The organism is Clostridium sp. UBA1652, from assembly GCF_002320975.1.
Taxonomy (GTDB): Bacteria; Bacillota; Clostridia; order Clostridiales; family Clostridiaceae; genus Clostridium_T; species Clostridium_T intestinale.
This window is the reverse complement of sequence record NZ_DCLI01000049.1, coordinates 26,077-72,435: the sequence shown is the minus strand read 5'-3', so window position 1 is coordinate 72,435 and position 46,359 is coordinate 26,077. Positions and strand designations below refer to the sequence as shown.

Genomic DNA, 46,359 nt, shown 5'->3' with positions numbered 1-46,359 from the left:
TAGCTTAATTATTGACTTAATCCTAATTACTTATTCATATTTCAGTAAAAAAGACTATGAAAAAAACAAGCTATCACTTATAGCTTGTTTTTGCCCGGGGGTTTTTGTGGGACTCAAGGAGTTCCACTTGCTAGAATATGAGTATAATAAAAAACCATTAATTTCATTATTTTCATTCTTTGATATCGCAAAATACTTATCATTATTTTTAAAAGAATTCATAACCCATTGTTTATAAACTTTATCTCCACCACGTTTAAGTAGTTCTTTATCCTCTATAAATTTTGAATTCTCAAAGTTTGCTATGTCTATAATTTTTTCAATTGGCTCTAGTGAATGAAATATCTCTACGCTTCTACCTATCTCATTATTAGGTTCCACTTGTTTCTCAAATTGAATATTAACATCAGCTAAAAAAGCATTAGTATAATGTCCAATAAGTTGTGAATTAACTGGTTCTGAGTTTCGATTCTCAATAGAAATAAATTCATACTCTTTAAATTCTGTTTTTAAGTTATCCAATTCACATTTTTTAATAGGTTCACTTAAAATTACTTTTCCACATTTTATTCCAAAATAATCTGTATCCCATTTAAGTTCATATAAAATAGGCGTATCAGTCCCTAAACTACCATTTTTCAAAGTACATAGCCTCCTATATGTCTATTCCAGATGCTTCATTTTCTTTTATTACTTCAGTTATATACACATCTTCTCTCTTCAAAACCGACATAACAGTTTTAAAAAATACTTTTATATCAAGCCATAAGGATAAGTTATCAATATAATATATATCATTCTGGATTCTTTGCTTCCATGGAATTGTATTTCTATAGTAAGCTTGATTTAATCCTGTAACACCTGGTTTAATTTCAAGCTTTCGCTTTTCATTTCCTTCATATAACTCTATATGTTCTGGCAAATCTGGCCTTGGTCCTATTATGCTCATATCACCTTTAATAATGTTTAAAAGCTGAGGTGTTTCATCAATACTGGTTTTTCTAATAAACATCCCTATTTTTGTTAGTCTTGGATCATTCTCAGAATTAAATGTAGATCCATCACTATTTCTTACGTCAGGAGCATTTACCTTCATTGAACGAAACTTATACATCTTGAACACTTTACCATCCTTACCTAAGCGAGGTGCATTATAGAAAATCGGACCTTTATCTTGAAAATATATAATTGGCCCAATAATTATAAAAATAACTCCCCAAACCGGTAGTGCAATTAACGCTAAAACTAAATCAAAAAATCTCTTTAGAAAGTTTCTATACATTTTAACACTCCCATTTACTTTAAATTTTCTTGTTTTATTTCTAATACTAATTTCCTAAAATTCTCACACACATAATCTATATCCTCGTCAGTAAGTAGAGTATGAAGCGGAAGAGTTATTTCATTAATATACTGATTATAAGCATTAGGGTAATTATTAATATCAAATCCTAAATTTTTATATGCTGTAAATAAAGGAAGTGGTTTATAATGGACATTGCATGCAATCCCTAGCTCTGCCATTTTAACTATAATTTTATTTCTATCTTCTTCTTTTATTCCTGGTATTCTCACAATATATAAGTGTCCTGAAGATATAAAGTCTTCACCATAATGTTGTAAACTTAAAACTCCCATTTGCGAAATAGCCTTATCATATTTTTCTATAATACATTTTCTTCTTTTTAGCAACTCATCATATCTTTTTAACTGAACTAATCCAATTCCAGCTAATATATCTGTCATATTACATTTAAATGCAGGGTATATAATATCATATTCCCATGAACCTTTTTGAGTTTTGGCTAAAGCATCCTTTGATTGACCATGAAGACTATATAGCATAAATTGCTTATATAACCATTCATCATCGAAACCTAAATCACTTCTCCATACAACAGCCCCACCTTCTGAAGTCGTTAGATTTTTAACCGCATGAAATGAAAATGAAGTGAAGTCAGCTACCTGTCCACATTTATCACCTTTTCTTTCAGCTCCAAAAGCATGGGCAGCATCTGCAATTACTACAATTCTATTTAAAATTCTTTGAATATCATTATTAGCTTTAAATAATTCCTTCTTATCTTCTACAACTTCAAATATTTTTTCATAATTACACATCTTTCCAGCCAAGTCAACAGGAATAATAGCCTTTGTATTTTCTGTAATTGCATCCTTAAGTTTATCATAATCCATCTCAAATGATTCAGGCGCAGTATCAACCAATACAATCTTAGCTCCTACATGATCTATTATTGATGCAGAGGCAGTATAGGTATACGCAGAAGTAATAACCTCGTCACCCTTACCAACTCCTAATATCCTTAAAGTAAGTTCCATTGCAGCCGTTGCGGAGTTAAGACATACAGCTTTATCAACTTCTAAATATTCTGCTATATTTTTTTCAAATTCTTTTGTTCTAGGTCCTGTTGTTATCCATCCTGATTTCATTGCTTTTATAACTTCATCAATTTCTTCCTCTGTAATATCTGGAGGCGAAAATGGTATGTTTCTTACTCCTACTTCCTTCATTAATATCCCTCACTTTTCATGGTTTATATAATTATTTAATAAAAATGCTTTTATAAAAAGTAACTTATACTACAGTAATTACATTGTTTCTAAAAACATCTATTTTATCTGCTGCTGTTTCTTCATCATCTTCATTGCTCACTATATCATTAGGCGTTCTTTTATAAGTAGGTACTAACTCCTCTACCTTCCTTATAAGATCATCTTTATCTCCGTTCTCCATGATGAATCTAAACTCATCGAACCCTTTCTTAAGCTTATTCATATCTGTAAAGGTAGGGCTTCCTACAAATATTTTTTCATGCTTAGTACTTCCTAACCCCTCTTCTGCCATTAACAGTTCTTCATAAAGTTTTTCACCTGGTCTCAATCCTGTTATTTCTATCTTTATATCTTTGTGAGGTTCAAAACCTGACAACCTTATTAAATCGCAAGCTAAATCATATATCTTAACTGCTTTCCCCATATCAAGTACAAATATTTCTCCACCTTTTGCATAGGCACCTGCCTGCAATACTAGTTGTGAAGCCTCTGGTATAGTCATGAAATACCTAGTAATATATTTATTAGTTAATGTAACCGGTCCACCACTTGCTATCTGCTTTTTAAATAGTGGTATTACAGAACCATTACTTCCTAACACATTACCAAACCTTACTGCTACAAACTCTGTCTTACTCTGCTTATTTATAGCTTGCACTATCATTTCACACATTCTCTTGGAAGCTCCCATTATATTAGTTGGGTTAACTGCTTTATCTGTAGAAATAAGTACAAATCTCTTTACTCCAGCTCTATCAGCACATTCTGCAACATTTAAAGTTCCAAAAACATTATTTTTAATAGCTTCTGATGGATTATCCTCCATCAAAGGCACATGTTTATGCGCTGCTGCATGAAATACTACTTCTGGTTTAAACTCTTCAAAGATTTTTTCCACTCTTTTTCTATCTCTTACTGATGCAATAATAATTTTTAAATCTAATTTAGGGAATTTAACTTTTAATTCATTTTGAAGATCGTAGGCATTATTTTCGTATATATCTAGTATTAATAATCTTTTAGGTTCATACTTTGATATCTGCCTACAAAGCTCAGAACCTATAGATCCTCCTCCACCAGTAACTAATACTGTTTTTCCTGTTATATACTCACTTATTCCTTCGTTATCTAATACTACTGGATCTCTCCCTAGTAAGTCTTCTACCTGCACTTCTCTTATCTGGCTAGATATTACCTTTCCTTGTATAAGTTCATATACTCCAGGTATAATCTTCATTTTACAGCCTGTTCTTTTTACTATATCTATAAGTGATTTTTTATCCTCACCTTTTAAAGATGGTATAGCTATTATGACTTCTTCTACTGCTTTTAGTTTCGCTAACCTTTCAATGTCTTTACTTCCTCCAAGGACCTTTAATCCTGATACGAAAGTTCCTTGTTTATATTTACTATCATCTATAAGTGCTACTGGTTCTAATTTCATCTCTGGTCTTCTTTTTATTTCATTTACTATCATAGTACCTGCTGAACCTGCACCTATTATCATAACTCTTTTGAAACCTATTTTATTTATATTTTTAAAGTTAATTACCATTCTTCTATAAACTCTAAAGGATATTCTAAATCCTAATATATAAATAGTAGCTATCATACCCGATACAATACTTAATCCATAAGGTAAATTAAAGTTAAAAATACTCCCTATGGTTATAGATAATATATTAGCTATAACACATCCACATATAAGTAACATAAACTCATCTATACTAGCATATATCCACAAACTTTTATAGAACTTAAATACAAAAAATACCCCAATGTATATAATAGTTATAAACGCTATATTATGTTTATAATTTTGGAGATACTCTATATCTTGTCCATCTATAAATCTAAAAAAGATGGCTGATAAATACGCCAAGTTTATTAGTGCTATATCTATTATCATTAGTATTAAGTTTTTATAGCGTTTTACTATGTTCATTAAGCCCTCACCCTTTTCATTCTTTAATTTTATATAATTATTTCTTAATATTAATAATAACTTTCCATAAAATAATTCCTTAGTTTCCCATCTATAATATATAAAGATGGTCATAATTTACTTATGACCTCTCTAGTTATTTTCTCTTAAATAATCCGAAGAACCCTTTCTTCTTCTCTTTTATATCTATTATCTCAGGTAACTCTATTTCTAATCCTTCTAGTACTTTTTTTTCATTTTCTAATATAAATCCGTGTAACTCTGGATTTAATTCTTCTAATCTTTTTAATGCTTCTTTTATATCTGTTTTTCTGAAGCTGTTATTATGTCCGTCACTTCCTATTAAATGAATCATGTTTCTTTTTACTAATTCTTCCCCAAAAGCTTTTTCTGCTTGTCCATGTTTTCCTAACAGGGAATTAGCGTTAAGTTGTAGTAAATATCCTTCTTCTATAAACGCTTCTATCATATCTATATTGTTTATAAGTTTAATATTTCTTTCCGGGTGTGCTATTATAGGTTTTATTCCTAAAACTGTTAATTCATACAATACATCCATAGAGTATTTAGGCACATCTCTCATAGGAAATTCTATTAGCATGTATGGCCCTTCATTTATTCCCCATATCTTCTTCTCTTTATAAAGTTCTGGTAGACTTGGGTCCATATACACCTCTAACCCAGGTATTATATGGATATTGCTTTTTTCTCTTAATTCCTCAAGTTTATTAAAATACTCTTCTCTATCAGGCTCATACTCTCCTAATAGATAATGAGAGGTGGCACATATATATTTAGTGCCTTCCTGCTCTGCATTTTTTATCATATCTAAGGACATATGGATATCCTTAGCTCCATCATCTACTCCATAAATTATGTGTGAATGAAAATCTATCATGTCTCCTCCTATTCTTCTGTATCTGAAGAATAATATCCTTGATACTTCCCATATCCATAACCACCATAGCCATATCCTTTAGCATCTTGAGGTATTTTATTTTCTACTACCCCTAACACCTTTCCTCCAACCTTTATAATGCTTTCTTTTGCTCTTAATATAGCATTTTTCTCTGTTACTCCATAGGTTGCAACTAAGAGAATTCCATCTAAGGTTGATGCAAGTACATGTAAGTCTGAAACCACAAGTACTGGAGGTGAGTCTAAAAGTATAACATCAAAATAGCTCTTAAGATCTTCTAATATTTTCCCCATCTTTTTAGAACCTAATATTTCTGATGGATTAGGTGGAACTGGACCACTAGGTATAAGTCCCAAGTTAGGTATATCCACTTTATATATAGCTTCTTCTAATGTACTTTCTTTTAATAATAATGAAGTTAATCCACTAGCGTTAGATATTCCAAATTTCTTGTGAATTGTAGGTTTTCTAAGGTCACAATCTACTAATAATACCTTTTTACCACTTTGAGCTAGGCTTACTGCTAAGTTAGCAACTATAGTACTCTTTCCTTCTCCTGGTGCACATGAGGTTATTGCTATAATATTAGAATCTTTATCTAACATAGAAAACTGCAGGTTTGTTCTTAAGGTTCTATATGCTTCTGCTGATGCCGACTTAGGGTCACTATATGCTATTAGATCTTTTATCACGCTTACCACCTCTTGCTTTCTTTTTATCTTCCATCATAGGTATTGCCCCTAATACGGGAACCTCTAATAATTTTTCTAATTCATCTGTATCTTTTACTGTGTTATCTAAATATTCTATTAAAAATACTATTCCTACTGAAACAAATAATCCTAGTATTAAAGCTATTGCTATATTAATTAGTGGTTTAGGTGATATAGGACCACTAGGTAACAATGCATCATCTACCAACTGAACGTTGTCCACATTTTTAATTTCCTTAGTTACAGTTTTTAAAGATCTTGCAACTTGATTAGCTACTTCTTTAGCTTCATAGGCATCTTTAGATTTTACTGTTATGGTTAAAAAATCAGTGTCACTACTAGGTGATGCTGATATCATCCCTAAAAGTGAATCTACGCTTCTGTCAGAGTTTAATTTCTCTATTGTGTCCTCTGCTACCGCTCTTGTTTTAACAAATACACTATAGGTTTTAACTAATTTTTGATACATTATAACATCATTATAGGTTTGATTTGGGTTACTTGACGTTTCTTCTTTATTACTTCCTATAACTACTGAGATGCTAGCCTGATATGTAGGCTTAATTAAGAAAAAGCTGACTATAGCACTAACAAATACACAGGTTAAAGTCACTGATATTATTAATAGCCATCTCTTCTTTAAAATATGTAGATATTCCTTTAATTCCATCTTAATCCTCCGACAGGCTGTGCGAAAATTGCAAGTTTATGATATAATTTAACATATAAGCATAAATTTTCATTGTAGGAGAGTAAAGTATTATGAATTATATTTGTGGAGATGATAGAACTCAAATAAGAATAGAATCAATGGAAGAATTCGTAGAAAAATATAGTGAAGTAAGGGTAATAGACAAAATAGTAGATAGTATGAATCTCGAATGTTTGGGATTTAATATTGGTAATAATGACGCTATTGGAAGACCCAAATTTGATCCTAAAGATCTTTTAAAACTATACATCTATGGATACTTTAACGGTATAAGATCATCGCGCAAATTAGCAAAACAATGTGTTATTAATAGAGAAGTAATTTGGCTAATTAAAGGACTTAAACCTAAATATAGAGTAATTGCAGATTTTAGAAAAGATAACATAGAGGCATTAGAGGAGGTTTTTAAGAGCTTTGTTAACTACTGTATTAAATTAGGATTGTATGGAAAAGAACTTATAGTTGTAGACGGTACAAAATTAGAAGCATCTGCATCAAAAAGAAAGCACTATAGCAAAAATAAGTTAGCTAAAATGAAAAAAATAGCACAAGATAAAATTAAAGAATATCTTCATGAAGTAGAGATGAATGATAAAATAGATGATAAAAATAGCAGCTTGGACAAGACCAGTATTCCCAATGCTATTGAGGAATTAGAAGAAAAAATAGCATATTATGATGATTTGGAAGCTATGCTTATAGAAAATGATATGAATGAGATCAATTTTACAGATTCAGATGCTAAAACTGTAAAATTTGGAGCTAATCAAGGAACTGATGTAGGGTATAATGTACAGTCTGCAGTTGACGCAGAAAATAAACTTATAGTTACTTTTGAAGTAGGTAACAATTCACCCGACCAAGGTCAACTCCATAATGTTAGTAAAAAAGCAAAAGATATTTTAGAGATTGAAACAATAGAAGTATTAGCAGATAAAGGATATTTTGCCGCTGAAGACCTTGCTAAGTGTGAAGAAGATGATATTACAAGTTATGTTTCTAGACCTAGATATACCAATAGTTCAGGAGATTCAAGATATTTTATTGATAAATTTAAATATATAAAAGAGGACGATGTATATATCTGTCCAGATGGAGAAATATTGCACTGTCATACTAAGAAAGTTGATGCTAAAAGAAGAGAATATTATAATTTTGATGCTTGTAAGAACTGTGAAAATAAAGATAAATGTACTACTGCAAAAGATGGAAGAAAAATAGCTAGGACTGAAGGCGATGAAATTGCTGAAATTGTAGACAAAAGGGTTAAAGAAAACCAAGAAAAGTATAAGCAGAGACAGATGATAGTTGAGCATCCTTTTGGGACTATAAAAAGAACAATGGGTTTTTATCACTTACTTTTAAGAGGATTTAAAAAAGTAAGGGGTGAAGTTAGTATTGCCTTTTTTACATACAATTTGAAAAGAGTTATTAATATTCTAGGAACTGAGAAGTTCCTAGAGGCACTTATATCTAAAATATATTTCATTATCCTTAAAAAGTATACCTTAGCCATAATAGCATCTTAAAGTATTAAGCTGCTATTATGGTTCTAATATTTAAAAAGCTTTTTTATGCACAACCTGCCGAATGTTTTTTTAAATCTAATGTATATAAATCATAACATATTACCATATTTGTGTCTATTTTATGAAGTGTTTTAGGTGCTATTGTTTAATGGTGTCGAACCCATCTTTTGGTGTTATTTATTAAACTTTTAATAATTAAACTATAAACTATTATATTAATCTTACGATAATATATATCTTTAAAGTTTTACCAAATAATTATATAACTTTTTAACAGATTGTTCAACACTCAAGCGAACGTTAATTCTCATTCTTAATAGACATTATTCGACTTCTATAATATATATCGGACACTTTTCAAGGATAATTTATACTTATTCTTTTAATATTATCCTCATTTTAAAATTAATATATTCTCTTTCAAGGAATGGATTGATATATTTTCCATTATGAAAAGCTATAAATAAATTCAAATTACTTAGAATTTATTTATAGCTTTATTATCAGTAAACATTTACTTAGCGTATTTACAAGACTTTACTAAAATATAATAAATATTATATTCATTCAAAGTTCATTGTCGATTTTTGTTTGAATTAAATCAAAATATTTATTTATTTTTTTCTTTTAAATTTTATTATATAAAATGCTTCTCACAAAAATCTCACAAAGATTTGTTTACAAAAAAAGAAACAATAAGTACCCAAATTGTGTACTTATTGTTTAAATCACTTATTGTATTATTTCTTTCAAATACTTTATAAAATCTTCTCTTAAATCTTCTCTTCTTAAAGCATATTCAACTGTTGCTTGTAAGAATCCTAATTTATCTCCTACATCATATCTTTTCCCTTCAAAATCATATGCATACATAGCTTCTTGAGATATAAGTTCTTTTAATGCATCTGTAAGTTGAATTTCTCCACCTTTACCTGGTTTAGTTTTCTCTAATATATCAAATATTTGTGGAGTTATTATATATCTTCCAAGTATAGCTACGTTACTAGGCGCTTCTTCTCTAGCTGGTTTTTCTACTAGATTTTTTACTTTATATACTCTGTCTTCTATATGTAGCCCGTCTACTATACCATATTTACTTACATTTTCTTCTGCTACTGTTTGTACTCCAAGTATAGATGTTTTATATTCATCATAACAATCCACTAATTGTTTTAAGCATGGGTTTTCCTCATTATGAACAATATCATCTCCTAAAAGCACTGCAAAAGGTTCATTTCCTACAAATGTCTTAGCACATAAAATTGCATGACCTAACCCTTTAGGTTCCTTTTGTCTTATGAAATGTATATCTACCATTCCAGATATATCTCTTACTAAGTCTAGTAACTCTTGTTTTCCTGATTTCTCAAGTTCCATTTCAAGCTCTATAGATTTATCAAAGTGATCTTCTATAGACTTTTTATTTCTACCTGTTATTATTAATATTTCTTCTATACCTGAAGCTATAGCTTCTTCTATTATATATTGCATAGTAGGTTTATCTACTATAGGAAGCATCTCCTTAGGTAATGCTTTAGTAGCTGGTAAAAATCTTGTTCCAAGTCCTGCTGCAGGAATTATTGCTTTTTTAATTGTCATGTCTTTCTTCCTTCTTTCTGTTACTTTAATTAATCATTATATCCATTAGGATTATTTGAATGCCATTTCCAAGCTGTTTCTACTATAGTTTCTAGCGTATTAAACTTAGGCGTCCATCCTAGTTCCTTTACAGCTTTTTCAGATGAAGCTATAAGTATAGCAGGGTCTCCTGCTCTTCTTCCTGTAACTTCTGCTGGTATAGGATGATTAGTTACTTTTCTAACTACTTCTATTACATCTTTAACAGAGAATCCTGTTCCATTTCCTAAGTTAAATATTCTGCTGTCTCCACCTTTAAATAATCTATCTAAAGCTAAAGCATGTGCTTCTGCTAAATCTGATACATGGATATAATCTCTAATACAACTTCCATCTGGTGTATTAAAGTCTTCTCCAAATATCATTATCTTTTCTCTTTTACCTAAAGCAACTTGTAATATAAGTGGAATTAAATGAGTTTCTGTCTTGTGGTCTTCTCCTATATTTCCACTTACATGAGCTCCCGCTACGTTAAAGTATCTCAACACTGTATGTTTTATTCCATAAGCTGTATCACACCACTTAAGAACTTTTTCCACCATAAGTTTAGACTCCCCATAAGCATTAGTAGGGAAGGTTTTATCTTCCTCAACTATAGGGGTTTTCTCTGCCTCACCATAAGTTGCTGCTGTTGATGAGAATACTATATATTTAACATTATGTTCTTTCATAACTTCTAATAGATTTATGGTTCCATATACATTATTATTAAAATATTTTAATGGTTCTACCATACTTTCTCCTACTAGAGAGTACGCTGCAAAATCTATAACTGCTTCTATTTCATTTTCATTAAAGACATTATTTAAAAATTCTTTATCTCTTAAATCCCCTTTGTATAACTTAACTTCCTTTACTGATTTCTCGTGGCCAGTTTCTAAACTATCTACTACTACTACATCTTTTCCTTGTTCTAGAAGGTAAGCTACCATATGACTTCCTATATAGCCAGCTCCTCCACATACCAATATTGACATAGTATACCTCCAAATTCAATATATTGTAATTTAATCTCAATATCTGTATTATATCAAATAATTTCATAAAAAAAAATAAAAGTATGACATGTTACTGTTTTGTCATACTTTTATTCTTTATTTAAAACATTTCTTTTACCGTATTGGCTATAGTATCTGCAAACTTTTGCTGATTCGCAGAGTTAGCCATAGCAGCCGCTTCATCTGGATTCGATATAAATCCTCCCTCTACCAACATTGCTGCCATATTGGTATTTACAGTCACATATAGATTATGGTCAGCGGATCCTCTATTAATTCTTCCTAAATCCCTAGCTATATTATTAGCTGTTTTATTAGCTAAATCTCTACTTAGTGCACCTGCTGGAGATGGAGTTGTATCAATATAAGCATCTTCATAGGATTGACCTTTAGGAATTTTTGTGATTCCTTCATTATCAATTCCAGGTTTATAGGTACTATAATGAGTGCTTGTCCCTCTAGCTGATGAAGCACTTGAAGAATCATGATGAATGCTTATAAATAAATCTGCATTTATTGCATTTGCGAAATCCGCTCTTGCTTTTAGAGAACTTGCTGCATCTTTTGATATTGGTCTTTCCCATAGTTGCCTTGTCATCTCAACTTTATATCCTTTAGCTTCTAAGCTAGCTTTAAGCTTTACGGCTACTTCCATATTTAATACAGTTTCTTCATATTTAATTCCGTTATGAGTAGCCACCGCTCCATAATCACCACCATAATCATGTCCTGGATCTATTACAACTTTAATTTGCTTTTTTAAGCTTTCACCTATGTTTTTTGAAACTTTAGTTATGTCATATATATCTACAATTCCATCATTATTTAAATCGTATGTACTATTTGATGTATTATTATATCCATATATTATGTCTAAATCCTTACTGTCAATTATCTTATCATTATTAAAATCAATTCTTGTTAATTCTTCTAATGTAGCTGCTGAAACTTTGATTGAATTTATGCTGGCAAAAACTAGTCCAATAATAACTACTTTTATAACTATTTTTCTAAGTACTCCCATTTAATACCCCCATTTAGCGGCTAGTGAATAAATTTATTCACTAGCCATTTTTTAATATTTTTAATCTATTATTTCAATATAATCAAATGCTTGATTATATCCTTTTGAAGAAGAGTTCTTGGTAGAAGTGACTTCAATTTTAACCTTATGGCGTCCTTTAACTAATCCAGATTTAGTTAGTACCAATTTTTGTAACACCTCATTTATTGAATATGAATCAATATATTCTTCAACTCCATCTATTGTTACTTTTGCAATTCCTCTATAAGAGTTCACCGGTTGTACCCACTTAAATCCAGTCCCATTAAAAGTAAATTCTATTGAATCTCCTGGTGTGCTTGAGTAAAGTACATTTCCACCACTATATGAAGCATTAGTATCTTTTACCCAATTTCCATTAAATCCTATATTGATATTATTTTCTTCATATTTACCAGATGTTAATATTGATGTATCATTACCATTAAGAATTTCTAAATAATCGAAAGCTTGAAGATTGCCTTTTGATTTCAAGTTCTTACTTGAGGTAAGTTCAATTTTAACTTCGTGTATTCCCAATGCTAAATCTGTCTTACTGAATACAATTTTTTGAATCACTTCATTAACTGAATAAGTATCGATATTTTGAGTTACTCCATCTATTGTTATCTTTGCTATTCCTCTATATTCATTTACTGGTTGTACCCATTTAAATCCAGTACCATTAAAAGCAAATTCTATTGAATCTCCCGGTGCACTTGAATAAAGTACATTTCCTCCGCTATATGAAGAGTTAGTATCTTTTTTCCAGTTTCCATTAAACCCTATGTTAATATTATTTTCCTCATACTTACCAACGGTTAATATCGAAGGATCATTAGCGCTAAAAATTTCTATATAATCAAAGGCTTGATTTATTCCAGAAGATTGAGGATTTTTATTCGCCGTAACTTCTAACTTAACTTTGTGAGTTCCATCTGTCAAATTCAGTTTACTAAATACCTTTTTCTGCAATACTTCGTTAGTTGAGTAGTTATCAATAGTTTGTGTTACCCCATCTATTGTAACTTTAGCTATTCCTCTATATGCATTTACCGGTTGTACCCACTTAAAACCAGTTCCTTTAAACGTAAACTCAATTGAATCTCCTGGTGTTGTTGAGTAAAGTACACTTCCTCCGCTATAAAGTTGATTAAAATCTTTTAACCAAGTTCCATTATACTTTATATTACTATTATTCTGTTCATACTTTCCAGGACTTAAAATATCTTGCTCATTTGAATTTAATACTTCTATATAATCAAAAGCTTGATTTATCCCATTAGATTGCGGATTTTTATTCGCAGTAACTTCAATTATTACTTTATGAACTCCTTGTTTTAATCCGGTTTTAGTGAAAGATGCTTCTTGTAAAACTTCATTTACTGAATAAGTATCTACATTTTGTTTAATTCCATCTACAGTTATTTTTGAAATTCCTCTGTAGGAGTTTACTGGTTGTACCCACTTAAATCCTGTTCCATTAAATAAAAACTCAACATAATCTCCTGCATTTCCTGAGTAAAGCACAGTTCCGCCACTATATGAGGATTTAGTATCTTTTTTCCAATCTCCAGAGAATCTTATATTAGCATTATTTTCCTCATACTTACCTACCTCTAACGGATTAAGAAGATAATCATTCATTATCTCAACATAATCAAAAGCTTGGTTATACCCCTTGCTATAAGAATTTTTCATTGACGTAGTTTCAATTTTAACAGTATGAATCCCAAATGGTAAACCTACTTTAATAAATGATTCTTTTTGTAATTGTTCGTTTAAAGAATAATTATCAATATTTTGTGATATTCCATCTATTGTTATCCTCGAAATACCTCTATACGAGTTTACTGGCTGTACCCATTTAAAACCAGTTCCTATAAATGTAAAGTCTATAGAATCTCCTGGAGTTTCTGAATACTTAACGCTTCCTCCACTATATGATTTATTTGAATCACTTAACCAATTTCCATTAAACTTTATTTTAGAATTATCTTCTTCAAATTTTCCAACTGTTAAAGTTGATGTATCATTGTTTAAAATCTCTATATAATCAAATGCTTGATTATATCCATATGAGTATTGATTTTTATTAGGTGTAACTTCAATTCTAACAGAATGATATCCTAATTTTAAATCTGTTTTACTAAACATCTCTTTTTTCAGCACTTCATTAACTGAATACGCATCCGCACTATATGAAACTCCATCTATTATCACATTCGCAATTCCTCTATATGAATTTACTGGTTGTACCCACTTGAATCCTGTTCCTATAAATGTAAAATTAATAGAATCACCATAAGTAGTTGAATATAGAACCTCGCCTCCACTATAGGCTGAATTACTATCTTTTAGCCAGTTACCATTAAATTGTATATTGCTAATATTTTCTTCATACTTCCCACTGGTAAGTGGCTCACTTCCACTTCTATTTAAAATTTCTATATAATCAAACGCCTGATTATATGCATATGAAGATTGATTTTTATTAGATGTAACTTCAATTTTTACTGAATGATATCCTAAATCAAGATCTAATTTTGAAAATACATTTTTTAAATTCTCTTCATTGCTTGAGTAATTATCTACATATTGTTCTCTTCCATCTATAGTTACTTTAGATATTCCTCTATATGAATTTACTGGTTGCACCCATTTAAATCCCGTTCCTATAAAACTAAACTCTATAGAATTACCTGGTGTTTCTGAATACTTTACTCCCCCCCCACTATATGAAGGATTTGAATCTTGTATCCAATTTCCATTAAATATTATATTTGAATCACTTTCTTCATATCTTCCACTAGTAAGCGGTATAGGTTTTGTAATTGCTACATTAAACCCACTTGTAGTTACTCCAATAGGATTTGAATTATTATCTGCTAATTTAATATTTGCTTGATTTAATGCTAGATTATTGGAAGAATTTGCACTAACCGTGAAATTGGCTTGTCCTATTTTTAAAGCTTTAGCCTTTATAGTGAATATTGTATTATCAAAAATAGTAGCACCTGAAACATTTCCCATATACGTTAATGTTATTGAAAGCATTCCAGTTTCATTATTTATTACTTTTTTGAAATATACATCATTAGAATTAATTATTCCTCCAAGTGTTACATCATATATATTAAAAAGACTATTGTCAAACTTCAAATCTATAGAGGCTCCATATAAAGATGTAAGATTCTTAGCATTAATATCAATATTAAAATCTTCTCCTAAAACGCACGGATTTTTATTTACCTTAAAATAAACACTAGGAGAATTCTCTGCCGCACTTACTTTTACACCTTTTTCAAAGTTAAAGGTAGTTAAAGCTATAATAAAGCATAGAAAACTAATTAATATATTCTTTTTTGAAAAATTTCCCAAAAAAACCCACTCCCCTCTTAATTTTGGCTATTTATTTTTTATAATCAATTAAAGACTCATAATTAGTAGTATTTAGCCAATTATCAAAACCAATTTTTTCCCACGGCATTCCTCTATCGAATGTATAACGCCAAGGATATATATCTTTACCTGTTTCTTTATCCTTTATATCAGTCAAATCACAAACTTTTTTTGCAGGTCTTCCTACAACAACAGACTTTTCTTCAACATCTCTTGAAACTACTGATCCTGCTCCAACCATCCCTTCCCTATGCACAGTAACTCCAGGCAAAAGAACAGAATTAGTAGTAATTAAAGCAAACTCTTCAATTGTACATCCTTTTATGTTATCTGATGGTGGTGTAGGGTCATTTGTTAAAACTACATATGGAAATATCCATACAAAATCTTTAATAACTGATTTTTGCCCTATATGTACATTACTATGTAAACTTACATAATTACCTATTTGACAATGTCCTTGTATATCTGATAAAGTTCCAATTCTAACATTTTTACCTATTATCGTATTTTCCCTTATGGTTACTTTATGACCTGTTTGAAAACCATCGCCTATTTTACAGTCTCCATAAATAACATTTTCTGTTCTTATAAGTGAATTTTCACCAATAATTAACTTATGATTCTTATTAATTTTTTCTTCATAAAAATCATACAAATATTCTCCTAATATGCTTCTTGCTCCAATAAACGTATTTTTTTTAATATGTACATTATCTCTAATAATACAGTAATAATCTATATATACTCCATCTTCAATAATAACATTGTCTCCAATTATTACGCCTTCTTTTATTACTGAACTCTTAGAAATACTACAGTTTTTACCACTCATTTTGCATTCCTCCGTTTTTTCTTATTTTATAACATTAATAACATTATATATTTATTATTATATTACTTCAATTCCTATCAAACCTACTTAATTAATTTTTTTACAATTAAGTTTATATCATCCTTATAATTTAAAGATATTATTATTATACTAACTAATCCTGTCAATAAGCTTAAAATTATATTATCTTTAACGTAAATTCTCCATACTATAAAAAATATCAAAATACTTAAAGTACTTAATTTAAATTTATTTGATATTTCAATTAACTTCATTTTATGCAAGACAATAACACAAACTAAAACAGATGAAATATATCCAATAAGAGTTGCTATCGCAGCTCCCTCTACTCCCAATGTTGGTATCAACACTAAATTAATTATAATATTTAAAAATGCCCCAAAAGATAAAATAATAAAATTAGGCCATGTTTTTTTTATAACTAAAAATTGATTGGCTGCAGTTTGAAACAACATTAATAATAATGGAGAAAGAAACAGATATGGAAAAGCTTGAGCTCCCATTACATAATCACCTTCAAAGAGAATATTAAATATTAATTCTGAAAATACAGTCAATATTATTGTTGTGATAAAAGATATCACTCCTAAATACTCAAATATTCTTGAAGTCATTCCAACTTGGTCCTTATCTTTCATCGTCGAAAAAGCAAAATATTGCCATCCTCCTGCAAATGCAGTATATATAAGTTGGCTCATAGATGCTACTTTTGCTCCAACTCCATATATCCCCACATAAGATGTTCCTATAATATTATTTATCATAAGTCTATCACAAGAATTTAAAATCCAATATATCAAAAAATTTGGCATTAATGGTAATCCTATTTTTATGAGATCTTTAAGATGTTCTTTCTTGAATCTTTTAATATTAAACCACTCTTTATTTAATAAATAAAATATTATTAGCATAGAAGCCGAAGAAATCAATGCTGCTAAAGGTAAAGCCATAACATACATTTTATTAAGCAGTAAAGGTACAGATATGGAATATGATATTATTGGAGTTATTGTATTTAAAATTAAAAATATTTTTCTCTTATTTAACATTCTAGTAGGTGCCGAAATAATTGTATTTGTTGATCCAATAACTATTGTTAATGCCGATATTATAAGTAAATTTTCGTATTTATTAGAATTAAAAAATTGATATGATAAAATCCCCTTAAATACTATTAAAATTATAAAAACAATAATTGCTGTCCCTATAACAGAATAAAATGCTGTTGAACATACTTCTTTTTTATAATTTTCATCTTCTTTCTCAAAAAATAGTCTAAACATAGCATCGTATAATCCCATTATAGCTATAGCCGAGCCAAATGATACGATTATATTGGCCATATCATTTATCCCATAGTAAAAAGTATCTGGCATTAGCCTAGTTACTACAGGTAACATAATTAGTGGAACTATCTTACTAATTATCCCACCCAAGCCATATACTAAAAAATTCTCTATAAATAGCTTTTTTCTACTCATATTTTCTCCTTAAACTTGTATTCATTTATATTTAAAAAATATCAGGCTACTGATTTCTCCAGTAGTCTGATATAAAATTTTCATGTATTCTATTTCCATTCATTTATGATATCACATATATACTTTATTTCATCATCATTTAATCCATACCATAATGGTAGACTTAAAATTTCATTAGAAATTCTTTCTGCTATAGGAAAGTCACCTAATTTAAGTCCTAAACCTTTATACGCTTCTTGCAAATGTATGGGGATAGGATAATGTATTACCGTTTCAATTCCTTTTTCTTTTAAATACTTTTGTAACTCATTCCTATTATTTACTTCTATCGTAAATAGATGCCATACATGACTATTACTTTCCCCTATAGTTGGTAATTTAACATTTTTATTTTCTATGTTTGCTAAATATTTTCTAACAGCCTTATCTCTATAGTCATTCCATTTATCTAAACTCTTAAGCTTTACTCTTAAAAATGCTGCTTGCATTTCATCTAATCTTGAATTAGTTCCCATATATATATGCTCATATTTCTTTTCAGAACCGTAACTTCCAAGCGCTCTTACCTTATCCGCTAATTCTTTACTGTTAGTAGTTACTGCACCACCATCTCCTAGAGCTCCTAAATTTTTACCTGGATAAAAACTAAATCCTGCTGCTATACCAAATCCTCCAACCTTTTTCCCTTTATAAGTTGCGCCATGTGCTTGTGCAGCATCTTCAACCACAAATAAATCATGCTTGTTCGCAATCTCATTAATTCTATCCATATCTGCAGCTTGACCATAAAGATGAACAGCTATTATTGCTTTAGTTCTATTGCTTATTTTTTCTTCTATTAATTCTGGATTAATTGTATATGTGTTAGGATCAGGTTCAACTAGTACTGGTATAGCTCCATTATACGATACTGCTAATGCTGTAGCTATAAATGTATTGGATGGTATTATTACTTCATCCCCAGCTCCAATATTTAGTGCTTTTAGAATTAAATATAATGCATCAAGTCCATTACCAACGCCTATACAATATTTAGTTTCACAATATTTTGCAAACTCTTCTTCAAATTTTTCAACTTCACTCCCTCTTATAAACCAATTTTTACTTAATACTGCATCAAAAGTATTTTTTAATTCCTTATTTATTGAATTGTGCATCATAGTAAAATCTACAAATGGTATCTTCATTATTATCTCTCCTAAAAAAAATTATTTGCTTCATCCAAGTAAAAATCGTAGTTGCGTATGTAATCACTTTCATCATAGTATTCTGAGGCTAACACTAAAAGAACTGCACCGTCTGAAAAATCAAACATCTCTCTCCAAATCATAGGTCCTATATACAACCCAACAGATGAATCATTTAATTCCACAACCTCTTCTTCTTGTGAAGTTTTTACACGGATTTTAACCGACCCATTCAAACAAAGCAGAACCTGATGTAATTTTTTATGTGAATGAAAACCTCTTGTTACATTTTCTTCAACTTGCGTTATATAATATACCCTTTTAATTTCAAAAGGTATATCATTTTTAGCTTCAATAGGAGTAAGTGCTCCATATTTATCAAGAAATTTTTTAAACTTAATCTTTGCACAGTTATACATTATATCACTCCAATACCTTTCTATACATTATAGAATCTACATATTTTGTCTTTAAATCCATCTCCCTGTTGACTAGAAACGTCTTTAATATATAGTTTCAAATTTTTAACACTATTAGTTTCTTTAAGTTTTGTCCTAATTTTCATGCTGAATATTTCTGGTCTTTTTAAAGTAAGAATTGTTCTTTTTATTTTACCATAACTTGAATTATCTAATTCTTTCATTTTTATTGCTAGCTCTAAATATTCAATATACTCTTTATTATTCCTATATTTATTTCTCAACCACTTGTAAAAGTTTAGTTGATCAATATCAACTTTGGTTGGAAACTGAACATTCGACGTTGAGATTCCTGTTCCATACTCATACCAAATTATAAAGTTTTCTATTATTTTTATTTCAACTTTATCCATGGTTAACCATAGTTGTAGTATATCCTCTGTATATTTTACTTCTTCAGGAAGAAAATAGTTATATTTTGTAAAAAGATCTTTATTAAGTATCAAACCTGCCCCAGTTGCAAAGTGTCCTAAAAACAACATTTTTTTCATAGTTTCTTTATACGAATTAAATTTTTTATAATCTTCTGGCCTAGGTCTTAGAAAATTAATTTCCTCAAACATGCCCTTTTCTGTATTAAAAGAACGTTGTAGTCCACATGCAATTAATGGATTGTGCTGTTTAAAATATTGATATATTGTTTCTAATGTATCTTTAGAGTATAAAAGATCTCCTGCCGCCAAAGGTTTAATTATTCTACCTTTTGCAATTCTATACGCCTGTTGTACATTTTTTACAGTTCCCAAATTAGTTTCGTTTTCAATTACAGTAACACTTTTAAATCTTTCTTTATTTTTCTCGAGTACTCTTTCTACAACATTTACTGACTTATCTTTAGAACAATCATCGCATACAATTAATTCTATATCTGAATATGATTGAGATATGATAGAATCTAGAGTAAGTTCAACCTTATCTTCTGAGTTGTAGGTAGGTAAAACTACTGTGATTAAGTCTTTTTTCATCACTGAGCTCCTTTACTTATACAAACCTTTTGCCTTCATTTCTTTAATAGATTGTTCATATTTATCTTCTTTTATTTCTTGCTCATTAACCCATTTAGCAAATTTATTTATTCCTTCAATAAAAGAAACTTTCGGTTCAAAATTTAACAACTTTTTTATTTTGCTTAAGTCAGCTACATTATGTCTAATGTCTCCCAATCTATAGTTACCAGATATCTCTATTGATATGTTGCTATCATAAGCTTCTTTAAGAGCAGTCGCTACAGTCATTACATCAGTAGCAACTCCACTTCCTACATTAAAAACTTCATAGTTAGCTTCATTTTTTTCTAAACCCAATATTGTCGCATCAACTATATCATCTATATATACAAAATCTCTTGTTTCTTTTCCATCTTCAAAAATATTAATATTGTTATTATTCTTTATTCTGGTTGAGAAAATTGATAATATTCCAGTATATGGATTGTTCAATGATTGCCCTGGTCCATAAACATTTTGGTATCTAAAAGATACACATGGTATACTTAATGATTTACAAGATACCATAACCATCTGTTCCTGATTTTGCTTAGTTATTCCATAAATTGATGTTGGATGTATTTTAGAATCCTCATCAGTTTTTAATAACTCTAGATTTCCATTACATGATGGACACTTACACTCATAATCACCTTTTCTCAAATCTTCATCTTTTCTTTCTTCAGGGTACACATCCCCATGGTTTTTACAAATATATTTTCCTTCTCCATAAATAGCTCTTGATGCAGCTACAACTACTTTCTTAATTTGAGTATCTTCATTTGTAAGTATATCCAATAAGTTAGCCGTACCCCCTATATTAACATCAGTATATTTGTAAATTTCATACATGGATTGACCTGTGCCTGTTTCAGCAGCTAGATGAATCACTGCATCTTGGCTCTTTAATGCTATTCTCCACTCTTCCTTATTTCTAACATCGCCTTTTATAAACTTTACTTTCCCTTGAATAAAATCAGGAATATCAGCATTTTTTCCATGTATTTGTTCAGAAAGATTATCTAAAATGGTGATTTTATATCCTTTTTGAATTAATTTTAATGCAACTCTGGACCCTATAAATCCTGCTCCTCCAGTAATTAGAATATTATTCATTTCATTAACTCCTCCAAAATCTTAAGTCATTATCAAAGCACTAATTCAATTTTGTTTTATATATTAAATAAGTTATTACAAATTCTGTCTATACATATTATCTTTTTTATAGTCTATTATCGCTTTATATATTATCTTTGATTTATTTCTATCTTTAAAAGCATACTTAATTATTTTAATTGCTCTTGTAAAATAAAAATATAATTTTACTTTTATTTTACTATTATAAAATTTATCAATAAAATACATTCTATTTCTATTTCCATAATAGATTGAGGTATTAGATTCCATTCCCCCGCTAGAGCTACTTACTTTATGCCACAATTTTGCATTAGCTTCATACCAAATTCTAAATCCTTCAGCATTAGCTCTAGCTATAAAATCTGTATCATCATAATACATAAAATATTTTTCATCCATAAATCCAATTTTATCGAATACATTTCTATGTGTTAAGAGACAGCAAGTTGGTGTATATTCTATATATTTTGAAATATTATATTCTCCATTATCTTTCTCATTTTCTCCAAAATGTGTAGTAGTAGCTTTATCCCAATTAATTTTACCGCCTGCACACCATATAGTATTATCAGGTTTATAATAATACATTTTACATGTAACCATAGTATTTTCAGAAGCTGTTTTAACCATCTCTTTTAACATATGTTTATCTACTTCAGTATCATTATTTAATAACAATACATAGTCACACTCTAACTCTAAAGACTTTTTTATGCCAATATTATTTCCTTTAGCAACCCCACAATTTTCACCAGTCTCTATTATTATAACATCATCAAACTCTTCTTTCAAAATTTTTACCGAATTATCTTTTGAATCATTATCCACCACTATAATTTTGTAGTTATTATAATCCATATTTTTTATAGTTCTTATGCAATCATTCTGAAAATTTTCCCCATTGTAATTAACTAGTACAATCCCTATTTTAGGTTCCATAACTTTACTCCTCTATAAAATTTCCTCTAGTATCAGTTCTTTCCCATGATTTTTTATTAAAATTGTATCTTTTTACTATTCTAGATGGCGCTCCTGCAACCATAGTATAATCTGGAATGTTTCCGCTTACTACACTATTAGCTGCAATTATACAATTCCTTCCTATTATAGTTCCTGGTAAGACTATACTTCCTGTCCCAATAAAAGAATTATCTCCTATAATAGTTTCTTTTAATCCAACTAAATCATTTTTATATATTGGAATATCTATATCATAATATCCATGATTATTATCAATAATTGTAACATATCCAGCTATTAACACATTTTTACCAATGTTAATATTTTTAGCACAAGTTATATGAAGATTAAATTCAATTATTGTTCCATCTCCAATTATCAACTGCGGATTATATAACGTATTATTATATTCACTTACAACTTCAATTCTTGAATTAGCCCTAATAGTAACTTTATCACCTATAAATATTTTTTTCTTATTTCTTATAATTAGTGGTGTATCTATAACTGAGTTTTTTCCAAAGTCAGCATAAATATATTTATATATTTTAGATTGCAATATTCTTTTTATATAGATTTTATAATCATAAAGTATTTTTTTCATTTTATGATCTTATTCCTCTCTTAATTAATATATAATTCATTTAAAGACTTATCATCACTTTCTACTATAAAATTCTTTTTATTATTTAACCCTATACCATTTTATCACTTAACAATACTTATGTATAGATGATCATTATGAGTATATATTTATTGAACTACTGGTCATTTATTTTATGTTAGTAATCTTATAGGCAAAGCAAAATTATCAGACTGATTTTTATATTAGTCTGATAATAACTTATAAATATTATTTGCATTTTTAAACTAGCTTATTTTGTACGAATTTTTCTAAATACTTGTTTTATTAGTAATGCAATATGAATTGGACTAAAAAGCACCATTAATCTATCTGTAATTTTTATACGCTTTTTGTTATTTCCTTTTTCTATTATTTTATTAATAAGTTTAAATTCAATTTCTTCATAAATTATTCTTAGAAAATTTAAATTTTTTAGCATATTACTTTTTCTTTCTAACCTATAAAATGATTCTAGACTTTCTATGTATCTTTCATTATATGAATATATATTATTAGATACCGATTCTCCCATTACCCTATATCTAACTAGTACATTATCCATATAATCCAACTTAATCATTTTATTTGTTGCTTTTATCCAAAATGGCCAATCCTCAAGCATAGAGAATTTTTCATCAAATCCACCTAAATAGTCATATGTAGCTCTCTCTATAAAACTTGTTGGTGCTGGAACATAATTGGCTTTTAATAACTTCTTATATTGTTTATCAGCATTAAGATAAAAGTAACTTTTTTTTATCCTTAACTTATTATTATAATCAATATTTTTATTACCAAACAATTCATAATTACTAAACAATATTCTTGATTTATTTTTCTTGGAGTAATTATACATTTTTTCTATACAATCCTCTACTAACAAATCATCACCCGCTAGACTTTTAAAATATACACCTTTAGATACTCTAACTCCTCTATTTATGTTAGCTACAATACCACTATTTTTTTTATACTCAAGTACTTCAAGTCTTTTAAATCGACTTGAATTTTTTCTACTCCAAACCCTACATAATTCTATAGTTCTATCCATAGAATTGTCATCAGTAATTATTAATTCTATATTATTATAAGTTTGATTTTTTATTGACTCTAACGTTTCTAATATAAATTTTTCAGAATTATAAGTGACTATTACTATGCTAATAAGTTCCATTATATATATTCCTACTTTCTAAGTTACTTCTCTTTTGAATTATTGTAGCTTTCTATCTTTATTTTTATAATAATTAATCGTATCTTCTATTCCGTTCTCCAATGAATAAGTAGGTTTCCACGAACACGTCTTACCAATCTTTTCATAACTCATGTAATTAAATTTAATATCTCCTTTTCTCTCATCTTTATTTAATACTTGAATACTTGAATTGGTTATTTTTTTAAAAATACTAACTAATTTATTAATAGATATTTCCATTCCAGAAGAAACATTAAATATATCGTTATCTAAAGATTTTAAGGCTATTAAATTTGCTTTTGCCACATCCTTAACATATATAAAATCCCTTGTCTGATTTCCATCTCCATATATAACTGGTATTTCTTTTTCTAAAAATTTTTCCGAAAATATTGCTACTACTCCACCTTCTCCTTTTGAATTTTGCCTAGGTCCATATACATTTGCATATCTAAAAACAGTATACTTTAATCCATATAATTTACTATATACTTCTAAATAGTGCTCTACAGTATGTTTACTAACACCATATCCACATTGCATATCTAATGGATGATTTTCATCAACTGGTAGATACTTAGGTTCACCAAAAATAGCTGCTGATGCAGGATAAATTATCTTTTTTACTGAGTTTCTCCTGCAACATTCTAATATGTTTAATGTACCATTGATATTAATGTCAGCATCTTCAATGGGATCACTAATGGAATTAGGAACCGAAATTTGTGCAGCATGATGACAAACTACATCAAATTTCTCTTTTTCAAATATCTTATGTATGGATTTATCCCTAATATCAAGCTTATAAAGTTTAGCTTTATTATTAATATTTTCCATATTTCCATATTTCATATTATCTAATACTACTACATCATGTCCGTTTTCAATATACTCATCTACTATATGTGACCCTATAAATCCCGCTCCACCTGTTACTAATATTTTCATATCGCTGCTATATTCCTCCTATTTATATGTAATAATTCCTATTATCCTAGAAATTGCAGAAATCCAACTTTTTTTTATTTTTTCTTTATTAAAAGTAATAATTCCTATTATTACTTTAATAAAATGGTATGTAATTATTTGAAAAAATAATATTATTAAATTAATATCTAAATTACTTCTAACAAATCCACCGAATCCTAGCCCATATCTTTTTACCTTTTCGCAATCCATATTCTTACTATTATCATAATGGGGGTGATATATTTCTATATTAAAGTTGTATTTACATATATTTTTTTTCTTCAATAAATTATATAACATATCTGAATCTTCACATGAACCAAAGATATTTCCAACACCTAACTTTTCATTAAACTCCAATATCTCTCCCATGCTTCTGATAAACATTGTCACTGACGAACACTTAGTAAAAAAATTGCTTTTCGATATTTTCATTTCTTTCTTTGGCCATTTTCTTAGCGAATCACTTCCATCTCGTTCAACAATTTTACCCATGATTACATCGCTATATCTACTTTCAAATAAATTATATACATTTAACAATGTATCAGGTAAATATTCACAATCATCATCTGGAAATGCTATTATTTCACCTTCAGCTTTTTTTAAGCCTATATTTCTGTTTTGTGATAATCCTCTCACATTTGATTTTATGTGGAGTATATTAAGCGTATTATTATATGTGTCTATATACTTTGCTAAGTCAATTTTCTCATTTTGATCTACAATTATTATTTGAACGCTTGATATATCAAATTTACTATTTAAGATAGATTTTAAAAAGTTATCTACTTCAATTTCTCTCCCATAAGTTGCCATTATTAATGAAAATTTATAACTATTCATATTACCCTCTATATTTTCTTATTTCTATTATATATTCTATATATTTTTATTAGAAATATTATTCTAATAATTGTTTTTGTAAAAAAGCAAAGCACAACCACATTTGTATAATTGCAAAAGTGTCTGCATTGTACGAACAAATAAATACACCTACATAACTTACCGTAAATACTATCGATAATACATCATCTGTGTTTGTGTAGATTTTTTTAATCAATCTATACAATCCATATATTATGATTATTATCCATATAAAAAAACCTATAAAACCTTCTTCCGCAATAATTCTGTGATATAGTGAAAACACTGGAGGCCAATATTTTTTGTCATTGTCTGGATTAATCCATCTCTGAACTTCATCGGAAGTCATAGCTACTTCATCAACATATTCATTTACAAAAAAACCATATTGTCCTAATCCAACTCCGAAAACAGCATTATCTTTTCCAATATTTAATGCCGCTCTTTGCATTCCTATTCTAGCCACATTAGACATATTATTCCTATCTTTAATAGACTCATATAAGCTTACTACACTTATTTTACTTACACTATTATTATCTCCAGCATACATCGGTATAATAGTTTTATTTAAAAACATAAAGGCAATTCCTAATCCCACCATTAAAAATATACATATTTTCTTTTTTATCGGTTCTACCTTTGAAGTAAGAATAAATATAAAAAATAAAAATAACTCTATAAAAATAATTGCATAAGCTGTCCTAGACTTAGTAAATATAATTAAAATCATAAAATATAAGTTAATAGCTATCCACATTAATCTCTTATTCAAATTTTTCTCAGTAAAAATATAACTAAATATAAATGGAAATGCAAAAGATGCATACATAGCAAAATATGATGCTTCTCCTGTTACTGATCTAATTCCTTTAGGATACACTTCTCCTCTATAATATGTATGAATTAAATAAGATAACTTCTCGATTATTCCACTAAAATCAATAATATTAAATATATTAAAAAGTTCAAAAAAACTATATATTCCTACTGGAATAAGTGATAATGCTATATAATTTCTTAAATTTTCTTTATTTATATTATTTCTTTCAATAATATAAATTGAACAATAGCTTATACTTATCATAAATGCTACTACAAGAACTTGTAATATTAATTTTTCACTACCAGTTCTTCCTTTAAATGAATTATTAATTATATTAGGTACATTAACTAGTATGCATATAATAATCCATGTGAGAAATAAAAGAAAGCTATATTTATATTTTCCTTTTGGAATAAATATTTCTCTATTAATAATTAAGTTAACAATTGTTAAAATTATTATAGGAATAAATAAGTATACTGTTCCTCTTACACCTAGTTCTCCAAGCACATTCTCAAGATACGGTAAATTATCAAAAGGAATAAGTATTATTGCCATTATAAATAATTTCTTTAATACATAATCAATATGATTTGTATTTATATTCTGAAATTCATTTACTATTTTAATTTTTTTCATTAATTTATCACCTTTCTTTTTAATGAATTCAAATAATTAGCTAATCTTAGTTTCCTTACATATTAATTGATTAAATATTAACCTTTAAATAATTCAGTACTTAAATAATGTTTCTTTTTTTTCATTACTTTTTTTTCATAGTATTGTCCAAATTTATCACCTAAGAATCTAGCAATAAAATTAGGTATTATACTAAAAAAAGCCTTAAAATTTGATTCTTTTAATGATTCTATAATAACTAATTTTAAAAGTTTAAATGCACTATTCTGTGCCCCATACTTCATTAAATAAGAATTTTGTTTTAAAAATCTACCTTGGGTAACATATCTTTTAAAAAGTTCCATAAATTTATAATCATGTGAATGTATTACTTCTGAGTCCGCACAATATTTTATCTTATATCCACTCTTTATTAATTTATATGCAAAATACATATCTTCATTTGTAATCAAATTTCTTCCATCATAACCATTTAAATCCTTATAGATTTTAGTATTTATTGCAGATGATGCATCCGAAAAGAAAAATGTCATTATTCCCAGCCTTTCAGTATCTTCTTGTGAAACTATCCTACTTTCTTTTGGATAATTATGAATTCTAATATATTTCTCTATAGAATTATTACTGCATATTTGTCTGGAAAAACATGCTTCACATTCCTTATTTATTATTGGTTCTGTTAATTTTTCAAGCCAAAATGTATCTTTAATAATTATATCTTGAGTTATAAAAACAATAATATCTCCAGAGCATTTTAGTGCCTCTTTTTCTCTTGTTAAACTATGAGAAAACTCTCTTTCTTCTATTGAAGAATATTGAGCTTCTAATTTTTCTAATATAGTTTCCGTATTGTCATTTGCTGTTTTTGTAAATATGTACTTAATATTTAATTCAAAATTCCCTTGTTGCATAAGTAAACTTTTATGTAAATTTTCTATATAACTTTCAGATTTATACAGAGGACATATTAAATCAATTTTATAATTTCCTTTTTTCATTTATCTATCCCTCTCTCCCTATTGTTTGTAAACTCAGTTGAACATAAATTACCTCTAATCATATTTACAATTAGTTTATTTAGACTTGTCCATTTTTAAGCAAATCTATATTTATTGTTTAACTTTAAGTTATTATTTTATTTGAACACTTACACAACTAGTCATTTTTTAATATTTCCCCTATGTTTATTCATAATTTTATTACCTCTATATTCTTATATGTTATGTAGTAAATTTTACATATTTTCATAAAATGTAACTATTAAATTTAAGATAAATTAAATTTTATCATACTTATAATATTATGTCTACTTACAACACTTAACCATTAATATAACTGTTTAAAATAATATTGATATTAAATACCCTTACATTAATACTTTATTTTCAAATTATTATACTATAATTTTTCTCTTTCCTTTGCTAAGGTATATAACGCAAGATAGCCATTTTTTTATTTTGGTATTATTCTTTAATTTATAACAAACTATTACTTTTATGGAGCATTACCCCAGAATTGATGCTAGTTAATTTTAATAATATACATCAAATTATACTGTATTACATAATAATATCTCATTTATAATCAATACTCATCATATAATAGATTTTTTTAACTAATCTTCCAATAATTAATCATAAATATGTTAAGAAAGACCTTAATCTGTTATATCAAGGTCTTTTTTTAATTAAAAAAATCTTAGATTCATTTTTCTTTATAATAATATATTCCTCTATCATCATCTAATTTTAACTTTATCTCAATATTTTTTTTCATCTTCTCACTATTACTATTTGAATTTATCCCCTCATCTTCTGTTATATATATTTTATAAGTATTATGCTCTATCTTTTCTATTTCATCTATATAGTAATCTAAATATTCTATTGTAATATTTTTTTCTCTATAAATTTTTATTTTATTTTCCAGTATATTGTAAGCATCACTATTATTATTTACTATATCATTTAAATATGATAAATCAGCATCTTTATTATTAACCATATTTTTCAATATACTACTAAGTGATGTAACCAGCTCTTCTACATAAGCTTCGTCATCTTTTATATTGGCCTCTTCATTAAAAAATGTATCTTCTTTATTTTTTTGATTTTGTTCATTTTTTAAGTATTTAACTCCCGTTACTATACAAACACTAATTAATATAGTTACTACAATAAATTTAATTAGTGTTTTTTTTGTATTCATTTTAATCACTCCTAATAGGATATTTCTCTATTATAACTTCGTATGATATCAGAATTTTCATTTATATATCTATTTTTTACGCCTTCATATATATTGCTTCCAGGTGAATATGATTGCCCTATTCTGTATAATCTTCCTTCATAAACTTTATCTATAAAATCTTTTAAACTTAGATTTTTGTCTATTGATGAGATAATATTATAGGCACCAGTAGCTCCATGTTGAATAGATGTGGAAAATATCATGTTTCTTGTAGAAAAATATTTTAATAAAGAATCTGCGTTATAGCCATTATTATTTGAAATTCTTATAAAACTATCATAATATGCTCCCTTGACATATTTTAGCTGTAATCTATAGAATTCTTCATAATTATTTTCTGCTAAACTTCTCCATGAATTTTTGTAATCTTCTCCATATTTATTTCCATCTTTTATCCTAGAATTGTTAAGTACATTATAAAAATATATATTTTCATTTTGTAGCCAAGTCATAAACGAAGTTAATGAACCCATATTTGAAGATAATTGAAACATACCATAAGAAGGTCCGCCTTTATCCTCTGGATTATCTGATATAGCTCCAACATTCATATTTGATTCGTATCTAGCAGCAATGTAACCAAAGTTTGATTCTAGATTATCATCCTGTACTATATCTATATAGCTGCCATATATATAACCATCAATTATATTATTCATATCTTTATGCCATTTAATTTGATAAAATCCATTTTTTTTCCCTATGATATCAATTATAGTCCCATTAGGAACTTGTCCTATTAAGTTGTTATTATTCTCTGTAGAAGCAGTATTCCTAAGATTCACATTTGTGTTAGCTACTCCTAAAACACTTTTTGTATTAGTTGAATTGTTTAGATATTCTGTACCATATTTACTATATACTCTTCCATTTTTTAAATTTTTCGCATTATTTATAGAACTATAAATAGATACATTTTTCCCAAGAAGGGTTTCTCCATCATATGTCCAGTATCCAGTTTTGTCCCAAGCTATTTGTCCATTTGTATTCAACACTACTCTACTATTAGAACTATATGCTAAACTAACAGCATTAGAAAGATATCCATTACCATATGAGCTTACTAAATTTCCATCTATATTATAAATTTTATAAATAGAATCATCTATATTCTTTGCAATAATTGTTACATCATAAATATCAACTATTCCATCTCTATTAAGATCAAATTTTATATTATTACTTCCATAATTGTCAGTTAGTATATCTAAATCCATATTATTTATAATCCCATCCTCATTTATATCTGGATTATATTCTACAGCATTAACTTGATAACTGATAATTGTTGCAAAAATACTTAATGATAAAAACCCAATTAATATTGATAATATCTTTTTTCTCATAATTCCCCCCATAATGATACTATATAGATTTTTAAATTTATGACTAAATTTTAATCATATACATACTATTATAATACTTCTGATAATCCCCAGAAGTCACATTTTCCATCCATTCCTTATTATCTAAATACCATTTAATTGTTTTTACTATTCCAACTTCAAAAGTAGTTTCTGGATACCAACCTAAATCATTTTTTATCTTAGTTGGATCTATTCCATATCTTCTATCGTGACCTTTTCTATCTTCAACATACTTAATTAAATCCTCAGTTATAGTATTATCTACATTTTCATTTAAATAAGATATTACTGTTTTAACTATCTGTATATTTGTTCTTTCATTATGCCCACCTACATTATAAACTTGACCTGGTTTTCCATCTCTTACTACCATGTCTATTGCTTTGCAGTGATCTTCTACATATAACCAGTCTCTTATATTAAGCCCATCCCCATATACTGGTAAATCTTTATGATTTAAGCAGTTATTAATTAGTAATGGTATAAGTTTTTCTGGGAAATGGTATGGTCCATAGTTATTTGAGCATCTCGTTATGGTTACTGGCATCTTGTAAGTATCTGAATATGCCTGAGCCATAAAGTCTGCCCCAGCTTTACTTGAAGAATATGGACTGTGTGGATCTAAGGGTGTTGTTTCCATAAAGTATCCTGTTTCTCCTAATGAACCATATACTTCATCTGTTGATACCTGATGATATCTAACTCCTTCTTTCCATCCACCTTTTGTCTCCCATGCATTTTTTGCACAGTTAAGTAAGTTTACTGTTCCTAAAACATTTGTTTGAACAAATATTTCTGGTTCTTTTATACTTCTATCAACGTGAGATTCTGCTGCAAAATTTACTACGTAATCTATATCATATTTTTGAAATAAAGATGTAACTAGTTCTTTATCACAAATATCACCCTGAACAAATATATGATTTTCGTTTCCTTCTAAAGATTTTAAATTTTCTAAATTTCCTGCATAAGTTAATTTATCTAAGTTTATTATTTTAACGTTATTATATTTATTAAGCATATATAGAACATAATTTGATCCTATAAATCCTGCTCCTCCAGTAACTAAATAAGTCTTCATAAACTATTTATCCCCCTCATATATAAATTGTAAATCTAATTCTTTTAATGTTTTTTGAACTTTATCTTTTTCAGATAATAAAAGTTTATCTATTCCTTCTAAAGGCCATTTTATCCCTACTTCTGGGTCATTCCATAAAAGTCCAGAATCATATTCTGGAGAATAGAAATCTGTACATTTATAGTTAAATACAGCTTCATCAGAAACTACCAGGAAACCATGTGCAAATCCTTCTGGTACATAGAATTGTCTTTTGTTTTCTTCTGTTAAAAGCACACCTTCCCATTGACCAAATGTAGGTGATCCTTTTCTCAAGTCTACAGCAACATCATAAACTTCTCCTCTAGTAGCTCTAACTAATTTTCCTTGAGTATGTTTTGTTTGAAAATGCATCCCTCTTAAAACACCTTTTTTAGATCTTGATTCATTATCTTGAACAAATTCCATAGTTAATCCAGCTTCAAAGAAATCGTCTTTATTGTATACTTCCATAAAGTATCCCCTACTATCTCCAAATACTTTAGGTTCTATAATATACAAATCTTTTATCTTAGTTTTAATAAAATTAAACATAATTATTCTCCTTACTTATTAGCTAGATTTTCCTTCTCACACTCTTCCGATATATCCTCTAAATATTTTCCATATCCTGTTTTTAATAATGGTTTAGCTAATTCTAACAGCTTATCTTTAGAAATCCATCCTTTTCTATATGCGATTTCTTCCAAGCATGCTACATATGTACCTTGAGTATTTTGAACAGCTTCTACAAAGTTAGATGCTTGAAGCATTGATGAATGAGTTCCAGTATCAAGCCAAGCCATTCCTCTTCCCAAAAGTTCTACCTTAAGTGTTTCTTCTTCAAGATATAATCTATTTAAATCTGTTATTTCTAATTCTCCTCTTGGTGAAGGTTTTAAATTCTTAGCTTTTTCAACAACTGAATTATCATAAAAATATAATCCTGGTATTGCATATTTTGATTTAGGTTTTTCAGGTTTTTCCTCTAACGATAAAACATTTCCTTCTGAATCAAACTCTACTACGCCAAATGCTTTAGGATTTTGAACATAATATCCAAAAATAACTGCTCCTTTTTCAAGCTTAGAAGCGTTATATAAGTTTTTGCTAAAACTTTGACCATAGAATATATTATCTCCTAATATCATAGCAACGTTATCATCGCCTATAAATTCCTCACCTATTACAAAAGCTTCTGCAAGTCCATTAGGTGCTAATTGAACTTTATATTCAATACTTAATCCTAAATCAGACCCATCTCTAAACAATTCTTTAAAATTAGGTAAATCTCTCTCTGTAGATATTATGAGTACTTCCTTAATACCAGCAAGCATAAGTACTGATATTGGATAATAAATCATTGGTTTATCATATATTGGTACCATTTGCTTCGACATTGCCTTTGTTACTGGGTACAACCTTGTTCCTGATCCCCCAGCTAATATAATTCCTTTCATAATTAAATACACCACCTTGTGAAATTTTTAAATTTATATTCTATCTAATACTACCTTAAAATCTATTATTTTTTTATTTAAAAATATTTTAAATTAAAAGATTTACTGAACTTATTCATCAACTATATCTAAAAGATATACATAGTTTAAAAAGCTCATAAAGGTTATTATAAAAAACTGATAGTATAGTAAGTCATTAAAATTGCATATTGCAAGAGCTGCCAATATATATGCTAAAATATACCTTCCTATTTTTTTATTATATTTTAATGTATTTCTAAAGATAGATTTCAAATACTTTCCAAATGTAATTAAAAGTAATATAGTTCCTAAAACGCCAAAACAGATAAATGTATTTAGTATAGATGAATCTAATGCTGATAAACCCGTTCTTAAATCCACTCTAATATAGTTATATCCAATTCCCATTAATATTTTATATATAGGACTTGTGAAAAGTGTAGACACTTCTTTAGAATCATTACTAAGTAGGTGATCTGCACCTATTTGAATAGAATCAAATCTATGTTGTGCTGATGGGTCATTTGATATTCCAACAAATCTACCAGTAAGTCTTGGAATCACTTCACTATTAGTTACTAATATAATAACTATAAGAAGTATAAACCCAACACTAAATATTATTATATTTTTATTAAAATTTTCTTTCCCTTTAATTATATTAATAAAATGTATTAGTCCTATAACAAATAATCCTATACATATTCCTAAAATTCCTGACCTGGAGTATGAATAAATTATACAATTTATAAAATATAAAGATAGAAATAAATATAAACTTATCCTTCTGTTATCCTTAAAGTACAAGTATAAGCATAGCAATAAAGGAAATACAATTATGCTAGATGCAAAATTAGGATCAAAAAAGCTCCCATAAAATCGTCCTATATGTGGATCTCCATAAAATATAATTCCAAACTTCTTTAGATATAACCAAAAATCAATCGATTCAGGAAATATTATTAATATAGTCCATCCAATTAATGTATAAATGAAGAAAATCCCTAAAATAAGGTCAATTACTTTTTTGAAATTCTTTTTGAACTTTATATTGAATATATGTCCAATAATAAAAGTAGCTATTAATTGTCCCACTAATCTTATGCAATATAAAAAGGATTGTATAGCTTGCCCTTTATGATATATTACTCCCATTACTGAAAATATTAGTATAATTCCTATAAAAATAAAGTATATTCTTTTCATTTTCAATAATTTTATATATAATTTCAAGTTAATAACTGCATATACACCAGTTAATAATAATAATAATATTTCAGAAACAGATATATTGCTAGGTAACCATGTAGCTTTAATAAATCTTGGAAAGTTTCCAAGTATTAAATATAGTGCAAAATAAATAATAATTATATATTGTAAAACACTGTTAATCTTTTTCAAAGAAATCACTTCACTTTCTTAAGTAAATTTTCATATTCTGACATAGTTTGTTGTGCAAGCTTATCCCAAGTAAAATATCCAGCTCTTTTTAAACCATACAAGGAATATTTTTTGTAGCTTTCATTATCTATCAATAAAGTATTTATTTTTACTGATAAATCTTCCTGATTTAATACTTTAAAAGTAATTCCTTCTTCTCCAACTACTTCAGGTAAAGATGATGTATCTGCAACAATAGCTGGACATCCACACGCCATAGCTTCTAATGGCGGAAGTCCAAATCCTTCATATAAAGATGGAAAAACAAATACTCTAGCTAATGTATAAATTGCTGGTAAATCTTTATCATCAATAAATCCAATAAATTTTATCCTATTTTCAACTCCAGATTCTTTAGCTATTTCTAAAAGTCCTTGATTATCTTTTCCATTTAAAATAAGGGTTAATCCTTGTTCTATAAAGCTCATTGCCTTTATAAGTGTTTTAACGTTTTTATGAGGTTTTTGATTCCCAACATATAGCACAAAGTTTTCTGGAAGTGAATATTTATTTTTTATAGTATTTAATATTTCACTATCTTCTATTCTTTTAAAACTATCATCAATTCCATTATACGTAACCACTATATCTTCATCTTTACAATTAAGCCAAGATCTAATTTCTTCCTTGGAAAAATTAGATACAGTTAATATCTTTTCACTTTTTAATGCAGAAGGCCTCACAATATATTGGTAATAATATTTATGCACTGGAGAATAAAACTCCGGAAACCTTAGGTGATTTAAGTCATGTATAGTCATTAATGATTTAATCTTTAAAAAAGGACTCGAAGAAAAAGAAGGAGAATGAAATATCCCTTCTTTTTTGTATTTATTTAAAATTCTAGGTAATTCAATCTGTTCTTTTAAAGAAAGAAATTTAGATTTCATAACTATATATTCTATATTATTTATTTCTTTGAATATATCTTTTGCCATATTTAAATCATTAACTAAAAGTACAAATTTAATTTTATTAGTTTTAGATATATTTTTAATAAGTTCATATGTATATCTAGCTATTCCATGAAGATGATAATCTACCATTCTAGCATCTATAAATACAGATTTTTTACCATCCAATTATAACACCGTCCAATGTTTAGTATTTTGAAATTCTTCATATTTATCTGCTACAAACTTCTCTATTTTTTGTTTAAAAAATACTTCATCCCATTTGTACGCATGTTGTCTAATTTCATTTTTATCAAAACTAACAGTCTCAAATTTTTTAACAGCTTCTACTAATGATTCTGTAGTTTGTTCTTTAAAAAATATTCCTGTCTTATTTTCTACAACGGTTTCTAGTGCTCCACCTTTACCAAAAGCAATTACTGGTCTTCCGCTAGACATAGCCTCTAATGGAGTTATACCAAAATCCTCTTCACCGGGAAAAATAAAAGCTCTACACTTGGAGTAATATTCTTTTATAGCTTCGTCTGATTGTCTTCCGAGGAAAGTGATATTAGATTTAGCCATCTGTTGAAGTTTTTCTCTTTCTTCTCCATCTCCAATAATAACCAACGGAAGTCCTAATTCATTAAATGCTTTTACAGCTAAGTCTACTCTTTTATATTTAACTAATCTTGTAAGTATTAAAAAGTATGGTTTATCTTCATTACTTATATTAAACATATTCCATCTTACCGGCGGGGGTATAACAAAACTTTCTCTTCTATAATGTTTCCATATTCTTCTTGAAACGTTTGCCGAATTAGCTATAAAATAGTCTACTCTATTAGAGGATACTTGATCCCATACTCTCATATAATTCATAAAATATTTTAGAAGCTTCTTCTTACTTTTACCCATTTCTTCTGTATATTCATAATAAAATTCCCATCCGTATCTCATAGGAGAATGACAATAACACACATGCATAGCTGCTGGATTTGTTATTATACCTTTAGCTGTACTGTGACTACTTGAAAGAACTACATCATATTCATTTAAATCAAAGCTCTCAAAAGCCATAGGCATAAAAGGGAAAAAACTTTGATGCTTTTCTCTTGCCTTTTTATTGTTTTGTAAAAAAGATGTTCTTACATCAGCATTTTTAAAAACATCATCTAATTTATCTGGATTATAAACAGTCGTATATATAGGTGCTTCTGGATAAACCCCTCTAAAGTTTGCAACTACTTGTTCAGAACCGGCCATATTAGTTAACCAATCATGTACCAATGCTATTTTCATTTAAATCACTCCTATTTTACAATCCTTCTTTAGCTAATTTTATTTGTTGTTCATGTTCTTTTGAAGATATCATTATGTAATCAGCTGTTTCAACAACAATCAAATTATCTACATTATTAAGAAGAATAGGTTTGTTTGTTACAACAATATTATTTTTAGATTCGAAAGCAACTCCCTCTGTTTTAAACACATTACCTTTTTCATCTAATTCACTATATCTTTCTATACTAGTCCAATTTCCTACATCATCCCATCCAAACTCACTAGGAATAACATATATATTCTGAACTTTTTCCATAACTCCAAAGTCTATGGATATATTATCAACATTTTTATAGTTTTCATTTATTATGGCTTGCAACTGTTCTTCACTAATGTGCATAACTTCTTTTAATGCATCATACGTATTGGGTAACAATTCTCTAATAGAGTTAAGTATAGAATCATTATTCCAAATAAACATACCACCATTCCATAGGTATGTACCTGCATCTAAATATTCTAACGCCTTTTCATAATTAGGTTTTTCTATAAATTTATTAACCTTGTATATATCTGAATTTCTTATAATATCAACTTTTTCTTTTAAGTTTATATAACCATAGCCTGTTTCTGGTCTATTAGGTTTCATGCCTAAAGTAACAATAGCTTCCTTATCCTTTTTAGTATATTCATAAGCTGCAAGAAGTTTATTTCTAAATTCTTTTTCATCTTCAACCAAATGATCAGATGGAAGAATGGCTATAGTAGCATCCTTATGATACCTATTTATAAGCATAGCTGACAAGGCTATACAAGGTGCAGTGTTTCTCGCTTCTGGCTCAATGATTATATTCCTTAATGGTAAGCTTGGTAGTTGCTCTTTAACATAATTTACATATCTTTCCCCAGTAGAAATAAATATTCTATCTACTGGTACTAATTCTTCTAATCTCTTTACTGTCATCTGAAGCATAGTATCTTCGGTTATTAACGATAAAAATTGTTTTGGTTTTTCCTCTGTAGAAAGCGGCCAAAATCTTGTTCCTTTTCCACCTGCCATTATTAATGCACATAACATAGTTAGTGTCATCCCCTCTTGCTTTAAATTGCCCCTTCTTTTCTTATAACAGCTATAACTGTTTTAAATAATATTCTTATATCTAATAATGTAGATCTATTATCTATATAATACATATCCATTTGAACTCTTTCGTCATAGGTAGTATCACTTCTACCGTTAGCTTGCCAAAATCCGGTTAAACCTGGCTTTACAGAAAAAAGTTTATCTGCATATTTCCCGTATTTAGCTACTTCTTTTTGAACTATTGGCCTTGGACCTACTACACTCATGTCCCCTTTAATTATATTAATTAATTGAGGAAGTTCATCTAAACTGGTTTTTCTTAAAAATGCTCCTATTTTAGTAACTCTTGGATCATCATCTAATTTGAAATTTTTCTCAAATTCTGCTTTTTGCTCTGGTGTAAAATTTCTTAAAACCTCTTCTGCATTCTGAACCATACTTCTAAATTTATAGACACTTATGGTTTCTCCTTTATATCCTATTCTTTTATGTCCAAAAAAAACTGGACCTTTTGAATCTAATTTAACTAAGACAATTAAAATCAAAAACAATGGAGATAAAATTATTAATAATAAAGTTGAACTAACAATATCAAATATCCTTTTAGAAAGTGAATATATTTTTAAACTCATGCTTATTTCTCCGTTGATTTTTTTAGAAATATTATAATCTAAATTTTGCATGTTACCCTCCAAAATTGAGAATTAGATTTATTTTAAATTACTTGAATACCATTTTTTTCATAACTTTTGCAATACAATTCTACCATACTTAGCTTATAGTGTCTATGAAACTATAATTTTGTTACTAAATCTTTATATATAGAGTATAAAAAGACAACATATTCCTCATAATATTTACAAATAAGTTACTAAACATGTTATTTCTCATTATTTAAGAATACTTTAAGTGCATCTTCCCAGTTTCTCATTTCATCTCCAACAGTAACTCTTAACATCATGTTGTCTAAAGATGAATAAGATGGCCTTTTTGCTGCTCTTACATAATCATTAGAAGTAACTGGATCAACTTTACAATCTATATTAGAAAATTCAATGATTTTGCTAGCAAAATCATACCAAGAACACTCTCCAGTTCCTGTACAGTGATAAGTACCGTATTCTTCTGTTACAGCAACTTTTAACATATGATGTGCTAAATCTTCTGCATTGGTTGGATTTCCTCTTTGATCATCTACAACTGTTAAATGCCCTTTTTCTTTTCCTGCTTTAATTATAGTATATACAAAATTACTACCTTCATATCCATATAGCCAAGCTGTTCTTATTATATAATATTTGTCAGCTATTTCTCTTACAAATTTTTCTCCAGCTAGTTTAGTTTTTCCATAAACACTTACTGGTATTGTTTCATCATACTCCTTAAATGGCACTGTTCCTTCTCCACTAAATACATAATCAGTAGATACATGAACCACTTTAGCATTTACTTCATTAGATATTATTGCCAAATTTCTAGGTCCTAACGCATTTATTTTAAAAGCTAAATCTTCATTGCTTTCACAGGCATCTACATTTGTGTACGCAGCACAATTTATTATAATTTCTGGCTTAACAGCAGTTAAATAACTCCTTACAGCATTTATATCTGTAATATCAAGTATATCAACATCCACACCTATAATTTCAACATTTTCATATTCTTTTGGTAATTTACCTATTTCTGATTGTCCATTTCTTAATATATTAGTAATTTGCTTTCCTAATTGTCCTTTTGCTCCAGTAATTAAAATTTTCATAAAACAAACCTCTCTTTTTTCAAAATTTTACAAATCTATTTTATTAATTGACCTTCTAATTAAATATTCAACAACTTTTATAGTATCATATACTTATTTTTCATTCAATGAAAAGTCTTTTTTGTAATAAAATTTTAAGCAATAAAAAAAGACTTTAATCAAATTTTAATTAAAGTCTTTTATGGCAGGGGCAGTAGGACTCGAACCCACAACCAATGGTTTTGGAGACCACTACTCTACCAATTGAGCCATACCCCTATATGTTTTTGAACATTAGTTATATTAACATAAATTTCTTACTAGCGCAAGTTTTATTACTTAAAATACTTATTATAAATTATTTCTATGACTCCACTCTAGAGCTTCCATATAACTACTTCTTAATTCATCCGTGCTAATATTAAAGTATTCCATAAGTTCAAATATCTTATCTATCTTTCCTTCTTCATAACTTAATATTAACGCTAATAAGAAACCATATTTATTGTTTTTTTCTCCTACTAATGCACTTTTAACTTCCTCATCAACTAAAATTTCCTCAAGTATTTCATCTATTGGTTTTTCTAAAATCACATCAACTAAAGATAACATACCTGTCAAATAAGCATTAAAAGAATCATTTTTAAATCTTGTTTTTAAAAATATTAATTCACCAAATTTTGCTCTTGCTAAAGATTCAAATATTATAAAATCAGGCCTGTCATCCCCTATAGCTTTTATTGATACTAAGTACAACCATTTCTTTACCTGAATTTCTCCTGTATAGGATAAAGCTTGTTTTATGGATGTAATTTTATACTTTAATCCAAATTCAGCTGAATTAACTATTCTGAGCAATTTATAAGACAAAGATATATCTTTTTTTATCAACTCTTCAACCTTTTCTAATGAAAAGTCCTTAGAGTTTAATTCCTCCAATAATCTCATATGTATAATCTTATTTTCAGGTATTTTTTTACCTGATATAACCACAGGTTTACTTAGGTAATAACCTTGAAAATACGAATACCCATATTTTACTGCATCATTAAATTCCTTTATGGTCTCAACTTTCTCAGCTAGAAACTTTATATTTTTGTTTTTTATCTTTTTAATAACTTCTTTTCGCTCTTCCCCTTTAGTAATCCTAAAATCGACTTTAATAATATCAACAAACTCCATTAAACTCTTGTATTTATCATGAAAAACAAAGTCATCTAGGGCTATTGTGTATTTCATTTCCTTAAGCTTTCTACATATATTAATTATCTCTAGGGTTGGTTCTATATCTTCTAAAATTTCAACTACAACATATTCTGGAGACAACAAATCTAAAATATTGGATTTTAAAATATTTTCAGTGAAATTTATAAATATCTTTTTACTTTTAGCTATTTTTTCTATTCCAAAATTAAATAAAGTATTTTTTATTACTTCTATTGTTGCATTATCTCCATCCACACTATTATATTTATTTAACATTTCAGTTCTAAATAATAATTCGTAGGCTATTATTTTATTTTTTTTATCGAATATTGGTTGTCTTGCTAAAAAAATATCCATTTAAAATCCCTCTCAACATTTTCTAATTAATACTATTTTAGCCTACTCATTAATTTGTTACAATTTATTTATATATCCAATAATTGCAAGCAAAATAAAATAGCCCTAAAGGCTATTAACTTTGTTCTGGATCTCTTTTTCTAGGCTCATTTTTGCCAAGTTTTCTCGACTCTTTTGAATAACCTATTTCGTTTGCTGTCTCCATTTTCATTTTATTTAATTCCTTTTGAGTTTTTTGACCTGCTTTTTTATTTTCTTTAGAGTTTTTGTTATTTTTGTGAGCCATTTAATATCACTCCTTTTTATTTTCTAGATTTAGTATTACTTCTATTTTTCCATACTATACAGTAAATTGATTGGTACAATAGTCTTTATTTTCTTATAGCAATGTTTGAATTAAAAGTTGGTGATACTATCTCTCAGTTACATTTTTAAAACTTTATTTGTGCACCAACTTTTTAATGGAACATTGATACATGCACTTTCATTTTAACTATTACAATATATATTTTCAGTACTTACCTACAAGGAAATAGACACCTCCAAAAAAATCTAAAATTTTTAGAAGTGTCTATTTTTATTTATATTTCATTAAAGCCTATGAGCCCAATATTATTTTCATTAATATATGTTTTAATTTTTTCTGAAGTTAAAACCCTAAATTCCTCTGCTCTATGTTTGTTATATGAGGTTGCATTTATTAAATCCTCGTCTACATATGCTGGATGGCACATTATTTCTAATACTTCCCCATCTTTAGCGTTTTCTAATACTTTTATTAGGTAATCTTCACTTACTCCTTCATTATAAAAATCAATACACATATCATCCGTTGTTTTTATATTATTATCTTTGAAGTAATTTAAATTTTCTATAAATGGGCATCTCACTGGAAGGTTATATTCTTTTGCAAGCTCAAATACAACATCTAGCCCCTCATTCGTAAACGCAAATGCATGATGATGACCATCCAAATGAGTTGGCACTATTCCCATGGAAATAATCTTTTCTATCTGCGCTTTAAATTCTTTTTTAACTTCTTCATAGTTTATATTTTCAACTAAATCTATTCTTCTATGAAAATTCCCCTCTTCTGTAACTATGGATTTTATCTCTCCTCTAGGAAGTATTGGTTTACCCCAGGTTAAAGTTAGATGCACTCCTATATTTTTTATCCCTCTAACTTTTGCCTCTTCAATAGCTTCCTTTATATATAGTCCATTTGCCATGGCAGTAGTTTCTGTAACTACACCTTTTTCCATAGAATCCAGTATACCTAATGACACACCTTTTGTTAATCCAAAATCATCGGCATTTATTATAACTTTTTTCATTTTACCCTGTCCCTTCATCATTAATTATTATCTTTTATTCTCCTTCTGACGCTATCTCTTCCCCGTCATTTTCTCCGTCATCTTCTTCATTCTTTCTTCTACCACTATTTTCTCTTCTCTCAATCAACTCTTTAGCCTCAACTTCTAGTCCTTTTACAAAGTATTCAAATCTTCTATTTATTCTCTTTTTAAATAAGTACTTAACTATAAAAGAATTAATTATTGCAAATATTCCTCCAGATGCCTCTGTTTCACTAAGTGTGATCTTTGTTTTGTTTTCTTCTAACTCTTCAAACTCATATCTTGAAGTATATACTTGCCCATTAGGACTAGTACTAGTTATCTCATAAACCTTATCTTTTTCAAAATCAGTTATTTCTACAGTCATAGTTGCTGTCTTTCCAGAGTATGCTCCAACCTTTTTTTCAACCTTGGTTCCTACTGCTGTTTTTTCTTTAAAATTAGGAAAATCTCTTTTTGCAACTTTAATAAAGATCCCAAATAAGTCCTTAACTGAATAATCTAGTATGATTTCGTTTTCATGCATGCTCATATAGCTTACCTCCAAAGATAATATTATAAAAGGCGGATTATCCGCCCTTTATTTTCTTAATTTCATTATAACTGTTTTTTTATTAGTTTCCAATATTTTATCATGTTAAAACTCTTAGTCTTGCAATACTTTTCCCATGTAAACATATTTTCTATTGAATTTTAGGTTTAAATCTTTTTCATATACTCTAATGTTATTAAGATCCCTATTATCAACTAAAGAATATGCTTCTCCTTTTTCTCCAGCTCTACCAACTCTACCAACTCTATGAAGATAATTTTTAGGGTCTCTTGGGGTATCTAGATTAATTACATGAGTAACTCCTTTTATATCTAATCCCCTAGCTGCTACATCAGATGCTACTAGCACTTGAATTTTTCCTCTTCTAAAGCTTTCTAATGCATTTTTTCTTTCATCTTTATCTATATCTCCATGGATAGTTGCTGCATTTATTTTATGAAATTTTAACTTCTCTAAAGTCTGATCAACATTAAAGCTATTACTTATAAACACTATTGCTCTTTTAGGTCTAGCTGCATGTATAAGTTTTCTTAGGTATTCAACCTTTTTTCTTTCCTCAACCATAATATAGTTATGAGTTATGTCTTCATTTACTTTATTACTTCCCTTTACTCTTACAACCTCTAAATCTTCTACTAATTCCTTAGAAAGTTGTAAACTGCTATTATTAATAGTTGCAGAAAACATTAAAAATTGATCTACCTTTTGTGTGTTTTTTACTATCTCTTTTATTAAAGGAATATTTTTATTATCCAAAAGTTTATCCACTTCATCTAGAACTATAGTTTTAATTGTACTCGCAGTTATTTTTTTCTTTCTGATTAATTCTAATACCCTTCCAGCTGATCCAACTAATATATTAGGTTTATCTTTTAATTTTTCTATCTGTCTAGCTATATTAGCGCTACCTATTAATTGAGTGGAAGTTATGGGAACGTTGCTTTCCTTTTTTAGTTCTAAAATTGTATTATGTATCTGCATGCAAAGTTCATAAGTTGGTGCAAGTATTATAGCTTGCATCTCTTTTTTATCTTTTTGAAGTTTTTCTATTAATGGTAATAGATAGGCTAAAGTTTTCCCTGTTCCTGTCTCTGATTGTGCTAAAATATTTTTTCCATCTAAAGCTAAAGGTATAGATTTTTCTTGTACCTCTGTAGCCTCTGTTATCTTTAAGTTTTTTAATGCTTCAACCATGTCTTTATTTAAATTAAGTTTATCAAATGTTATACTCATTGCTTACCTCTTTATCTTTATTTTTTCTGACTGTTCTATCATCTACCATATATATAATAATTTCAATACCTTATTTAAATTATTTATTAATTTTATTATATATATTATATCTTGTTAATTCTTTAATTATAATCTATAATTACTCTATAAAATACTTTGATTATAAAAGTATTTTATATTCAAAGGTTTTTAATATAAAGGAGTTGTGTATGGTGAATATAAAACCTCTACAAATAGGAAACTTAGTATCTAAACTACCAATAATACAAGGAGGGATGGGTGTAGGCGTATCCTCTTCTAAACTAGCTGCTGCTGTAGCTAATGCAGGTGGCATAGGTATAATATCAGGCGCTCAAATAGGTTATGACCAAGAAGATTTTTATACTAATAATCTTGAAGCTAACCTTAGAGCTTTAAAAAAACATATAAAAATAGCTAAAGAAAATGCTTTAAATGGAGTAATAGGTGTTAATCTTATGGTTGCTATGAAACAATATGATGAGCATGTAAAAGCTGCTATAGAAGCTGGCGTAGACTTAATAATTTCAGGTGCTGGACTTCCAACAGCTTTACCTAAATTAGCTAAAGGTTTTAACGTGAAGCTTGCTCCTATAGTTTCTTCACTGAAGGCTTGTAATGTTATTCTAAAACTTTGGGATAAACACCATGGTGTAGCTCCAGATGCTATAGTGGTAGAAGGCCCTAAGGCTGGTGGCCATTTAGGATTCTCTAAAGAAGAACTTATTGAAGATAACATAGATTTCGATAAAATAATAGTTGATATAGTTGAGGCAGTTAAGATTTATGAGGATAAATATAATAAATCTATTCCTGTAATTGCTGCTGGTGGAATTTTTACTGGTTCCGATATTGCAAAGTACTTAAAACTTGGTGCCAGCGGAGTTCAAATGGCTACAAGATTTGTAACTACTGAAGAATGTGATGCTCACATCAACTTTAAAAATGCCTATTTAAATAGTTCACGTGAAGATATAGGTATTGTTAAAAGTCCTGCTGGTATGCCTGGTCGTGCTATAAAAAATCCATTCATGAAAAAAGTTGAACTTGAAGGCTCTAAAGTTACTAAGTGTTACGCTTGTTTAACACCATGTAATCCAGCTACAACCCCATATTGCATAACTGAAGCTTTGATAAACTCAGTTAAAGGTGATGTAGATAATGGGCTAGTATTCTGCGGAGAAAATGCATATCGCTTAGATAAGATAGTCAAAGTTCAAGAACTTATGGATAATCTTGAAGCTGAGATCTTAGAGGCTTAAAAATATTTTTATTTATTATTCAAGAAAGCAAGAATTTTCAATTCTTGCTTTCTTGCTTTC

General features: G+C 28.3%; 42 protein-coding genes and 1 tRNA gene. 2 read left to right on the top strand and 41 right to left on the bottom strand.

Translation table 11 applies throughout. The annotated features are described in order from the left end of the window. Nucleotides 1-54: 54 nt before the first annotated feature. The 7 genes from B3N22_RS09410 to B3N22_RS09380 all read right to left on the bottom strand — a co-directional run bounded on the left by B3N22_RS09410 (nucleotide 55) and on the right by B3N22_RS09380 (nucleotide 6,821). A complete protein-coding gene (locus tag B3N22_RS09410; protein ID WP_286906549.1) occupies nucleotides 55-642 on the bottom strand; it encodes a hypothetical protein in 588 nt (195 codons plus the stop codon). Nucleotides 643-655: 13 nt separating this feature from the next. Further along, nucleotides 656-1,282 (bottom strand): sugar transferase, encoded by a 627-nt coding sequence (locus B3N22_RS09405; RefSeq protein WP_286906548.1) that lies wholly within the window; start codon nucleotides 1,280-1,282, stop codon nucleotides 656-658. 14 nt (nucleotides 1,283-1,296) lie between these two features. After that, entirely contained in the window at nucleotides 1,297-2,532 is a 1,236-nt protein-coding gene (locus tag B3N22_RS09400) for a DegT/DnrJ/EryC1/StrS family aminotransferase (RefSeq protein WP_286906546.1), read from the bottom strand. A gap of 64 nt (nucleotides 2,533-2,596) precedes the next feature. Beyond that, complete coding sequence (locus B3N22_RS09395) at nucleotides 2,597-4,519, bottom strand: polysaccharide biosynthesis protein (RefSeq protein ID WP_286906544.1); 1,923 nt, start codon at nucleotides 4,517-4,519, stop codon at nucleotides 2,597-2,599. A 136-nt stretch (nucleotides 4,520-4,655) separates the two neighbouring features. Continuing rightward, on the bottom strand, nucleotides 4,656-5,417 hold the full coding sequence (locus B3N22_RS09390) for a tyrosine-protein phosphatase (RefSeq protein WP_286906543.1): 762 nt from the start codon (nucleotides 5,415-5,417) through the stop codon (nucleotides 4,656-4,658). An 8-nt stretch (nucleotides 5,418-5,425) separates the two neighbouring features. After that, nucleotides 5,426-6,130, bottom strand: coding sequence for a CpsD/CapB family tyrosine-protein kinase (locus B3N22_RS09385; RefSeq protein WP_286906542.1), 705 nt, complete (start codon nucleotides 6,128-6,130; stop codon nucleotides 5,426-5,428). Continuing rightward, a complete protein-coding gene (locus tag B3N22_RS09380) occupies nucleotides 6,105-6,821 on the bottom strand; it encodes a YveK family protein (RefSeq protein ID WP_286906541.1) in 717 nt (238 codons plus the stop codon). The genes B3N22_RS09385 and B3N22_RS09380 overlap by 26 nt, the downstream gene beginning before the upstream one ends. 92 nt (nucleotides 6,822-6,913) lie before the next feature. Between B3N22_RS09380 and B3N22_RS09375 the strand changes: the two genes are divergently transcribed. After that, a complete protein-coding gene (locus tag B3N22_RS09375; protein ID WP_286906540.1) occupies nucleotides 6,914-8,392 on the top strand; it encodes an IS1182 family transposase in 1,479 nt (492 codons plus the stop codon). Between the two features lie 732 nt (nucleotides 8,393-9,124). Here B3N22_RS09375 and galU read toward each other — a convergent pair. From galU to B3N22_RS09205, 34 genes are all read right to left on the bottom strand, one after another. Continuing rightward, complete coding sequence (gene galU, locus B3N22_RS09370) at nucleotides 9,125-9,991, bottom strand: UTP--glucose-1-phosphate uridylyltransferase GalU (RefSeq protein ID WP_286906538.1); 867 nt, start codon at nucleotides 9,989-9,991, stop codon at nucleotides 9,125-9,127. Between the two features lie 29 nt (nucleotides 9,992-10,020). Then, nucleotides 10,021-11,007: a UDP-glucose 4-epimerase GalE gene (galE, locus tag B3N22_RS09365; protein WP_286906536.1), complete on the bottom strand. Its 987-nt coding sequence runs from the start codon at nucleotides 11,005-11,007 to the stop codon at nucleotides 10,021-10,023. A gap of 121 nt (nucleotides 11,008-11,128) precedes the next feature. Next, the gene (locus B3N22_RS09360) at nucleotides 11,129-12,052 is read right to left on the bottom strand and encodes an N-acetylmuramoyl-L-alanine amidase (protein ID WP_286906534.1); all 924 of its coding nucleotides are present in this window, start codon (nucleotides 12,050-12,052) and stop codon (nucleotides 11,129-11,131) included. Between the two features lie 60 nt (nucleotides 12,053-12,112). Further along, a complete protein-coding gene (locus tag B3N22_RS09355) occupies nucleotides 12,113-15,451 on the bottom strand; it encodes a cohesin domain-containing protein (RefSeq protein ID WP_286906533.1) in 3,339 nt (1,112 codons plus the stop codon). Between the two features lie 31 nt (nucleotides 15,452-15,482). Next, the gene (locus B3N22_RS09350) at nucleotides 15,483-16,307 is read right to left on the bottom strand and encodes an acyltransferase (RefSeq protein ID WP_286906530.1); all 825 of its coding nucleotides are present in this window, start codon (nucleotides 16,305-16,307) and stop codon (nucleotides 15,483-15,485) included. Between the two features lie 83 nt (nucleotides 16,308-16,390). Further along, on the bottom strand, nucleotides 16,391-17,809 hold the full coding sequence (locus B3N22_RS09345) for an oligosaccharide flippase family protein (protein WP_286906528.1): 1,419 nt from the start codon (nucleotides 17,807-17,809) through the stop codon (nucleotides 16,391-16,393). 89 nt (nucleotides 17,810-17,898) lie between these two features. Continuing rightward, the gene (locus B3N22_RS09340) at nucleotides 17,899-18,996 is read right to left on the bottom strand and encodes a DegT/DnrJ/EryC1/StrS family aminotransferase (RefSeq protein ID WP_286906525.1); all 1,098 of its coding nucleotides are present in this window, start codon (nucleotides 18,994-18,996) and stop codon (nucleotides 17,899-17,901) included. 11 nt (nucleotides 18,997-19,007) lie between these two features. Next, nucleotides 19,008-19,415, bottom strand: coding sequence for a sugar 3,4-ketoisomerase (locus tag B3N22_RS09335; protein ID WP_286906523.1), 408 nt, complete (start codon nucleotides 19,413-19,415; stop codon nucleotides 19,008-19,010). A gap of 20 nt (nucleotides 19,416-19,435) precedes the next feature. After that, entirely contained in the window at nucleotides 19,436-20,440 is a 1,005-nt protein-coding gene (locus B3N22_RS09330) for a glycosyltransferase family 2 protein (RefSeq protein ID WP_286906521.1), read from the bottom strand. 12 nt (nucleotides 20,441-20,452) lie between these two features. Beyond that, on the bottom strand, nucleotides 20,453-21,577 hold the full coding sequence (locus B3N22_RS09325) for an SDR family NAD(P)-dependent oxidoreductase (protein WP_286906518.1): 1,125 nt from the start codon (nucleotides 21,575-21,577) through the stop codon (nucleotides 20,453-20,455). 75 nt (nucleotides 21,578-21,652) lie between these two features. Further along, entirely contained in the window at nucleotides 21,653-22,537 is an 885-nt protein-coding gene (locus B3N22_RS09320) for a glycosyltransferase family 2 protein (RefSeq protein ID WP_286906517.1), read from the bottom strand. A 4-nt stretch (nucleotides 22,538-22,541) separates the two neighbouring features. Next, nucleotides 22,542-23,162 (bottom strand): acyltransferase, encoded by a 621-nt coding sequence (locus B3N22_RS09315; RefSeq protein ID WP_286906515.1) that lies wholly within the window; start codon nucleotides 23,160-23,162, stop codon nucleotides 22,542-22,544. Nucleotides 23,163-23,433: 271 nt separating this feature from the next. Further along, complete coding sequence (locus B3N22_RS09310; RefSeq protein ID WP_286906513.1) at nucleotides 23,434-24,357, bottom strand: glycosyltransferase; 924 nt, start codon at nucleotides 24,355-24,357, stop codon at nucleotides 23,434-23,436. 39 nt (nucleotides 24,358-24,396) lie between these two features. Further along, nucleotides 24,397-25,326, bottom strand: coding sequence for an NAD-dependent epimerase/dehydratase family protein (locus tag B3N22_RS09305; RefSeq protein WP_286906511.1), 930 nt, complete (start codon nucleotides 25,324-25,326; stop codon nucleotides 24,397-24,399). Nucleotides 25,327-25,344: 18 nt separating this feature from the next. Continuing rightward, nucleotides 25,345-26,193: a glycosyltransferase family 2 protein gene (locus tag B3N22_RS09300; protein ID WP_286906509.1), complete on the bottom strand. Its 849-nt coding sequence runs from the start codon at nucleotides 26,191-26,193 to the stop codon at nucleotides 25,345-25,347. Nucleotides 26,194-26,251: 58 nt separating this feature from the next. After that, nucleotides 26,252-27,679: an O-antigen ligase family protein gene (locus B3N22_RS09295; protein WP_286906507.1), complete on the bottom strand. Its 1,428-nt coding sequence runs from the start codon at nucleotides 27,677-27,679 to the stop codon at nucleotides 26,252-26,254. 77 nt (nucleotides 27,680-27,756) lie between these two features. Continuing rightward, nucleotides 27,757-28,677: a glycosyltransferase family 2 protein gene (locus B3N22_RS09290; protein ID WP_286906505.1), complete on the bottom strand. Its 921-nt coding sequence runs from the start codon at nucleotides 28,675-28,677 to the stop codon at nucleotides 27,757-27,759. Between the two features lie 706 nt (nucleotides 28,678-29,383). Beyond that, complete coding sequence (locus B3N22_RS09285) at nucleotides 29,384-29,887, bottom strand: hypothetical protein (protein WP_286906503.1); 504 nt, start codon at nucleotides 29,885-29,887, stop codon at nucleotides 29,384-29,386. 11 nt (nucleotides 29,888-29,898) lie between these two features. Beyond that, nucleotides 29,899-31,275 (bottom strand): VgrG-related protein, encoded by a 1,377-nt coding sequence (locus tag B3N22_RS09280; RefSeq protein ID WP_286906502.1) that lies wholly within the window; start codon nucleotides 31,273-31,275, stop codon nucleotides 29,899-29,901. 43 nt (nucleotides 31,276-31,318) lie between these two features. Next, entirely contained in the window at nucleotides 31,319-32,377 is a 1,059-nt protein-coding gene (gene rfbB, locus B3N22_RS09275) for a dTDP-glucose 4,6-dehydratase (protein ID WP_286906501.1), read from the bottom strand. Nucleotides 32,378-32,380: 3 nt separating this feature from the next. Further along, nucleotides 32,381-32,956 (bottom strand): dTDP-4-dehydrorhamnose 3,5-epimerase, encoded by a 576-nt coding sequence (gene rfbC, locus B3N22_RS09270; protein ID WP_286906555.1) that lies wholly within the window; start codon nucleotides 32,954-32,956, stop codon nucleotides 32,381-32,383. A 5-nt stretch (nucleotides 32,957-32,961) separates the two neighbouring features. Beyond that, nucleotides 32,962-33,855, bottom strand: a complete 894-nt coding sequence (rfbA, locus tag B3N22_RS09265; RefSeq protein ID WP_286906500.1) for a glucose-1-phosphate thymidylyltransferase RfbA — start codon at nucleotides 33,853-33,855, stop codon at nucleotides 32,962-32,964. Between the two features lie 111 nt (nucleotides 33,856-33,966). Beyond that, a complete protein-coding gene (locus B3N22_RS09260) occupies nucleotides 33,967-35,277 on the bottom strand; it encodes an O-antigen ligase family protein (protein ID WP_286906498.1) in 1,311 nt (436 codons plus the stop codon). A gap of 5 nt (nucleotides 35,278-35,282) precedes the next feature. Continuing rightward, the gene (locus tag B3N22_RS09255; RefSeq protein WP_286906496.1) at nucleotides 35,283-36,398 is read right to left on the bottom strand and encodes a glycosyltransferase family 4 protein; all 1,116 of its coding nucleotides are present in this window, start codon (nucleotides 36,396-36,398) and stop codon (nucleotides 35,283-35,285) included. Continuing rightward, on the bottom strand, nucleotides 36,399-37,511 hold the full coding sequence (locus B3N22_RS09250; RefSeq protein WP_286906493.1) for a glycosyltransferase: 1,113 nt from the start codon (nucleotides 37,509-37,511) through the stop codon (nucleotides 36,399-36,401). It abuts the gene before it with no gap. Nucleotides 37,512-37,527: 16 nt separating this feature from the next. Continuing rightward, on the bottom strand, nucleotides 37,528-38,571 hold the full coding sequence (locus tag B3N22_RS09245) for a mannose-1-phosphate guanylyltransferase (protein ID WP_286906492.1): 1,044 nt from the start codon (nucleotides 38,569-38,571) through the stop codon (nucleotides 37,528-37,530). A gap of 23 nt (nucleotides 38,572-38,594) precedes the next feature. Beyond that, nucleotides 38,595-39,209 (bottom strand): sugar transferase, encoded by a 615-nt coding sequence (locus tag B3N22_RS09240; protein ID WP_286906553.1) that lies wholly within the window; start codon nucleotides 39,207-39,209, stop codon nucleotides 38,595-38,597. Nucleotides 39,210-39,457: 248 nt separating this feature from the next. Next, entirely contained in the window at nucleotides 39,458-40,336 is an 879-nt protein-coding gene (gene rfbD / locus B3N22_RS09235) for a dTDP-4-dehydrorhamnose reductase (protein ID WP_286906489.1), read from the bottom strand. Between the two features lie 182 nt (nucleotides 40,337-40,518). Further along, a tRNA-Trp gene (locus B3N22_RS09230) sits at nucleotides 40,519-40,594 on the bottom strand. Between the two features lie 72 nt (nucleotides 40,595-40,666). Next, the gene (locus tag B3N22_RS09225) at nucleotides 40,667-41,878 is read right to left on the bottom strand and encodes an EAL and HDOD domain-containing protein (protein ID WP_286906487.1); all 1,212 of its coding nucleotides are present in this window, start codon (nucleotides 41,876-41,878) and stop codon (nucleotides 40,667-40,669) included. Between the two features lie 115 nt (nucleotides 41,879-41,993). After that, nucleotides 41,994-42,164, bottom strand: coding sequence for a small, acid-soluble spore protein, alpha/beta type (locus B3N22_RS09220; RefSeq protein ID WP_021800523.1), 171 nt, complete (start codon nucleotides 42,162-42,164; stop codon nucleotides 41,994-41,996). A gap of 295 nt (nucleotides 42,165-42,459) precedes the next feature. Then, nucleotides 42,460-43,212, bottom strand: coding sequence for a carbohydrate deacetylase (locus tag B3N22_RS09215; RefSeq protein WP_286906484.1), 753 nt, complete (start codon nucleotides 43,210-43,212; stop codon nucleotides 42,460-42,462). 34 nt (nucleotides 43,213-43,246) lie between these two features. Continuing rightward, entirely contained in the window at nucleotides 43,247-43,765 is a 519-nt protein-coding gene (locus B3N22_RS09210) for a DUF3284 domain-containing protein (protein ID WP_286906483.1), read from the bottom strand. A 114-nt stretch (nucleotides 43,766-43,879) separates the two neighbouring features. Beyond that, nucleotides 43,880-45,019 (bottom strand): DEAD/DEAH box helicase, encoded by a 1,140-nt coding sequence (locus B3N22_RS09205; protein WP_286906481.1) that lies wholly within the window; start codon nucleotides 45,017-45,019, stop codon nucleotides 43,880-43,882. 212 nt (nucleotides 45,020-45,231) lie between these two features. Between B3N22_RS09205 and B3N22_RS09200 the strand changes: the two genes are divergently transcribed. After that, entirely contained in the window at nucleotides 45,232-46,299 is a 1,068-nt protein-coding gene (locus B3N22_RS09200; RefSeq protein WP_286906551.1) for an NAD(P)H-dependent flavin oxidoreductase, read from the top strand. Nucleotides 46,300-46,359 lie beyond the last annotated feature (60 nt).

Coding starts and splice junctions, on each gene's coding strand:
- B3N22_RS09320 (WP_286906517.1), bottom strand. CDS start 22,537: ATGGAACCTAAAATAGGGATTGTACTAGTTAATTACAATGGGGAAAAT.
- B3N22_RS09295 (WP_286906507.1), bottom strand. CDS start 27,679: ATGAAAAAAATTAAAATAGTAAATGAATTTCAGAATATAAATACAAAT.
- B3N22_RS09310 (WP_286906513.1), bottom strand. CDS start 24,357: ATGGAACTTATTAGCATAGTAATAGTCACTTATAATTCTGAAAAATTT.
- galU (WP_286906538.1), bottom strand. CDS start 9,991: ATGACAATTAAAAAAGCAATAATTCCTGCAGCAGGACTTGGAACAAGA.
- B3N22_RS09240 (WP_286906553.1), bottom strand. CDS start 39,209: ATGAGTTTAAAAATATATTCACTTTCTAAAAGGATATTTGATATTGTT.
- B3N22_RS09280 (WP_286906502.1), bottom strand. CDS start 31,275: ATGAGAAAAAAGATATTATCAATATTAATTGGGTTTTTATCATTAAGT.
- B3N22_RS09345 (WP_286906528.1), bottom strand. CDS start 17,809: ATGAGTAGAAAAAAGCTATTTATAGAGAATTTTTTAGTATATGGCTTG.
- rfbB (WP_286906501.1), bottom strand. CDS start 32,377: ATGAAGACTTATTTAGTTACTGGAGGAGCAGGATTTATAGGATCAAAT.
- B3N22_RS09400 (WP_286906546.1), bottom strand. CDS start 2,532: ATGAAGGAAGTAGGAGTAAGAAACATACCATTTTCGCCTCCAGATATT.
- B3N22_RS09360 (WP_286906534.1), bottom strand. CDS start 12,052: ATGGGAGTACTTAGAAAAATAGTTATAAAAGTAGTTATTATTGGACTA.
- B3N22_RS09325 (WP_286906518.1), bottom strand. CDS start 21,577: ATGAATAATATTCTAATTACTGGAGGAGCAGGATTTATAGGGTCCAGA.
- B3N22_RS09375 (WP_286906540.1), top strand. CDS start 6,914: ATGAATTATATTTGTGGAGATGATAGAACTCAAATAAGAATAGAATCA.
- B3N22_RS09395 (WP_286906544.1), bottom strand. CDS start 4,519: ATGAACATAGTAAAACGCTATAAAAACTTAATACTAATGATAATAGAT.
- rfbD (WP_286906489.1), bottom strand. CDS start 40,336: ATGAAAATTTTAATTACTGGAGCAAAAGGACAATTAGGAAAGCAAATT.
- B3N22_RS09300 (WP_286906509.1), bottom strand. CDS start 26,193: ATGAATAGTTATAAATTTTCATTAATAATGGCAACTTATGGGAGAGAA.
- rfbA (WP_286906500.1), bottom strand. CDS start 33,855: ATGAAAGGAATTATATTAGCTGGGGGATCAGGAACAAGGTTGTACCCA.
- B3N22_RS09290 (WP_286906505.1), bottom strand. CDS start 28,677: ATGAAAAAAGGAAATTATAAAATTGATTTAATATGTCCTCTGTATAAA.
- B3N22_RS09220 (WP_021800523.1), bottom strand. CDS start 42,164: ATGGCTCACAAAAATAACAAAAACTCTAAAGAAAATAAAAAAGCAGGT.
- B3N22_RS09315 (WP_286906515.1), bottom strand. CDS start 23,162: ATGAAAAAAATACTTTATGATTATAAAATCTATATAAAAAGAATATTG.
- B3N22_RS09245 (WP_286906492.1), bottom strand. CDS start 38,571: ATGTTATGTGCATTAATAATGGCAGGTGGAAAAGGAACAAGATTTTGG.
- B3N22_RS09335 (WP_286906523.1), bottom strand. CDS start 19,415: ATGTATAACTGTGCAAAGATTAAGTTTAAAAAATTTCTTGATAAATAT.
- B3N22_RS09350 (WP_286906530.1), bottom strand. CDS start 16,307: ATGAGTGGTAAAAACTGTAGTATTTCTAAGAGTTCAGTAATAAAAGAA.
- B3N22_RS09225 (WP_286906487.1), bottom strand. CDS start 41,878: ATGGATATTTTTTTAGCAAGACAACCAATATTCGATAAAAAAAATAAA.
- B3N22_RS09405 (WP_286906548.1), bottom strand. CDS start 1,282: ATGTATAGAAACTTTCTAAAGAGATTTTTTGATTTAGTTTTAGCGTTA.
- B3N22_RS09205 (WP_286906481.1), bottom strand. CDS start 45,019: ATGAGTATAACATTTGATAAACTTAATTTAAATAAAGACATGGTTGAA.
- B3N22_RS09250 (WP_286906493.1), bottom strand. CDS start 37,511: ATGAAAATAGCATTGGTACATGATTGGTTAACTAATATGGCCGGTTCT.
- B3N22_RS09285 (WP_286906503.1), bottom strand. CDS start 29,887: ATGAATACAAAAAAAACACTAATTAAATTTATTGTAGTAACTATATTA.
- B3N22_RS09215 (WP_286906484.1), bottom strand. CDS start 43,212: ATGAAAAAAGTTATAATAAATGCCGATGATTTTGGATTAACAAAAGGT.
- B3N22_RS09390 (WP_286906543.1), bottom strand. CDS start 5,417: ATGATAGATTTTCATTCACACATAATTTATGGAGTAGATGATGGAGCT.
- B3N22_RS09340 (WP_286906525.1), bottom strand. CDS start 18,996: ATGAAGATACCATTTGTAGATTTTACTATGATGCACAATTCAATAAAT.
- B3N22_RS09380 (WP_286906541.1), bottom strand. CDS start 6,821: ATGGAATTAAAGGAATATCTACATATTTTAAAGAAGAGATGGCTATTA.
- B3N22_RS09330 (WP_286906521.1), bottom strand. CDS start 20,440: ATGAAAAAAGACTTAATCACAGTAGTTTTACCTACCTACAACTCAGAA.
- B3N22_RS09210 (WP_286906483.1), bottom strand. CDS start 43,765: ATGAGCATGCATGAAAACGAAATCATACTAGATTATTCAGTTAAGGAC.
- galE (WP_286906536.1), bottom strand. CDS start 11,007: ATGTCAATATTGGTATGTGGAGGAGCTGGCTATATAGGAAGTCATATG.
- B3N22_RS09305 (WP_286906511.1), bottom strand. CDS start 25,326: ATGAAAATATTAGTAACAGGTGGAGCGGGATTTATAGGGTCACATATA.